Source organism: Marmoricola sp. URHB0036 (genome assembly GCF_000426045.1).
In the GTDB taxonomy this organism is placed as follows: Bacteria; Actinomycetota; Actinomycetes; order Propionibacteriales; family Nocardioidaceae; genus Marmoricola.
Genome location: NZ_AUEP01000006.1, coordinates 55,438 through 112,501, shown reverse-complemented (window position 1 = coordinate 112,501; position 57,064 = coordinate 55,438). Strand labels below are relative to the sequence as shown.

At 70.3% G+C, this 57,064-nt stretch carries 52 protein-coding genes, 1 tRNA gene and 1 pseudogene (1 of these 54 cut by a window edge); 32 read left to right on the top strand and 22 right to left on the bottom strand.

Going from position 1 to position 57,064, the window contains the following annotated elements; translation table 11 throughout:
* The 6 genes in view from H976_RS0107405 to glgX are tightly spaced (at most 52 nt apart) and all read right to left on the bottom strand, a layout consistent with a single transcriptional unit that may run on beyond the window.
* On the bottom strand, positions 1-828 hold the 5' portion of the coding sequence (locus H976_RS0107405) for an elongation factor G-like protein EF-G2 (RefSeq protein ID WP_027861020.1). It extends 1,245 nt beyond the left edge of the window; 828 of the gene's 2,073 nt are visible here — the first part of the coding sequence; its start codon is at positions 826-828; its stop codon lies beyond the left edge, outside the window.
* A gap of 52 nt (positions 829-880) precedes the next feature.
* Positions 881-1,798: a M15 family metallopeptidase gene (locus H976_RS0107400; protein WP_231388826.1), complete on the bottom strand. Its 918-nt coding sequence runs from the start codon at positions 1,796-1,798 to the stop codon at positions 881-883.
* Positions 1,799-1,839: 41 nt separating this feature from the next.
* The gene (locus H976_RS25090; RefSeq protein ID WP_155918050.1) at positions 1,840-3,291 is read right to left on the bottom strand and encodes a Coenzyme F420 hydrogenase/dehydrogenase, beta subunit C-terminal domain; all 1,452 of its coding nucleotides are present in this window, start codon (positions 3,289-3,291) and stop codon (positions 1,840-1,842) included.
* Complete coding sequence (gene treZ / locus H976_RS25085; protein ID WP_051276399.1) at positions 3,288-5,078, bottom strand: malto-oligosyltrehalose trehalohydrolase; 1,791 nt, start codon at positions 5,076-5,078, stop codon at positions 3,288-3,290. Before treZ ends, H976_RS25090 begins: the two co-directional genes overlap by 4 nt.
* Positions 5,078-7,333, bottom strand: coding sequence for a malto-oligosyltrehalose synthase (treY, locus tag H976_RS0107385; RefSeq protein ID WP_027861018.1), 2,256 nt, complete (start codon positions 7,331-7,333; stop codon positions 5,078-5,080). Before treY ends, treZ begins: the two co-directional genes overlap by 1 nt.
* The gene (gene glgX, locus H976_RS25080; RefSeq protein ID WP_081682737.1) at positions 7,330-9,594 is read right to left on the bottom strand and encodes a glycogen debranching protein GlgX; all 2,265 of its coding nucleotides are present in this window, start codon (positions 9,592-9,594) and stop codon (positions 7,330-7,332) included. Before glgX ends, treY begins: the two co-directional genes overlap by 4 nt.
* A gap of 271 nt (positions 9,595-9,865) precedes the next feature.
* Here glgX and H976_RS0107375 point away from each other — a divergent pair, with 271 nt between their 5' ends.
* Together H976_RS0107375 and thpR are read left to right on the top strand one after the other, a co-directional pair.
* Positions 9,866-11,314, top strand: coding sequence for an MDR family MFS transporter (locus H976_RS0107375; protein ID WP_027861017.1), 1,449 nt, complete (start codon positions 9,866-9,868; stop codon positions 11,312-11,314).
* A gap of 27 nt (positions 11,315-11,341) precedes the next feature.
* Entirely contained in the window at positions 11,342-11,947 is a 606-nt protein-coding gene (thpR, locus tag H976_RS25075) for an RNA 2',3'-cyclic phosphodiesterase (protein WP_051276397.1), read from the top strand.
* Here the strand turns inward: thpR and H976_RS0107365 are convergent.
* On the bottom strand, positions 11,886-13,235 hold the full coding sequence (locus tag H976_RS0107365) for a deoxyribodipyrimidine photo-lyase (protein ID WP_027861016.1): 1,350 nt from the start codon (positions 13,233-13,235) through the stop codon (positions 11,886-11,888). The genes thpR and H976_RS0107365 overlap by 62 nt on opposite strands.
* 48 nt (positions 13,236-13,283) lie before the next feature.
* Between H976_RS0107365 and H976_RS0107360 the strand changes: the two genes are divergently transcribed.
* Positions 13,284-14,006: a CPBP family intramembrane glutamic endopeptidase gene (locus tag H976_RS0107360; protein ID WP_036225200.1), complete on the top strand. Its 723-nt coding sequence runs from the start codon at positions 13,284-13,286 to the stop codon at positions 14,004-14,006.
* On the opposite strand, the gene H976_RS0107355 is transcribed toward H976_RS0107360, so the two are convergent.
* On the bottom strand, positions 14,003-14,890 hold the full coding sequence (locus tag H976_RS0107355) for an NAD(P)H-binding protein (RefSeq protein ID WP_027861014.1): 888 nt from the start codon (positions 14,888-14,890) through the stop codon (positions 14,003-14,005). The genes H976_RS0107360 and H976_RS0107355 overlap by 4 nt on opposite strands.
* Before the next feature lie 70 nt (positions 14,891-14,960).
* On the opposite strand from H976_RS0107355, the gene H976_RS0107350 reads away from it, so the two are divergent.
* Together H976_RS0107350 and H976_RS0107345 are read left to right on the top strand one after the other, a co-directional pair.
* A complete protein-coding gene (locus H976_RS0107350) occupies positions 14,961-15,602 on the top strand; it encodes an NADPH-dependent F420 reductase (RefSeq protein WP_027861013.1) in 642 nt (213 codons plus the stop codon).
* Between the two features lie 118 nt (positions 15,603-15,720).
* Positions 15,721-16,353 (top strand): amino acid-binding protein, encoded by a 633-nt coding sequence (locus tag H976_RS0107345; protein WP_027861012.1) that lies wholly within the window; start codon positions 15,721-15,723, stop codon positions 16,351-16,353.
* Between the two features lie 278 nt (positions 16,354-16,631).
* Here H976_RS0107345 and H976_RS0107340 read toward each other — a convergent pair whose 3' ends face one another.
* The 3 genes from H976_RS0107340 to H976_RS0107330 all read right to left on the bottom strand — a co-directional run bounded on the left by H976_RS0107340 (position 16,632) and on the right by H976_RS0107330 (position 19,966).
* The gene (locus H976_RS0107340; RefSeq protein WP_155918046.1) at positions 16,632-18,323 is read right to left on the bottom strand and encodes a chaplin family protein; all 1,692 of its coding nucleotides are present in this window, start codon (positions 18,321-18,323) and stop codon (positions 16,632-16,634) included.
* 283 nt (positions 18,324-18,606) lie between these two features.
* Complete coding sequence (locus tag H976_RS0107335) at positions 18,607-19,431, bottom strand: hypothetical protein (protein WP_027861010.1); 825 nt, start codon at positions 19,429-19,431, stop codon at positions 18,607-18,609.
* A 91-nt stretch (positions 19,432-19,522) separates the two neighbouring features.
* Positions 19,523-19,966, bottom strand: coding sequence for a nitroreductase family deazaflavin-dependent oxidoreductase (locus tag H976_RS0107330; RefSeq protein ID WP_027861009.1), 444 nt, complete (start codon positions 19,964-19,966; stop codon positions 19,523-19,525).
* Between the two features lie 56 nt (positions 19,967-20,022).
* On the opposite strand from H976_RS0107330, the gene H976_RS0107325 reads away from it, so the two are divergent.
* Positions 20,023-20,940, top strand: coding sequence for a 1,4-dihydroxy-2-naphthoyl-CoA synthase (locus tag H976_RS0107325; RefSeq protein WP_027861008.1), 918 nt, complete (start codon positions 20,023-20,025; stop codon positions 20,938-20,940).
* A gap of 5 nt (positions 20,941-20,945) precedes the next feature.
* Here the strand turns inward: H976_RS0107325 and H976_RS0107320 are convergent, their stop codons facing one another.
* From H976_RS0107320 to H976_RS0107300, 5 genes are all read right to left on the bottom strand, one after another.
* The gene (locus H976_RS0107320; RefSeq protein ID WP_027861007.1) at positions 20,946-22,337 is read right to left on the bottom strand and encodes an FtsX-like permease family protein; all 1,392 of its coding nucleotides are present in this window, start codon (positions 22,335-22,337) and stop codon (positions 20,946-20,948) included.
* A complete protein-coding gene (locus H976_RS0107315) occupies positions 22,334-23,089 on the bottom strand; it encodes an ABC transporter ATP-binding protein (RefSeq protein ID WP_027861006.1) in 756 nt (251 codons plus the stop codon). Before H976_RS0107315 ends, H976_RS0107320 begins: the two co-directional genes overlap by 4 nt.
* Positions 23,090-23,170: 81 nt before the next feature.
* Positions 23,171-23,818: a response regulator transcription factor gene (locus H976_RS0107310; RefSeq protein ID WP_027861005.1), complete on the bottom strand. Its 648-nt coding sequence runs from the start codon at positions 23,816-23,818 to the stop codon at positions 23,171-23,173.
* Positions 23,818-24,990 (bottom strand): sensor histidine kinase, encoded by a 1,173-nt coding sequence (locus tag H976_RS0107305; protein ID WP_155918044.1) that lies wholly within the window; start codon positions 24,988-24,990, stop codon positions 23,818-23,820. Before H976_RS0107305 ends, H976_RS0107310 begins: the two co-directional genes overlap by 1 nt.
* Before the next feature lie 31 nt (positions 24,991-25,021).
* Positions 25,022-26,515 (bottom strand): hypothetical protein, encoded by a 1,494-nt coding sequence (locus tag H976_RS0107300; RefSeq protein ID WP_027861003.1) that lies wholly within the window; start codon positions 26,513-26,515, stop codon positions 25,022-25,024.
* A 108-nt stretch (positions 26,516-26,623) separates the two neighbouring features.
* On the opposite strand from H976_RS0107300, the gene H976_RS0107295 reads away from it, so the two are divergent.
* The 6 genes from H976_RS0107295 (at position 26,624) to H976_RS0107270 (ending at position 33,393) form a co-directional block, all read left to right on the top strand.
* Complete coding sequence (locus H976_RS0107295; protein WP_027861002.1) at positions 26,624-27,307, top strand: NAD-dependent deacylase; 684 nt, start codon at positions 26,624-26,626, stop codon at positions 27,305-27,307.
* Between the two features lie 52 nt (positions 27,308-27,359).
* Positions 27,360-28,112: a VIT family protein gene (locus tag H976_RS0107290; RefSeq protein ID WP_051276395.1), complete on the top strand. Its 753-nt coding sequence runs from the start codon at positions 27,360-27,362 to the stop codon at positions 28,110-28,112.
* Between the two features lie 94 nt (positions 28,113-28,206).
* Positions 28,207-29,436: a Re/Si-specific NAD(P)(+) transhydrogenase subunit alpha gene (locus H976_RS25070; protein WP_081682735.1), complete on the top strand. Its 1,230-nt coding sequence runs from the start codon at positions 28,207-28,209 to the stop codon at positions 29,434-29,436.
* Complete coding sequence (locus H976_RS25065; RefSeq protein WP_036225192.1) at positions 29,433-29,768, top strand: NAD(P) transhydrogenase subunit alpha; 336 nt, start codon at positions 29,433-29,435, stop codon at positions 29,766-29,768. Before H976_RS25070 ends, H976_RS25065 begins: the two co-directional genes overlap by 4 nt.
* Complete coding sequence (locus H976_RS0107275) at positions 29,765-31,162, top strand: NAD(P)(+) transhydrogenase (Re/Si-specific) subunit beta (RefSeq protein ID WP_027861000.1); 1,398 nt, start codon at positions 29,765-29,767, stop codon at positions 31,160-31,162. Before H976_RS25065 ends, H976_RS0107275 begins: the two co-directional genes overlap by 4 nt.
* Positions 31,163-31,275: 113 nt before the next feature.
* Positions 31,276-33,393: an ATP-binding protein gene (locus H976_RS0107270; RefSeq protein ID WP_027860999.1), complete on the top strand. Its 2,118-nt coding sequence runs from the start codon at positions 31,276-31,278 to the stop codon at positions 33,391-33,393.
* A 12-nt stretch (positions 33,394-33,405) separates the two neighbouring features.
* Here the strand turns inward: H976_RS0107270 and upp are convergent, their stop codons facing one another.
* The gene (upp, locus tag H976_RS0107265) at positions 33,406-34,047 is read right to left on the bottom strand and encodes a uracil phosphoribosyltransferase (protein ID WP_027860998.1); all 642 of its coding nucleotides are present in this window, start codon (positions 34,045-34,047) and stop codon (positions 33,406-33,408) included.
* A gap of 85 nt (positions 34,048-34,132) precedes the next feature.
* Here upp and H976_RS0107260 point away from each other — a divergent pair, with 85 nt between their 5' ends.
* The 3 genes from H976_RS0107260 (at position 34,133) to H976_RS0107250 (ending at position 35,242) form a co-directional block, all read left to right on the top strand.
* Positions 34,133-34,642 (top strand): tRNA adenosine deaminase-associated protein, encoded by a 510-nt coding sequence (locus tag H976_RS0107260; protein ID WP_231388825.1) that lies wholly within the window; start codon positions 34,133-34,135, stop codon positions 34,640-34,642.
* Between the two features lie 17 nt (positions 34,643-34,659).
* Positions 34,660-35,094 carry a tRNA adenosine(34) deaminase TadA gene (gene tadA / locus H976_RS0107255; protein ID WP_027860996.1) on the top strand — a complete coding sequence of 145 codons (435 nt, stop codon included), beginning with the start codon at positions 34,660-34,662 and terminating at the stop codon, positions 35,092-35,094.
* A gap of 58 nt (positions 35,095-35,152) precedes the next feature.
* Positions 35,153-35,242: transfer RNA gene (locus H976_RS0107250), tRNA-Ser, on the top strand.
* 72 nt (positions 35,243-35,314) lie between these two features.
* On the opposite strand, the gene H976_RS0107245 is transcribed toward H976_RS0107250, so the two are convergent.
* Positions 35,315-35,743 (bottom strand): hypothetical protein, encoded by a 429-nt coding sequence (locus tag H976_RS0107245; protein ID WP_155918042.1) that lies wholly within the window; start codon positions 35,741-35,743, stop codon positions 35,315-35,317.
* Between the two features lie 92 nt (positions 35,744-35,835).
* Between H976_RS0107245 and H976_RS0107240 the strand changes: the two genes are divergently transcribed.
* On the top strand, positions 35,836-37,077 hold the full coding sequence (locus H976_RS0107240) for a glucose-1-phosphate adenylyltransferase family protein (protein WP_027860994.1): 1,242 nt from the start codon (positions 35,836-35,838) through the stop codon (positions 37,075-37,077).
* A gap of 7 nt (positions 37,078-37,084) precedes the next feature.
* Here the strand turns inward: H976_RS0107240 and H976_RS31095 are convergent, their stop codons facing one another.
* Both H976_RS31095 and H976_RS31090 read right to left on the bottom strand, forming a co-directional pair.
* On the bottom strand, positions 37,085-37,771 hold the full coding sequence (locus H976_RS31095) for a hypothetical protein (protein WP_231388824.1): 687 nt from the start codon (positions 37,769-37,771) through the stop codon (positions 37,085-37,087).
* A complete protein-coding gene (locus tag H976_RS31090) occupies positions 37,768-38,961 on the bottom strand; it encodes a hypothetical protein (RefSeq protein WP_231388823.1) in 1,194 nt (397 codons plus the stop codon). The genes H976_RS31095 and H976_RS31090 overlap by 4 nt, the downstream gene beginning before the upstream one ends.
* Positions 38,962-39,197: 236 nt before the next feature.
* Between H976_RS31090 and H976_RS0107230 the strand changes: the two genes are divergently transcribed.
* From H976_RS0107230 to H976_RS30590, 9 genes and pseudogenes are all read left to right on the top strand, one after another.
* Complete coding sequence (locus tag H976_RS0107230; RefSeq protein ID WP_027860993.1) at positions 39,198-39,569, top strand: hypothetical protein; 372 nt, start codon at positions 39,198-39,200, stop codon at positions 39,567-39,569.
* Between the two features lie 69 nt (positions 39,570-39,638).
* Entirely contained in the window at positions 39,639-39,728 is a 90-nt protein-coding gene (gene kdpF, locus H976_RS31085; protein ID WP_036225189.1) for a K(+)-transporting ATPase subunit F, read from the top strand.
* Between the two features lies 1 nt (position 39,729).
* The gene (gene kdpA, locus H976_RS0107215; protein WP_027860992.1) at positions 39,730-41,391 is read left to right on the top strand and encodes a potassium-transporting ATPase subunit KdpA; all 1,662 of its coding nucleotides are present in this window, start codon (positions 39,730-39,732) and stop codon (positions 41,389-41,391) included.
* Entirely contained in the window at positions 41,388-43,442 is a 2,055-nt protein-coding gene (gene kdpB, locus H976_RS0107210; RefSeq protein ID WP_027860991.1) for a potassium-transporting ATPase subunit KdpB, read from the top strand. Before kdpA ends, kdpB begins: the two co-directional genes overlap by 4 nt.
* Positions 43,443-43,453: 11 nt before the next feature.
* The gene (gene kdpC / locus H976_RS0107205) at positions 43,454-44,029 is read left to right on the top strand and encodes a potassium-transporting ATPase subunit KdpC (protein ID WP_027860990.1); all 576 of its coding nucleotides are present in this window, start codon (positions 43,454-43,456) and stop codon (positions 44,027-44,029) included.
* A gap of 15 nt (positions 44,030-44,044) precedes the next feature.
* Complete coding sequence (locus H976_RS0107200; RefSeq protein ID WP_027860989.1) at positions 44,045-46,612, top strand: sensor histidine kinase KdpD; 2,568 nt, start codon at positions 44,045-44,047, stop codon at positions 46,610-46,612.
* Positions 46,609-47,307, top strand: a complete 699-nt coding sequence (locus H976_RS0107195) for a response regulator (RefSeq protein ID WP_027860988.1) — start codon at positions 46,609-46,611, stop codon at positions 47,305-47,307. The genes H976_RS0107200 and H976_RS0107195 overlap by 4 nt, the downstream gene beginning before the upstream one ends.
* 381 nt (positions 47,308-47,688) lie before the next feature.
* A pseudogene (locus H976_RS31080) lies at positions 47,689-47,832 on the top strand (DUF2510 domain-containing protein); the annotation flags it as partial.
* 102 nt (positions 47,833-47,934) lie between these two features.
* Positions 47,935-48,078, top strand: a complete 144-nt coding sequence (locus H976_RS30590; protein WP_231388821.1) for a hypothetical protein — start codon at positions 47,935-47,937, stop codon at positions 48,076-48,078.
* A gap of 58 nt (positions 48,079-48,136) precedes the next feature.
* Here the strand turns inward: H976_RS30590 and H976_RS29875 are convergent, their stop codons facing one another.
* Together H976_RS29875 and H976_RS0107180 are read right to left on the bottom strand one after the other, a co-directional pair.
* Positions 48,137-48,502, bottom strand: coding sequence for a hypothetical protein (locus tag H976_RS29875; protein ID WP_155918040.1), 366 nt, complete (start codon positions 48,500-48,502; stop codon positions 48,137-48,139).
* A gap of 413 nt (positions 48,503-48,915) precedes the next feature.
* On the bottom strand, positions 48,916-49,986 hold the full coding sequence (locus tag H976_RS0107180; protein WP_027860986.1) for an NADH:flavin oxidoreductase/NADH oxidase: 1,071 nt from the start codon (positions 49,984-49,986) through the stop codon (positions 48,916-48,918).
* Positions 49,987-50,156: 170 nt separating this feature from the next.
* On the opposite strand from H976_RS0107180, the gene H976_RS25045 reads away from it, so the two are divergent.
* From H976_RS25045 to H976_RS25040, 7 genes are all read left to right on the top strand, one after another.
* Positions 50,157-51,125, top strand: a complete 969-nt coding sequence (locus tag H976_RS25045) for an amidohydrolase family protein (RefSeq protein ID WP_051276391.1) — start codon at positions 50,157-50,159, stop codon at positions 51,123-51,125.
* Positions 51,107-51,727, top strand: a complete 621-nt coding sequence (locus tag H976_RS0107170; RefSeq protein ID WP_051276389.1) for a cysteine dioxygenase family protein — start codon at positions 51,107-51,109, stop codon at positions 51,725-51,727. The genes H976_RS25045 and H976_RS0107170 overlap by 19 nt, the downstream gene beginning before the upstream one ends.
* A gap of 16 nt (positions 51,728-51,743) precedes the next feature.
* A complete protein-coding gene (locus tag H976_RS0107165; RefSeq protein WP_027860984.1) occupies positions 51,744-52,742 on the top strand; it encodes an aldose epimerase family protein in 999 nt (332 codons plus the stop codon).
* A 9-nt stretch (positions 52,743-52,751) separates the two neighbouring features.
* The gene (locus H976_RS0107160) at positions 52,752-53,747 is read left to right on the top strand and encodes an aldo/keto reductase (protein ID WP_027860983.1); all 996 of its coding nucleotides are present in this window, start codon (positions 52,752-52,754) and stop codon (positions 53,745-53,747) included.
* Positions 53,748-53,810: 63 nt separating this feature from the next.
* On the top strand, positions 53,811-54,686 hold the full coding sequence (locus H976_RS0107155; protein ID WP_027860982.1) for a MoxR family ATPase: 876 nt from the start codon (positions 53,811-53,813) through the stop codon (positions 54,684-54,686).
* Positions 54,683-56,095 carry a VWA domain-containing protein gene (locus tag H976_RS0107150; RefSeq protein WP_027860981.1) on the top strand — a complete coding sequence of 471 codons (1,413 nt, stop codon included), beginning with the start codon at positions 54,683-54,685 and terminating at the stop codon, positions 56,093-56,095. Before H976_RS0107155 ends, H976_RS0107150 begins: the two co-directional genes overlap by 4 nt.
* A gap of 22 nt (positions 56,096-56,117) precedes the next feature.
* Positions 56,118-57,050: a metallophosphoesterase gene (locus H976_RS25040; RefSeq protein ID WP_051276387.1), complete on the top strand. Its 933-nt coding sequence runs from the start codon at positions 56,118-56,120 to the stop codon at positions 57,048-57,050.
* The last annotated feature ends 14 nt before the right edge of the window (positions 57,051-57,064 follow it).

Sequence of the window (57,064 nt, the reverse complement as noted above, 5' to 3'; positions counted from 1 at the left end):
GAACGACTCCTGGGCCGGGTGCTCGGCCGGAGACGGGAAACCGCGGACGCACAGGTCGAGCAGCTCTGTGCACCCGCGGCCATCGGTGCCACACACGGCCAGCACGGGATGGAGCCGGGCGCTGGCCACCGCCGTCTCCAGGTCCTTGACGAGCAGGTCCTCGTCGACCAGGCCACCATCGAGGTAGCGGTCCATCAGCGACTCGTCCTCGGACTCCTCGATCACCGCCTCGATGAGCGTCCCCCGGCGGTCGTCGTCGACCGACCCGCCGAGCAGTCCGGTGACTCCGTCCTCGCTCGGTACGACGACCGGCAGCACCCGCTCGCCGAACGCCTCCCGTACGCCGCGCAGGGTGCCGTCGAAGTCGGCGCGGGCGTGGTCGAGCTTGGTCACGACGACCGCCCGCGGCATGGTGACCGCCTCGCACTCGCGCCACAGCTGACGGGTGCTCTCGTCGACCGCCTCGTTGGCAGCCACCACGAACAGTGCGCAGTCGGCCGCGCGCAGACCGGCGCGCACCTCGCCCACGAAGTCGGCGTAGCCAGGGGTGTCGATCACGTTGATCTTGCAGCCGGCGTGCACGACCGGCGCCACCGCCAGCGAGCTCGACCGCTCGTGGGCGCGCTCGCCGTCCTCGAAGTCGCAGACGGTGTTGTGCTCGGCGATGGTCCCGCCCCGGGTGACCGCCCCCGACGCGAGCAGCAGCGCCTCGGCCAGCGAGGTCTTGCCCGACTGGCTCGGACCGACGAGCACCACGTTGCGCACCTGCTCAGGTGAGGACACCTCGAGGCGATGGCTGGTGGCGCGGCCGCTGTTCCTCTCCGCCATGGGTCCAACCAACTCCTCTGCTCGCCGCGGCACAAGACCCGGCGAGTGGAAATCAGGTGCCGTTCCGGGAGAAGTGCTGGAGGTCCTTCAGCGAGTGCCAGGTGCCGCCCCACGTCCAGCCGATCGAGTCGAACGCCCGCACCACCGGGCCGTCGGGCTCGATCATCCCCGGCCGCACCCACCCGCGCCGGAGGTACGACGAGGCGAGCTCCGGCAGCACCAGGTCTCCCTTGGTGTAAGGGTTCTGGAACGGGTTGACGTCGATCGCGAGCCCGTACGCGTGCTGGGAGTACGACGTCGCACCCACCGTCGGCCGGCAGTTGAACGCGCCGGTGTCGTTCCCGTCACCGGTCGGTGGCGCGTCCAGCTCGTCGGCACGGGTGATCCGCATCTCCTCGATGGGGAACTGCGCGGCGTACAGCTGGCGGAACACCGAGACGAGGTCGTCGGCCACGGACTTGTTCACCAACAGCTCGCCGGTGTGCCGCTTGCCGTCGAAGCCGACGAAGGTCAGCCGCACCCAGGAGAGGTCGGTGGCTGCCACCGGGCACCCCGGTTTCCACGTCGAGCGGGCGATGACGTCGGCCGGTGCCGGCGTGGTCACTCGCGACGCGAAGCCCGTGCCCGGCAGCGGGGGGAGGGTGTCCGGCAGCGTGAACCTCCGCCTCACCAGCTCGGGCGGAGTCGGCTCGATCGTGCCGAAGCCGTCGGCGGTGCGCGGCAGCGCCCGCTTGCCCAGCCAGCTCGGCGGTGTGGCGCCGATGACGGGTCGGTCGGTCGGTCGCGGGCTGGCCGACGTCCTCGGTGGTGGAGAGGTGGGAGACGACGTGGGGGCCGCGCTCGGGCTCGTCCGCGGGGTCGGGGCCGGTGCCACCGCCGGGGCATCGGTGCCACAGGCCGTCAGGCACAGCAGGAGGGCCAGCGCAGTGCCGGCGCTCGCGCGGTGGCCTCGACCGGTCGTGGGTCTCACGTTCCCCATCGTCCCGCGGGACCCCTCACGCACTGACCGGGTCAGTTCTGCCGCTGGCGTCCGACGATGCGGCGCAGGAACGCCTCGCCCTTCGGCGGGAGCCGGTGGGCGATCTTGGCGGCGGCTCGACGCCAGAACGTGGTCACCCGGGTGCCGTCGTAGCGCTGGACGAGCGGCTTCATCGTGCGCCTGAAGTAGTCGAGGTCACCGCGCCGGCGGGCCTCGAGGTACGTCGCCGGGGAGGCGATGGAGATGGCCTCCCGGTTCAGCATCCGCTGCGAGAAGGGGCTGTCGAGCTCGGACTCGGCAAGCGGCTCGACCCGCTTGGTCGGAGCCCAGATGCCCTGTCGGGCACGGTTGCCGAGGCGGACCGCGAGACCCGGGCGACGGTGCCGGACGGCGCCTGCCTGCGCGGCGGCGACGTCCTCGGCCGTCCACGGGATGACATCGAGCTCACCGTCGGCCTCACCCTCCTCGAGCATCCTGGCGGCGAGCTCGGACCGGGCGATGGCGAGGTTGGCCCCCTGCCAGTCGGCCATGAACGGATCGAGCCAGGCGTCGCCGAGGCTGATGTCGGCGGTCTCACCGACGATGTCGTCGCAGTAGTCGCAGGCGCCGAGCTTGAAGATCCCCATCCCCCAGTCGGCCATCGGGATGTGCTCCACGCCGAGCACCACGTCCTCGCCCTCGCGCGGTGTGGCGCGCACGCAGTAGCGGTTCGGCGGGCGCCCGGGCTCCTTGTGGCGGTAGTCGATGTCGAGCAGGTTGGTGGGCTGGATGCCGGCCGACCACCCGACGTACTCGGAGTAGAGCGTCGACTTGTAGTGGCCGCACACGAGCGAGCTGGTGAAGGTGATCCGCTCGCGCAGCACCTCGTCGGCGTCGGTCAGCAGGCGCACGGCCTTGATGAAGCAGGGCACGCCGACCACGGCGTACCGGCCGGGCTGTTGGCGGACGTCCTCCATGACGTCAGCGAGGGTCTGCACGTGGTAGCGCGACTTGCGGCCGGACAGGAGCTCCTCGACGCTGCGCGAGATCGTGTACCGCGAGAGGGGGTTGGGCAGCCCTTCGAGCGTCGACGCGACGTGGACCACGGCATCGATCTCTCCGCTGCTCAGCAGTCGATGGAGGACCCAGGAGGTCATGCCGCCCGACGTGCCGCGGTCACGAAAATCGCCGCCGGCCACGTGCCCGGCGACGATCTTGCGGGAGTGTCCGACGACCTCGTGATGGGAGGCGCCGTCGCCCGCATACAGGTCCGCCCCGATCGCGTCCTCGTCGCGGGAGCTGTTGGAGAACGGGCACACCTTGCTCGTGTCGGCCAGGACCTGCTCGTCGAGCTGGTCGAGCTCGCGCCCGTCCCGGGCGAAGGGGAGGTACTCGCCGCGCTCGGTGAGCCGCATCTCGAGATGCTCGGGCGCCGTCACTGCGCACGCGCCACACCCCACACAGACGCCGGACGAGACGACGAGGGGAAGGTCGCGTGACGTCACGGCGACAGTTTAGGGCGCTGGCCGCCGGTGCCGGCTCTCGGGCCGACAGCCGGACCGAGCAGCACCCCGGCGTGCGGAGGCAGGTCGAGTCGTCCGTCGGACAGCGATGGCCCGGCCGGCGTACGGAAGAGCAGGTCGTGATCACCCTCGACGAGGAGCTGGGCCGCCTCGTCGCCGAAATTGACGGCGACCAGGAGGTCTCCACGGCGCATGGTGAAGACTCGGCGACCCTCGTCGGCGGTGCACGACACCGAGCCGAACGAGGGGTCGGTCAGCTGCGGGAGCGAGCGGCGGAGCTCGGCCAGGCGCTGGTACGCCGCCAGCACCCGCGCGTGCGGGTCGTGCTCGATCTCGGACCAGTCGAGCCTGGAACGGAGGAAGGTCTCCTCGTCCTGCGGGTCCGGCACCAGCTCGGGGTCCCAGCCCATCTGCGCGAACTCCTTGATCCGTCCCTCGGCGGTGGCCGCCCCCAGCTCCGGCTCGGGATGGGAGGTGAAGAACTGGAACGGCGCCGTGGCGGCCCACTCCTCGCCCTGGAACAACATCGGCGTGAACGGCCCGGCCAGGGTGAGCAGCGCGGCACAGAGCAGCTGGTCCTCGTCGAGGCGCTCGGTGAGCCGGTCGCCGGCGGCGCGGTTGCCGACCTGGTCGTGGTTCTGGTTGCACACGACCAGCCGCCAGGTGGGCATGGTCGCGGTCGGCACCGGGGAGCCGTGGTCGCGTCCGCGGAAGGAGGAGAAGGTGCCGTCGTGGAAGAAGCCGCGCTCACACACCTTCGCCAGCGCGGACAGCGGTTCGAAGTCGGCGTAGTAGCCGCTGGTCTCGCCGGTCAGCGCGACGTGCAGGGCGTGGTGGAAGTCGTCGCTCCACTGGGCGTCGAGGCCGAGCCCGCCGACCTCGCGCGGCAGCACCATCAGGGCGTCGTTGAGGTCGGACTCCGCGATCAGGGTCAGCGGGCGACGTAGGTGGGCCGAGAGGGCACCCACCTCGATGCCGAGCTCCTCGAGCAGGTGCACGTCGGACTCGTCGGAGAGCGCGTGCACGGCGTCGAGCCGGAGCCCGTCGACGTGGAAGTCGCGCAGCCAGGTCAAGGCGCTGTCGAGGATGTAGCGGCGTACCTCGGCCGAGCCCTCCCCGTCGAGGTTGACCAGGGAGCCCCAGGTGTTCTGGCCCTCCGTCTTCAGGTACGGACCGAACAGCGGCAGGTAGTTCCCCGAGGGCCCGAGGTGGTTGTAGACGACGTCCTGCACGACGCCGAGACCGGCGGCGTGGGCGGCGTCGACGAAGCGTTGGTACGCCGCCGGGCCGCCGTACTGCTCGTGGACGGCCGACCACAGCACGCCGTCGTACCCCCAGTTGTGGGTGCCGTTGAAGGCGTTGACCGGCAGCAGCTCGACCAGGTCGACGCCGATCGCGGCGAGGTGGTCGAGCTTGTCGATGGCGGCGTCGAGGGTGCCGTCGGGGGTGAAGGTGCCGAGGTGCAGCTCGTAGAGGACCGAGCCCGCGAGCTGGCGACCGGTCCACCGATGGTCGGTCCACTCGAACTCGGACGGGTCGAAGGTCCTCGACCGCTCGTGCACGCCGTCGGGCTGGCGCCGCGACCTCGGGTCGGGCAGCACCTTCTCGGACTCGTCGAGCAGGTAGCCGTAGTCGACCTCGGGGTCAGGCACCTGCCCGGCCGGGGTCCACCAGTCGTCGGCACCGCGCGTCATCTCGACGACCTCGTCGCCGACGGACAACCGGACTCGGGCGGGGTACGGCGCCCAGACGTCGAACCTCCCGCGCATCAGTCCTCCTTCACCAGCAGGGCCACCGCGCCATTGCCGAGGACGTCAGTGACTCGCCTCGTCCCGTCGGGCAGGAGCAGCACGGTCTCGCCCCAGCCACCCCTGGCCTCCAGCCCGAGCGGCAGCCGGGTGACGACGGTGATCGCACCACCTCGGTCGAAGGCCAGCACGTGGTCGGCGGCCGCCCCGTCGGCCGCCACGGCGGCGTACGACGTGAACAGCTCGGGTCGGTCGCGACGCAACCGCAGCGCCTCGGCGGTGAGCGCTTGCTTGGGATTCCAGCCGTCGGCGAGCGAGGCCCAGGCGGCGTCGAAGTCGACCGGCCGCCGGTTGTCGGGGTCGACCAGGCTGAAGTCGCCGAGCTCGGTGCCCTGGTAGACGTCCGGCACGCCCGGCAGCGTCAGGGACAGCAGCTTGGCGGCCATCGCGTTGCTGCGACCGGCGGGCTCGATCCTGGCGACGATCCCCTCCAGGACCGCGGCGACCGCACTGTCGTCGTACGCCGCATCGAGCGCGGCGTGCACACGGGCCTCGAAGTCGGCATCGGCGTCGGTCCAGGTGGTGTGCTCCCCGCCCTCGCGCATCGCCTTCTCGGCGTAGGCGTGGATCCGCTCCCGCGAGATCGGCCACGCCCCGACGGCCGCCTGCCAGAGCAGGTTGGCCAGCCCGGCGTCGGGCATCGGCGCCAACCGCTGGAGCTCGGTGACCGCCGACTCCCACTCGCCGGGGACCTCGGCCAGCGCGGTGATGCGGGCGCGCACGTCCTCGGAGCGCTTGGTGTCGTGGGTCGACAGGGCCGTCATCGCGTGCGGCCAGTCGCGCTGTCGGGCTGCCATCGCGTCGTGGAACTCGTCGGGCGAGATCGCGAAGATGTCGGGGTCGCCGCCGACCTCGGTGAGCGAGGTCAGTCGCGAGGTGCGGTAGAACGCGTTGTCCTCCACGCCCTTGGCCATCACCATGCCGCTGGTCTGCTGGAAGCGCAGGGCAGCCGGGGCCTCGGGGTCGGCCAGCACCCAGCCGAGGTCGTCGACCACGGCGTCGAGGTCGGGTCGTGCGGTCCGCGCGGCGGCGAGCGCGTGCTCGAGGTGTTCGCGGCCGTCGGGCAGGTAGGAGCGGTAGACCGGGAAGCAGGCCAGCAGCTCGGCCACGGCGTCCTCGAGCTGCTCGTGGCTGTGCGGCAGCAGGTCGGGCAGCTCCCGGACGATGCGCCGGGTCTCGGCCAGCAGGCTGCCGTCGGCCACGGCTCGCTTGCGGTCGTGCACCAGTGCGTGCCAGTCCTGGTCCTGACCCCGCAGCCGCCGGTCGAGGTCGGTCAGCGGCTCCTCCCCGGCCGGATCGGTGAGCACCCGGTCGAGCAGCGCGAGCACGTCGTACCCGGTGGTGCCGTCCATCGCCCAGCCGCGTGGCAGGTCCTCACCGGGCTCGAGGATCTTCTCGACCAGCGTGTAGCCGCCCGAGGTGAGGTCGGCGAGGTGGTCGAGGTAGCCCTCCGGGTCGCGCAGGCCGTCGGGGTGGTCGATGCGCAGGCCGTCGACGAGTCCCTCGTCGAACCAGCGGCGGACCTCCGCGTGCGTGGCGGCGAAGATCTCCGGCACCTCGACGCGTACGCCGGCCAGGGTGGTCACGGTGAAGAAGCGACGGTAGTTGAGGTCGGAGTCGCCGCGCCGCCAGCCGACCAGCTCGTAGTGCTGCCGGGCATGTACCTCGTCGGCGCTGCCGTGGTCCGTCCCGGGGGCGATCGGGAAACGGTGGTCGCGGTAGCGCAGCTCGTCGTCGACCACAGCGAGGTGCCCGGTCGGGTGCCCGTCGCGGGGGAGGTCGTCGTCGCCGAGGACGGGAAGGCGCACCCTGCCGTTGCCGAACTCCCAGTCGATGTCGAAGGCCTCGGCACGCCGCGAACCGGGCCCGTGCTCGAGCACGTCCCACCACCACGGGTTGGTGGCCGGTGTGGCCACGCCGACGTGGTTGGGCACGATGTCGACCAGCACCCCCATGCCGAGGCGACGCGCCTCGGCGCTGACCGCGGCCAGGCCGTCGGCGCCGCCGCGGGACGCGTCCACGTGGTCGAAGGAGACCACGTCGTAGCCGTGGGTGCTTCCCGGCTCGGCTGCCAGCAGCGGCGAGAGGTAGACCCAGTCGACGCCGAGCTCGTGCAGGTAGGGCAACCGCTGGGCCGCCTCGAACAGGTCGAAGTCGGCGGTGATCTGGAGCCGGTACGTCGAGGCCGGTCTGCGGGGCTGGGGTCCTGCGGTCACGGGCGGCTCCCGCGCCGGGTCCCCGCCTGAGCGCCCGCCTGGTTCCCCGCCTGGTTGCCGGTCTGGTTGCCGGTCTGGTGGCCGGTCTGGTGGCCGGTCTGGGCGGCCAGTGACGCGGCCACCGAGTGGTCGGGCTCGACCTCGGGCTCGCGGTGCTCGCGGAGCACGACGACCGAGCGGTACTGCAGCTCGAAGGAGTCACCGGCGGCGTAGCTGCGGCCGTTGTCGGCCACCCCTCCGGTGTCGACGATCACGTCCCACTGCTCGGCGTACTCCGCTGGGGGCAGGGTCAGCTGCAGGGTGTCGCCGACGTTGAAGAACAGCAGGAAGTGGTCGTCGGTGATCGGCTCGCCGCGGGAGTCGCGGCCGGCGATGCCGTGGCCGTTGAGGTACATCCCCAGCGTCTTGCCGCCGCTGTCCCAGTCGCCGTTCTCCATGGTGCGGCCGTCAGGGTGCAGCCAGACGATGTCGTCGAGCTTCTCGCCGCTGCGCACCGCCGTGCCGGTGAAGAACTGCTTGCGACGGAACGTCGGGTGCTCGCGGCGGAGCCGGATCAGGGCCGCAGTGAACTCGACCAGGGGAGTGTCGACCTGGTCCCAGTGCATCCACGAGATCTCGGAGTCCTGCGCGTAGGTGTTGTTGTTGCCGTGCTGGGTGCGACCGAGCTCGTCGCCGTGCAGCACCATCGGCACTCCCTGGCTGAGCAGCAGGGTCGCCAGCAGGTTGCGCTGCTCGCGGGCACGCAGCGCCCGGACGTCCGGGTCGTCGGTCGGACCCTCGACGCCGTGGTTCCAGGACCGGTTGTGGCTCTCGCCGTCGTTGTTGTCCTCGCCGTTGGCCTCGTTGTGCTTGTCGTTGTAGGAGACCAGGTCGAGCAGAGTGAAGCCGTCGTGCGCGGTCACGAAGTTGATGCTCGCGAACGGGCGCCGGCCCGAGTTCTCGTAGAGGTCCGAGGAGCCCGCGATGCGCGAGGCGAACTCGCCCAGCGCCGGTTCGCCGCGCCAGAAGTCGCGCACCGTGTCGCGGTAGGCGCCGTTCCACTCGGTCCACTGCGGCGGGAAGTTGCCGACCTGGTAGCCACCGGGCCCGACGTCCCACGGCTCGGCGATAAGCTTCACCTGGCTGACCACCGGGTCCTGCTGGACGAGCTCGAAGAAGGTGGAGAGCCGGTCGACCTCGTAGAACTCGCGGGCCAGGGTGGAGGCGAGGTCGAAGCGGAAGCCGTCGACGTGCATCTCGGTGACCCAGTAGCGCAGCGAGTCCATGATCAGCTGCAGCGAGTGCGGGTGGCGCACGTTGAGCGAGTTTCCGGTGCCGGTGTAGTCCATGTAGTACTTCGGGTCGTCCTCGACCAGGCGGTAGTAGGCCTGGTTGTCGATGCCCTTGAAGCTCAGCGTCGGCCCGAGGTGGTTGCCCTCGGCGGTGTGGTTGTAGACCACGTCGAGGATGACCTCGATACCGGCCGCGTGCAGCGACTTGACCATGCCCTTGAACTCCTCGACCTGCTGGCCGAGGGCGGACGGATCGTTGGCCGTGGCGGCGTACTCCGCGTGGGGGGCGAGGAAGGCCAGGGTGTTGTATCCCCAGTAGTTGCGCAGCCCCTTGTCGAGCAGCGTGCTGTCCTGGACGAACTGGTGCACCGGCATCAGCTCGATGGCGGTGACGCCGAGCCGGGTCAGGTGCTCGGTGATCGCGGGGTGCCCGAGGCCGGCGTACGTCCCACGCAGCTCCTCGGGTACGTCGGGATGGAGCACCGTCAGGCCCTTGACGTGGGCCTCGTAGATGACCGACTCGTTGTAGGGGATGTCGAGCGCGCGGTCACCCTCCCAGTCGAAGAACGGGTTGATCACGACGGCGTGCTGCATGTGCGCCGCCGAGTCGTCGTCGTTGCGGGAGTCGGGATCGCCGAAGTTGTAGCCGAACAGCGACTGGTCCCAGTCGATCTCGCCTGCGGTCGCCTTGGCATAGGGGTCGAGCAGCAGCTTGTTGGGGTTGCACCGCTGGCCCTGCGCGGGGTCCCAGGGGCCGTGCACGCGGTAGCCGTAGCGCTGCCCCGGGCGCACCGAGGGCAGGTAGCAGTGCCAGACGTAGGCGTCGACCTCGGTGAGCTCGATCTTGGTCTCGGTCGTCCTGCCCCGCGGGCCGACGTCGAACAAGCACAGCTCGACGCGCTCGGCCACCTCGCTGAACAACGCGAAGTTGGTGCCGGTGCCGTCGAACGTGGCGCCGAGGGGGTAGGCCTTGCCGGGCCAGATCTCCAAGGTGTGCTCCTGGGTGAGTCGGTCTTGAACGATCAAACTACCGAGGGCATCCGGGGTACCCACAATCAGCGGGCGCAGCGCTGCCGGGGGTGAGGCGGTCGTCACGCTGGGGGTGGGCGAGCGTCGGTTTCCCCGGGCGACCGGGGAAACTGCCACCGGACGGCCGATACTTCACCCTTCCGCCTACAGAGTTGCCCACCCGCCCTGTCCGATTCCGCGATCGCGAGATCCCGCGGGAATGTACGACGTTGCACCCTGGTTGCCGCCTCACGTGACGTCGACCGAGATCACCCGCGCCAGCGTCGGCCTGCGCAGCGAGCGGGGCCCGGTCCTGTTGGCGGTGATGCTCAGCATCGGGCTGGTCGCGATCGACGCCACCATCCTCGCCACCGCGGTGCCCGCGATCGTCGGTGATCTGGGCGGGTTCACCCAGTTCCCCTGGCTGTTCTCGGCCTACCTGCTGGCCCAGGCCGTCTCGGTGCCGATGTACGGCAAGGTGGCCGACCTGATCGGCCGCAAGCCGGTGATGCTGGTCGGGATCGCGCTGTTCCTGTCCGGCTCGCTGATGTGCGGCCTGGCCTGGAGCATGACCAGCCTGATCGTGTTCCGCGTCGTCCAGGGGCTCGGCGCCGGCGCCGTCCAGCCGATGGGCATGACCATCGTGGGCGACATCTACAGCCTCGCCGAGCGGGCCAAGGTGCAGGGCTACATCGCCAGCGTCTGGGCCATCTCCTCGGTGGTCGGCCCGACGCTGGGCGGCGTCTTCGTGGACTACTTCAGCTGGCGCTGGATCTTCTTCGTCAACCTGCCGATCGGTGCGCTCGCGGCGCTGGTGCTCGTACGACGGTTCCACGAGGACGTCGAGCGCAGGAGCCACCGGATCGACTACCTCGGCGCCGGTTTGCTCGCCACCGGCGGCACGCTGTTGCTGCTCGGTCTGCTCGAGGGAGGCCAGCGGTGGGCCTGGGACTCGGGGACGAGCGTGCTGCTGTTCACCCTCGGGCTCGTCTCGCTCGTGCTCTTTGCGCTGGTGGAACGCCGGGCCGCCGAGCCGGTGCTTCCGTTGTGGGTGATGGGCAACCGGACCCTGATCGCGGCTAACCTCGCTGCCCTGGTCGTGGGCGTGCTGACGCTGGGGCTGACGTCGTACGTGCCGGTCTTCGCCCAGGGCGTCCTCGGCCACGGCGCCATCGTCGGTGGCCTGGCCCTGGCGGCGATGACGATCGGCTGGCCGATCGCGGCCTCCATCTCGGGCCGCTTCTACCTCACCATCGGCTTCCGGCTGACCCTGCTGATGGGCGGCGCGTTCGCTGTCGCCGGGGCCGCCCTGCTGCTGCCGGTCGACGCGAGCAGCAGCGTCTGGGCCCTGGCCGGTCCCTGCTTCGTGATGGGGCTCGGGTTCGGGTTCGTCGCGAGCCCGGCCGTCATCGCCGCCCAGTCGACGGTCTCCTGGCAGCACCGCGGCGTGGTCACCGGCACCAACATGTTCGCCCGCTCGCTCGGCAGTGCCCTGGGTGTCGCGGCGTTCGGTGCCATCGCCAACGGTGTGGTCCGGGAGCAGCTTGGCCACTCGGCGGCCGGACTCGAGCACGTCGCCTCAGGTGTCCTCGAGCCGGCCCTGCACGACGTCTTCCTGGCCTCGGCCGGCCTGGCGGTGTCATTGCTGCTGATCGGGGCCCTGATGCCCAACCGGATCGTGGAGCACGACCCCTCGGCCTGACGCGGTGGTCGGTGCGAGGGTGGGGCCATGACACGGATGTTCGTGGCGGCGATCCCGCCGGACGAGGTCCTCGAGGACCTCGAGGCGTTCGTGTTGCCGCGTCGTGGCGCGGTGCCCTTTCGCTGGACCGATCCCGAGCAGTGGCACCTGACGCTGGCCTTCTCCCGGGACGTCCCGGAGCGTGCACACGACGACCTCGTGGACCGGCTGGCCCGTGCCGCCCGGAAGCGCAGCCCGATCGAGGCCAGGATCCTCGGCGGCGGTGCCTTTCCCAACGTCGGGCGGGCCAAGATCGTGTACGCCGGAGTCGAGACCGACCGCGAGGAGCTGCGCCGGATGGCGATCGGCGCCCGGGCCGCCGTCGCGAGGGCCGGCGCCGAGGTCGACGGCCAGCACTTCACCCCTCATCTGACACTGGCCCGGATCAGCAAGGGCGTCGAGGCGAGCAGGATCGTGCAGCTGCTCGATGCGTACGCCGGCCCGCCATGGACCATCGAGGAGATGACCCTCGTGGCGTCGTACCTCGGGGAGGCTCCGCGCAACCGCGCCCGGCACGAGGTCGTCGAGACGTTCAGGCTCGGCCGCGCTGGTAGCGATCCAGTGCGCGACGACGCTCCTCCGCGTGGTCGATGATCCGCTGCGGGTAGCCGTGGTCGTAGCCGCCGTCGGCGTCCCACGGCTCGTGCGCCGCCTTGCCGGACAGGTGCGCCAGCTCGGGGACCCAGCGGCGCACGTAGTCGCCGGCCGGATCGAACTTCAGCCCCTGCGTCACCGGGTTGAAGACGCGGAAGTACGGCGCAGCGTCGGTGCCGGTGCCCGCGACCCACTGCCACCCGTGGTTGTTCGAGGCGAGGTCGCCGTCGACGAGGTGGTCGAGGAAGTGCCGGGCTCCGAGCGGCCACCACACGTGCAGGTCCTTGGTCAGGAAGCTGGCGGTGATCATTCGCACCCGGTTGTGCATCCATCCCTCGCTGAGCAGCTGGCGCATCCCGGCGTCGACGATCGGGTAGCCGGTGGTGCCGCCCTTCCAGGCCTCGATCGCGTCCGTGGGCTCGTCGTAGGTCAGCCCGGCCACGTCGTTGAGGTCGGTCCAGGCCGAGTCGGGGTTGCAGAAGAGCACGTCGGCGTAGAAGTCGCGCCAGGCCAGCTCGTTCTCGAACGTGGTCGCCCCCGTGCTCCGGCGCGACGCGGTCTCGGCGAGCAGCTGGCGCGGGTGCAGGACGCCGTACTTCAGGTAGGGCGAGAGCCGCGAGGTCCGGTCGGCACCCGGGTCGTTGCGCAGGTCGTCGTACCCGTCGACGTCGCGGTCCAGGAAGGCGCGGAACCGGCGCCACGCGGCGTCCTCGCCGGGCGTCGGCATGCCGTCGGGCGCGTCGCGCAGCGCCTTGTCGAGCATGGCGTCCACCCGCTGGTCGTCCTCGGACTCCACCCACGCCACCTTGCGCGGGGCGGGCAGCGGGTCGTCCCAGCCGTGGCTGCGCCAGGCCCTGCTGTACGGCGTGAACACCTTGTAGGGACTGCCGGACCCGTTCACGACGGTGCCCGGAGCGACGGCGTACGGCGTGCCCGTGGCCACCCCCTCGACGTCATCGGGCAGCGCCTCGACGACGGCCCGGTCGCGGGCGCGGCCGTAGGGAGTGAAGTCGTTGGTCACGTGCACCTGGTCGGCCCCCACGCGCTCGGCCATCAGCGGCACCAACGACGCCGGCGTGCCGACCCGGACGCACAGCCGACCGCCCATCGACTCGTCGAGCGACCGCAGCGTCGCGGCCAGCCAGGCCCGGCGGGCCGGGCCGGCACCGGTCCACAGCGCGGGGTCCAGCACGAACAGTCCGAGCACCTCGCCGTGGTCGGCAGCCCGTCGCAGCGCCGGGTGGTCTCGCAGCCGCAGGTCCCGGCGGAACCACATGATCGACGTCATCCTCCGACCCTACGGAGGCCCGGTGACGGCCATGGCTAGCCTCGTGTCATGCGACGCCAGCTGGGACCACTGGTCCAGAGCCTGCGCTCCAGTCTCTGGGAGATGACGCCGCGCGACCACCGGCAGACCGCGCGCGAGTTCCGCCGTCGCCAGGTGGTCAGCGGCGTGGTGGTGGTGCTCGGCGCCCTCGTCCTCGGGTTCTCGCTCAGCATCCCGCCCGAGAACTCGGTGAGGTTCTCGCTGGCCACCCTCGTGCTCGCCGGGGTGTGGACCGTCGGCGCGTTCGCGTCGGGTCCGCTGCACCTCGGTCGGGCGGGCCGTCCGTCCGAACCCGACCTGATGGCGCCGCGTCCCGTCGTACAACCGCTGCTGATCGGTGCCCTGCTCGCCATCGTCTTCGTCATCGGCGCCTTCGTGGTGCGCGAGTTCCCGTGGCTGGACGAGCAGGTCAGCAAGGTCCTCGCGCACACCGGCCAGGGCAGTGCCGCCGTGCTGCTCCTGGTGACGGTCGTCAACGGCATCGCCGAGGAGCTGTTCTTCCGCGGTGCGTTGTACGCCGCGATCCCGCGCCGCCAGATCCTCTGGACGACGGTCGCCTACACCGTGGCCACGCTCGCCACCGGCAACGTGATGCTCGGCTTCGCGGCCATCCTGCTCGGAGTGGTCGTCGGTCTCCAACGAAGGGCGAGTGGCGGCATCTTGGCACCGATCATCACCCACCTGGTGTGGTCGGTGACGATGCTCTACGCGTTGCCGGCGATCATCCTCTAGCCCGTGCGCTCCTCCAGCGCACGGCGCACGGCCTCGGCGTACCCGATCGGCTCACCCGGCACCACGTCGCGGATCGACTGCTCCCTGACCAGCACCTCGGTGCCCATCGAGTCGATCAGGTTGCGCCCGGTGGTGACATCGACGTCGGTCACCAGGGCCAGCCAGTACGACGAGAGCCGCGGTGTCAGCACCGGCACCTCGATGATCAGCGCCTTGCGACCGGTGTCGATCTCCGCCGCGACTCGCAGCATGTCGACGTAGGTCAGCTGGTCGGGTCCACCGATCTCGAAGATCCTGCCGAACGCCTCCTCGCGGCCCGCGACGCCGACGAGGTAGCGGATCACGTCGTCGACGGCGATCGGCTGCGTCTTGGTGCTGGCCCACTTGGGCACCACCATCGCTGGGAGGTTCTTCACCAGCTGGCGCGTGAGCTCCCAGGAGATACCGCCGTGACCCACCACGATGGCGGCCCGTAGCACGGTGACCGGGACACCGGTGCTGGCGAGCAGGCCCTCGACCTCGCGGCGCGAGCGCAGGTGCGCCGACATGTCCTCGTCGTCGTCGCCGAGTCCGCCCATGTAGATGATCTGGCGCACTCCCTGCCGCGCTGCCTCCTTCGCGAATGCCTCGGCGGCCTGGGCGTCCTTCGCCTCGAAGTCGGCGTCGTCGAGGGAGTGCACGAGGTAGTAGGCGACCTCGATGTCGGTCAGCGGCGCGACCAGGGACTCGGCATCGAACACGTCCCCACCGACGGGATCGCCCGGTCCGTCGTAGGTGTCGGGGTGGCGGGTCATCGCGCGGACCTCGTGGCCCTGCTCGTCGAGAGCGGCCACGAGGCGGTGTCCGATGAAGCCGGTGGCACCGGTGACGAGGATGCGAGTCATGTCGCCACCCTAAGGACGTCCGCCCAGACGAGCCCTGCCCGCCCGCCGTGAACGGGCATAGCGTGAGGCCATGAGAATCGCAGTCATCGGCACTGGCGTCTTCGGACGGACGCTCGCGCAGGCCCTCCAACGGGCAGGCCACGACGTCGCCGTGGGAACCCGAGACCCCGGTGAGACCTCGCAGCGCGAGGACTGGCTCGGGGTCGACGTACCACTCCAGCAGCTGGCGGTCGTCGCCGGTGACGCCGAGCTGGTGGTCAATGCCACCAACGGCGGCGCCAGCCTGGCCGCCCTCGGCGAGGTCGGCTCCGACCACCTGGCCGGGAAGGTGCTCCTCGACGTGTCCAACCCGCTGGACTTCTCCCAGGGCTTCCCGCCGACGCTCAGCGTCAAGGACACCGACTCGCTCGCCGAGCAGATCCAGCGGGCGTTCCCGGACGCGAAGGTGGTCAAGGCACTCAACACGGTGACCGTCTCGGTGGCGGTCGATCCGGGTCTGGTCGGCAACGGGGACACGACGGTGTTCGCGGCGAGCGACGACGCGGAGGCGCGTGAGGTCGTCATCGAGTTGCTGCGCGAGCTCGGCTGGGTGGACATCATCGAGCTCGACGGGCTGAGCAACGCTCGCGGTCTGGAGATGTGGCTGCCGCTCTGGGTGCGCCTGATGGGCCCCCTCGGGACCGCGGAGTTCAACCTCAAGATCGTGCGCTGAATCTCGACTGATCGCTCGCTGCTCGAGCACCGACTCCGGACCGGCCGTCGGCCACCGGACCGCCCCGAGCCCGCGGAGGCGAAATCGCTGAGAAACACCGCTTCGTTAGGGTCGTCACATGTCCTATCTGCTCCGCGTCGCGTTGCCCGACGTTCCCGGTTCGCTGGGTCGTCTCGCATCCGCCATCGGTTCGGCGGGGGGCAACATCGACGCGATCGAGATCGTGGAGCGCAGCCACGACGGTCGCGCGGTCGACGACGTGTTCCTCGCCGCCGAGCCGGGAGTGATGCCGGACAGCATCATCTCGGCCTGCACCGCGCTGGAGGACGTGGAGGTGCTCTGGATCTCGCGCTACGGAGCTGGGTCGAACCTGACCCGTGACCTCGAGGTCGTCGAGGCGATGACCTCGGCGCCCGACCTGGCTCGGGACACCCTCGTCGACCTGATCCCGGCCACGTTCGTGGTCGACTGGGCGGTGCGCGTACGCCGCGAAGGTGACGGCGCGAAGATCCTGAACGGGTCACCCGCCGCACCGACCGAGGTGCCGGACCACATCCGGTGGCCCCGCGACCTCGAGCGCGGTCAGCGGATCGACGTACCCGATGCCGAGTCGGACCTGCTCGTCGCGGGCTGTGCCCTCGGCGAGGACGAGATGGTGGTCATCGCGCGCCGCGGTGGACCCGAGATCCTCGACTCCGAGATCGCCCGGCTCAGCCACCTCTCCGCACTCGCTGCCTCGATATCTCGCTGAGCTCCTCGCCTCCCGAGCCTGTCGAGCCTGTCGGCCCTGTCGAGCTCGCCGGGCCTGCTGGCGCGGCCGACCGGACCCCCGGCCCTCGTGTCACAGGAGGGTCGGGAGCCCGGTGGGAGCGGGCGGCCGTGGTTGTGCACCCGCTCCTGTCGTTCCCGCAGGTAACCGGCACCCACCGGGGGAGGGAGGTGTGTGTTCTCGGCTCCGGGGAACGGCGGTCTATCGGGCCAGCGTGCTGGCCGTCGGGATGGCCGTCGGGGTGGCCGTCGGGGTCCCGGTCAGCCGACCGGGTGGACCTCCCGTCCTTCGACGACCACGAGCGAGCGCCGACGCTGGCTGGCGACGAGCGCGAGGCCCAGCATCAGCATGGCCAGCCCGGCCACGCCCCAGAGCAGCAGTCCGGCGGCCACGCCGGTCTGCGGCAGCGCCCCGGCGACCCCGGTCGCGAGCGCGCCCTGCGGCAGCGTCGCGGACGTGGCTGACACGTCCGACCCGTTGTCACCGGCCGACGTCGAGCCGTCGCCGCCCGTGTCACCGGCCGGACCCTGGCCCGGCTCGTCGGTGTCGTCGTCGCCCGCGTTCGACTCCGTGTCGGGCTCGGTCGAGTTGCCGTCGCCGATGATCGTGACCTGGTTGCCGGAGGTGTCCACCGGTGCCTCGACTCCCGGAGACGTCTGGTTACCGGAGCCGGTGCCGTCCTGGCCGTCGGTGGTGTCGCCACCGGAGCCCTCGGTCGCCGTCTCGTCGTCAGCCGTCTCCGAGGTGTTGCCGTCGCCGATGACGGTCACCTGGTTCTCGCCGGCGTCCACCGGAGCGGTGAGGGCGGGGTCGGTCTGGTTGCCCGATCCGTTGCCGTTCTCGCCGCTGGTGGTGTTGCCGCCGCCCGTGCCGGTGGTGTCGCCCTCGGTGGTGGTGTTATCGGCGGTGTTGCCGTCGCCGATGACAGTCACCTGGTTGGCGGTGGCGTCGACGGGAGCGGCCGCACCGGCATCGGTCTGGTTGCCCGATCCGTTGCCGTCCGTACCCGACGTGGTGTTGCCCGTGCCCGGGTCGGACGCGGGGCGGTCGCTCGCGGTGGACTCACCTGTGCTGGTGTTGCCGTCACCGATGACGGTCACCTGGTTCCCGCTCGCCTCCACTGGAGCAACGGCGCCCGCGTCGGTCTGGTTGCCGGCCACCGTGCCATCGTCACCGGTCGTGGTCTCGCTCCCCGACCCCGCCGAGGAACCCTCGGTGGAGCTGGTGTCGGAGCTGTTCCCGTTGCCGATCACGGTGACCTGGTTGCCGGTCGCGTCGATCGGCGCGACTGCGCCGGCGCCGGTCTGGTTCCCGGCCACCGTGCCGTCCTCGCCCGTGGTGGTGTCGCCGGCCGAGTCGTCGCCCGTGGCACCCCCCTGGCCCGAGGAGCTGGTGTCGTTGGTGTTCCCGTCACCGATCACGGTGACCTGGTTGCCCGAGGCGTCCACCGGTGCTGTCGCGCCCGCCCCGGTCTGGTTGCCGGACCCAGTGCCGTCCTGGCCACTGGTCGTGTCGCCCGCGCCGGTCCCGGCGTCGGAGGACCCGGGCTCGGTGGACGGAGTGACGCCGTTGTCGCCCGGCTGCGCGTCGGCCACCTGACCGTCACCGATCACGGTGACCTGGTTCCCGGTCGCGTGCACCGGCGCGTCGGCCTGGGCGTCGGTCTGGTTGCCCGAACCGTTGGCCGAGGATCCGTCCGTGGTGTCGCCGGCCGAGCTGCCACCGGTGGCGGTGCCACCCGAGGTGGAGCTCTTGTTGGCGTTGCCGTCGCCGATCACGGTGACCTGGTTGTCGGAAGCGTCCACGGGTGCGGTCGCGCCGGCATCGGTCTGGTTGCCAGATCCGTTGCCGCCCTCACCGGTGGTGCTGTCGGGACCGGAGGACGCAGGTGCTGCGTCGTTCCCGTCGTGGGTGCTGCCGGAGGACGTGTTGTTGTCTCCGATGACAGTCACCTGGTTGTCGGAGGCGTCCACCGGTGCGGTGGCGTTGCCCCCTGTCTGGTTTCCGGACACGAGTCCGCTGGCACCCGACGTGGCGTTGGGTGCATCTGCTGCCGATGCTGTGGTCGCATATGCGATGCCAAGAACTGTGAATCCCCCGGCTATCGCAGTCGCGCACAGCGCTCGGCGTACATGGGTACGCATGTGCTGCTCCTTGACTGAGAGTGATGGGTGGCCCGAACAGGGCCACGGGTTCGTGCGTCCGTCGAGAACTCCGACGGAAGGCAGGACTCACTCAGTCAGGCGAGGAACCGGGCCGGTACGCCGGACCAACGGGCAGCCGCGCGAGGCGCCACGTGTGGTGGTCAGCAAGGACCGTGGGCGTCATGGAGTACGACTCCGTGATGCCGACCGGCGTTGAGGACGAGCTGGTCCCCGACCCACTGGGGGAAGAGCAGGGGCCGGGAAGCGAGGAGGGGCCGAGAGGGCGGTCACCGGGCGCGTCAGCGGGGGTCGACGTCTGGGCCCGGCCGGGTGCCGCGGACTGCTGCGAAGAGACCGAGGAAGAGTGCTCCGCCAGTGCGGCGTGCTCGGCCTTCGCGGAGTGACGCGATGAGTGGGAATTCCCTTGTCCTGTTGAGGATTCGGGCTTCGCGATCGCGTCCTTCACCGTCTCCTCGACGGCCGTGACGACCGGGCTGCCGGCGCTCGTCGTGATCACGGATCGGGTCTCGGCGACCGTCGTGGAAACGGTGGTGCGGATGGTCTGGGTGGCCTGGGTGGCGACCGGCGCCAGGGGCGTCGAGTCGACCACTGTGGACACCGTGTGCGTCACCGGTCGGGTGGTGTCCCTGACCTCGTGGCGCACCTGCTGGGTCGTGGTCTTCACGTCGTGGTGCGTACGACGGACGGCGTCCCGGACCGGGGTCAGGTGGTGCTGCGCCGGCACCTGCGACCGGACCTGGTCGAGCAGGTGGCGGTGCGGAGTGCTGTCGGCCTGGGCGACACCGGTCATCAGCGCCCACCAGATGGCGACGAAGCCACCAAGGATCAGCAGCGCCCTCAGGGCGTGCCGGGACGTCCGCTCATCAGCGGCCATCCCTTCGCCCGAGATCTGCATGTGCCTTGAATACCCCCTCGTATCACCCATAAACGACGAAACGGACATCGTGTTACGTGGTGGACAGGGGGATTTTCAGAGGGTCGGGACCTCAGTCGATCGGGGTGAGCTTGAAGACCGGGATCTGGCGGTCGGTCTTCTTCTGGTACTCGGCGTAGGTCGACCACGTGTCGACCGCGAGCTGCCACAGGTCCGCCCGCTCCTCGCCCTCGACGAGCTCGACGCGGTAGGTCTTCTTGACCGCTCCGTCCTGGAGCTCGACCTCGGGGTGGGCGACGAAGTTGTAGTACCACTCGGGCTGGTCGTCGGCGCCACCCTTGGAGGCGATGGCCACGTAGATGCCGTCGCGCTCCACCCGCATCACGGGGTTCTTGCGCAGGTTCCCGGACTTCGCACCGACCGAGGTGATCACCACGATCGGGTCGTTGCCACCTCGCAGGGTGTTGGCCTCCTGGCCGTCGGTGGCCTCGAACTGCGCGACCTGGTCGCGGACCCACTGGGCCTTGCTGGGGACGTATTCGCCTACAAGTGTCATGTGCCCCATAACACCGCGATCCCGCCTCGGATTCCAGCGTCACTAGTGTTCGCTGCATGACTGCGATCGACGGTGTCAGCGAGATCTTCGACCCGGCCGACTGGGACGACGTACCCGGTTTCGAGGACCTGACCGACCTCACCTACCACCGGGCGAAGGAGCACGGCACCGTCCGCATCGCCTTCGACCGGCCCGACGTGCTCAACGCCTTCCGCCCCCACACCGTCGATGAGCTCCTGCGCGTCCTCGAGCACGCGCGTACGACGAGCGACGTCGGCTGCGTCCTGCTGACCGGCAACGGGCCGAGCGAGAAGAACGGCAAGTGGGCCTTCTGCACCGGAGGCGACCAGCGCATCCGGGGGAGGGCTGGCTATCAGTACGCCGAGGGTGAGACCGCGGACACCGTCGACAAGGCGCGACTCGGACGGCTGCACATCCTGGAGTGCCAGCGGCTGATCCGGTTCATGCCCAAGATCGTCATCTGCGTCGTACCCGGGTGGACGGCGGGCGGGGGGCACTCGCTGCACGTCGTCTGCGACCTCACCCTGGCCAGCGCCGAGGAGGCCCGCTTCAAGCAGACCGACGCCGACGTCGGCAGCTTCGACGGCGGCTTCGGGTCGGCGTACCTCGCGCGGCAGGTCGGCCAGAAGTTCGCCCGCGAGATCTTCTTCCTCGGCCAGGAGTACTCCGCCGAGGACGGCGTCCGGATGGGTGCGGTCAACCAGGCTGTGCCGCACGCCGAGCTGGAGAAGAAGGCGCTGGAGTGGGGTCGGCTGGTCAACGGCAAGAGCCCGACCGCCCAACGGATGCTGAAGTACTCCTTCAACCTGATCGACGACGGTCTCGTCGGTCAGCAGCTCTTCGCCGGCGAGACGACCCGCCTGGCCTACATGACCGACGAGGCCCAGGAGGGCCGCGACCAGTTCCTGGAGAAGCGCGACCCGGACTGGTCGTCGTACCCCTGGTACTACTGAGCCGCTCAGGTGCGGAGCGCTTCCACCGGCGTGACGTCGACGGCCCGGCGGGCCGGTCCGGTGGAGGCCACCAGGACCAGGACGACAGCGCCGGAGGCGACTGCTGCCAGCACCAGCGCGGGGAGGCCCCAGACGAAGCCCGGGGTCTGGAAGCCGACGAGGGACTGCGCCCCCGCAGACCCGAAGAACAGGCCGAGGGCGATGCCCAGCCCAGCCGCGGAGCAGGCGAGGGCCGCCGACTCCAGGACGATCATCCGGCGCACCTGGGACCGGGTGAACCCGAGCGCGCGGAGCAGTCCGATCTCGTGCCCGCGCTCGATCACCGTGAGCGACATCGTGCTCACGAAGCCGACACTGGCGATCACGGCGGAGACGACGATGACCGCGACCAGCACCGTGGTCATCGTCGACAGCAGCGACAGCGCCTGCTGTCGTTGCGCCGGCGAGGTCTCCCACGAGTCCACCGACCGGCGCAGCGCGTCCATGCCGCAGGCGAACGTCGTCACCAGCGTCACCCCCACGACCAGGCCCATCGTGCTGCGCGTGGTCCGCAGTGGGTTCTTGACCGCATTGCGGCGCGCGACGAGTGAGGGGGGAGAGCTGCCCAGGATCCGGCCGAGGCCGGCGACGACCGCGGGGATGACGAGTCGTGCGCCGGTGAGCAGGCCGGTGGACATCGTGGCTGCACCGACGAACGCCACCAGGAACCCCAGTGCGGTGCCACCGACCTCACCGATCCACATCGCCGCGACCAGCAACAGCGCTCCCGTGCCGATCAGCGCCCAGGACCCTCGACGGCGCGCTGCCGGTCCGTGGTCCTCGCGCGGATCCGCGGAGGCCCCGAGCATCGCGGTCGCCGGCGCCACTCGGAGGACCCTGCCGGTCCCGATCCTGCCGGCGAGATAGGTCGTGGCCGTGCTGACCAGGACCGGGGCCACCAGCCACCAGGTGAGCCACGGGTAGTCGGCGGTCCGCGTGAGCTGGCCCTGGTCGACGAGCACGATGCGGAGGACGTCGCCGGCCAGCGCCCCGACCAGCACACCCCCGATCGCACCGGCCGTCGCGAGCAGGGTGGTACGACGAGCCACCGACGAGCGCAGCGACCTCGCCGATCCGCCGAGCAGCCGCAGCAGTGCGATCCGGTGCAGCATCCCGGCGAGGACGGTGTCGATGCAGTTGACGATGACCACCGCGGTGACGTACGTCGCGATCAGGATGAACACCGCAGCCACCACCGGCAGGATGGCCGCGACGGCAGCTGTTCCCGATGCCGTGCTGCTGGCCGCGAAGACGGCGCTGCACGTCACCAGGAATCCGGCGTAGACGCCGGAGATGCCGGCGACGACCGAGATCGTGCTGAACTGCCGCACCGATCCGAGGACTGCCGGGGTCTTCATGCCGCCCCGACCTCGAGCTCGATCAGCAGGGACGCGATCTCCTCGGGCGTGCATCGCGGGTGGTCGCCGACGATCCGGCCGTCGGTGATCATCAGGATCCGATCGGCTCGCGATGCGGCCACCGGGTCGTGGCTGACCATCACGATGGTCTGGCCGTAGCTCTCCACGGCGCTGCCGAGCAAGCCGAGCACCTCTCGCGAGGACCGGGTGTCGAGGTTGCCGGTCGGCTCGTCGGCGATCACGACGCTGGGTGTCCCGGCCAGGGCCCGGGCGATCGCGACCCGTTGCTGCTGCCCGCCGGACAGCTCACCGGGTCGGTGGTGCCGACGCTCGTCGAGGCCGAGCTCGCCAAGCAGGCGATCCACTCTGAGGTCGTCCTCGCGGGTCAGTCGACGACCGGCGAGGGCGAGCGGCAGGAGCACGTTCTCCATCGCCGTCAGCGTCGGCACCAGGTTGAAGGCCTGGAAGACGAACCCGACGTGCGTACGACGCAGCACGGTTCGCGCCTCCTCGTCGAGCAGGTGCAGACCGTGCCCGGCCAGCCAGACCTCGCCGGACGTCGGGTCGTCGAGACCGGCAGCGAGGTTCATCAGCGTGGACTTCCCGGAGCCGGAGGGCCCCATGATCGCCGTGAACCGGCCTTCCTCGATGTCCACGGTGACGTTGGCGAGAGCCGTGACCCGGCCGGTGCCGTGGCCATAGGTCTTGGTGGCGCCTCGCAGGGAGAGCACGACGCGGGACGGTGCAGTCATGCTGCTCACGCTAGGAAGCCGGCGACCGGGAGACATCTGCCGCGAGAGGTGAGCTCGCGTACGTCGCGAGAGGTACGCGGCTCAGATCAGTCCGTGCTGGTAGGCGTAGATGACGAGCTGGACCCGGTCGCGGAGGTCGAGCTTGGTCAGGATGCGGGACACGTGGGTCTTGACGGTTCCGACAGCGAGGAACTCCTGCTCGGCGATCTCGGCGTTCGACAGTCCCTGCGCGGTGCGCTGGAGGATCTGTTGCTCGCGTTCGGTGAGGGCGGCGTACTCCGGACCCGGTGGGAGGGTGGGCCGGGCCCGGAAGCGTTCCCACAGCTGCCTCGTCGCGCCCGCGGCCACCACCTGGTTCCCGGACGCCACGGCTCGAACGGCGGCCAGCAGGAAGTCCGGCTGGGCCGACTTCAGCAGGAAACCGCTGGCGCCGGCCTCGATGGCAGCGGCCGCTGCCTCGTCGAGGTCGAAGGTGGTGAGCACCAGGATCTTCGGGCAGTCGTCCCCGAAGTGCTCGACCAGCGCACGCGTCGCTGCGACACCGTCGACGCGCGACATCTGGACGTCCATCAGCACCACGTCCGGACCGAGCTCGGCGACACGTGCGACGACCTCGGCACCGTCCCCGGTCTCGCCGACGACCTCGAGGTCGGCCTGGGACCCCAACACCATCGCGATGCCGGCGCGGAACATGGCCTCGTCGTCGACCAGCAGGACGCGTACGGCCATCAGCCGACCTTCGCCGGGATGCGGACGTCGACCACCCACTGCCGGCCGTCGCGTCCGGCCCAGAAGATCCCGCCGGTCGCGGCCACCCGCTCGGCCATCCCGCGAAGCCCGTGGCCCTCGCCGCGGGCGGCATCGTCGGGAAGGGTGTTGGCGACGCGGACGGTGTACCCGTCGCGCCAGTCCTCCTCGAGGACGACCGGTCGGCCGTGGTCACCGTGCTTCAAGGCGTTGGTGAGCGCCTCGGTGAGGACGTGTCCCGCCACCGCCGCCGCGGCGCCGGGCCGAGGTGCGCCGTGCCGGGCGTGGTCGATCGACAGGCCCGTTCGTCGCATGCGGTCGATGACCCGATCCGGTGCTGGAGCCTCGAGGGGCGCTGCGGTTCCGTCATCGCGCAGCTCGGCCAGCAGGCCCCGGACGTCGTGCATGGCCGTGCGCGCCGTGTCGCCGATGAGGCGCAGTGCGTCCTCGGCCCTGCCCGGGTCGTCGTCCAGCACGTACCTCGCACCGTCTGCCTGAGCCGCCACCACGGCCCACGAATGGGCCACCACGTCGTGCATGTCGGCCGCGATCCGGCCGCGCTCGCGCTCCTGCCGGTAGAGATCCTCGAGGCGTGCCTGCTCGGCAGCGCCGAGAGCCGCGTCCACCCTCGCCTGCACCGCCTGGCGTTGCTGCCAGCGCACGAAGCCCGCGATCCAGCCGCCACCGATCACCACGGTGGTGAGGGCGGCCATCCCGATCCCGGCCGTGAGCGTGGGACGGAACTGCCCGATGCCGACGAACCCGGTCCAGACGCCGGCGACTGCCACCGCCAGGAGCGTGCAAAGGAGCCCGAGGCGACGCACGGTGCGGGACGGGTGCGACCCCAGGACGAAGGCCAGCGGACCGTAGGCGAGGTCCGCCGCGACGGCGACCTCGCCGGTGAGCACCTGGACGAGCGCCGCGGCCAACCCGGCCAGCAGCACGAGGGGCACCGAGGCCCGCCGCACCGCAAGCGCCACGGCCAGGGCCAGCGTGGCCCACGCCGTCGTCGACGACGCGACCGACTGCGCCAGGCCGAAGACCAGGCCGAAGGCGGTGGCGACGGCGACGTCGAACGCCAGCCGGTGTCGGGTGATCCGGTTGACGTCCCACCACACGTCAGCCAGCCCAGCCGGCTCCGGAAGCTCTCTCATGCGGTCATTATCCGCGGCGTGCCGAAAGCGGTTATGCGCTCCTGCAGCTCGCTCCGAGCTGGAGCATCCGCGCCCGCTCCTGCGCGCTGTGCGTCCCGAAGGTCGGATCGTTCAGCTGGGCGACCGAGTACGTCGAGGTCAGTACGTGCGCCAGGCAGTCGGCCTTGGACGGCGAGATACCGCGCTTGACGAAGCCGGCGCCGATGTAGGCCCGGGTGAGCAGGAGATTGACCGCCTGGTCCGAGACGTCCTTCCCGACCTTGGCCTTCGTGCCCGGGTCGCACGACTCGAAGCCCAGCCGATCGCCGGTGCGGCTGACCTTGGCCGGTGAGCCCGGTGCAGCAGCCACCCAGCGTTGCAGCGCCGACAGCATCCGGGAGGTGTCACCACCCGTCTCACCCGTGTACGTCGCGCGCGCACACACGTTCCCGTCGCGGGTGAAGGAGATGTAGCTGTCACCGCCGCGACCGTCGGCCGCGGCCAGCGCCTGGTGCAGCGGGATGCGCTCGGCGAGCATGAAGTACCACTGGAGAGCCCCGAACGCACCCGAGTCGAGCTTCTTCTCGCCGCCTGCGAGCTTGGGCACGCCGACGTCCGTGGCGCGGGTCTTGCCGGCGAGCGCCTTGAGCGGGTCGATGAGCGCCGACTCCTTGGGGATCTTGCGAAACAGGGCGTCGACCGAGGAGTTGCCACCGTCGGCGGCAGCCGTCTGCACCAGCGCCTCACCCAGGGTGTACGACGACGACATCATCGTGACGATGATCTTGGGGATCTTCTTGTAGGTCTTGTTGGCCTCGTCGAACTCGCCCTGCTTGCTCGAGTCGAGCGCCTTGCGTTGTTTCGGCGGAAGTGACTGGCGATAGCTGGTCTCGACGCGGTCGGCGTCTCCCTCGATGACCGCGTCCAGCACCGAGCCCTCGTCCGTGCTGTCGTCCTTGGACTTCTCCAGCTTCTTCATCTTGGCGCCGATGCCGAAGTTCTGGTCCTGGAGCACGTGGGTGAGCTCGTGGACGAGGGTCGACTTCATGGCCGGTGTGACCCGCTGCCCGCGGACAGTGATGTTCTGGTCGTCGAACGAGTAGTAGGCGAGGGTCCCGCTCCCGCTGAAGTCGTTGACGGCGTCGAACAGGTCGGGGTTGCCCTTGACCAGGCCGAAGGCGCGGAGCAGCGCCATGGCTTGGTCGATCTCCTTCCGGTCGTTCTTGCTCAGGTCCTTCTCGTCGGACGTCACGGTCTTCTCGAACTTCGCCGCCGGCAGGAACTTCACCGCTACCGGGTGCTTGAAGTAGAGGCCGCGCTGCTTCTCCGCGATCTTCGTGTAGGGCAGGATCCGCGCGTCCCAGGCGGCGGGGTACGTCGGACCGTGGTGCTTGCTGCTGTCCAGCAGCGTCCGGGCCAGGAAGCCACCGCCGGTCAGGATGAGTACGACGACGAGGATGATTGCCCAGATCGGCACCCGCGACTCGGGCTCGAAGCGGGGTGCTGGGCGGTGCTGCGGAGCAGGCGGGAACCCGAGGTCGCTCATGGCCCACGAGGTTATCGCCGGGGCCTCGTCAAAAAAGGCCAAACAGACAAATCGCTCACCCGCTCACGAGTGGACGAGCACTGGGTAGCCTGCGCCCGTGAGGGTCCCATGAAGGTCGTGGTGCTGACCGGTGCCGGCATCTCCGCGGAGAGCGGGCTGCCGACGTTCCGCGACGCCGACGGGTTGTGGGAGGGGCACGACCCGATGGCGGTCGCGACGCCCGAGGCCTTCGCGGACGATCCCGACCTGGTGCAGCGGTTCTACGACGAGCGGCGGGCGGCCCTGGCCCGGGTCGAGCCCAACGCCGCCCACGTGGCGCTGGCCCGGCTCGAGGAGCGCCTCGGCGAGGACCTCCATCTGGTGACGCAGAACATCGACGACCTGCACGAACGGGGCGGGTCGACCCGGGTGCACCACATGCACGGGCGGCTGCGCGCCGCCTGGTGCACGACCTGCGACCACCGGCACGAGTGGACCACGACGCTGGTCGACCGGCCGGCCTGCCCGACCTGCGGCCACTCGACCCTGCGGCCCGATGTCGTCTGGTTCGGGGAGGTCCCCCACGACATGGACGCGGTGCAGCGGGCGCTGTTCGAGTGCGACCTGTTCGTCGCGATCGGCACGTCCGGGCTCGTCTACCCGGCCGCCGCGTTCGTGCACTACGCCATCGGGGCGGGCGCCGACACCCTCGAGCTCAACCTCGCCCCGGACCCGGTGAGCGACTTCGCCCAGGTGCGACAGGGACCGGCGACTCGGACGGTGCCGGCCTGGGTGGCGGAGATGCTGGCGTGAGCGCAGCCTTTCCTTCGTTGCGGCGCATCGATCGAGTCGTGACGATGGGGCCATGTCTTTCCCCACCACCGGCCAGCCGACCGGCGACCCTCCGCCGATGAGCCGGCACGAGGGTGAACCGCACGTCGACTCCGTCAACAACCTGCTCAACAAGCTGCGGGCGTCGGTGCTCGGCGCCAACGACGGCATCGTCTCGGTGGCCGGCATCGTGATGGGCTTCGCCGGCGCCACCACCGACCGGCACACCATCTTCCTGGGCGGGATGGCCGGACTGGTCGCCGGTGCGCTGAGCATGGCGGCCGGTGAGTACGTGTCGGTGAGTACCCAGCGCGACACCGAGCGGGCGCTGATCGCGAAGGAGACCAGGGAGCTGGCCGAGGAGCCGGAGGAGGAGCTCGCGGAGCTCGCGGACCTCTATCGCGAACGAGGGCTGTCCGAGGACCTGGCTCGGAAAGTCGCCCTGGAGCTCACCGCGCACGACGCGCTGCGCTCCCACCTCGACATCGAGCTGGGCATCGACCCCGACGAGCTGACCAACCCCTGGCAGGCCGCGATGGCCTCGATGGTCGCCTTCACACTCGGCGCGCTCCTGCCGATGCTCACCATCCTGCTCTTCGGTGCAGGTCTGCGGGTCTACGTCACCGTCGCCGCGGTCACGGTCGCCCTCGCCCTCACCGGTTACGTCAGCGCGCGCATCGGCGACGCGCCCACCCGGCCGGCCGTGCTCCGCAACGTCGTCGGCGGGTTGCTGGCGATGCTCGTCACCTACGCCATCGGCTCCCTGATCGGCAACGGTGTCGGCTGACCGCCCGGGCGACCCTGTCCGCTTTGATGCACGTACGGATGAGACGCCGATCTCATTTACCGGTCACGGCGGCTGCTTCCGTTAGGTTCGCCTCGTGAAGATCGCAGTGGCAAGGGAGACGCGTGACGGCGAGACCCGGGTGGCGATGGTCCCCGAGCTGGTCGGCAAGCTGACGGACCTCGGCTACGAGGTGCTGGTGGAGCCGGGCGCCGGCGCCCGTGCGGAGTACGACGACGAGCTGTACGCCGAGGCCGGCGCGACTGTCACCGAGGACCTGCTGCCCGACGCGGACGTGGTGATCTCCGTCAACGCGCTGCCCGGCTACCGCGCCCGGTTGCTGCGCGACGGAGCAGCCGTCATCTCCTTCCTCCCGGTCAACTCCTCCCACGACCTGATCACCGACCTGCGCGACCTCGGCATCACCTCGTTCGCGATGGAGCTGGTGCCGCGCATCTCGCGCGCGCAGTCGATGGACGCCCTCTCCTCGCAGTCGCTGGTCTCCGGCTACCGCTGCGCGATCGTCGCGGCCGGGCTGCTGCGCCGGTTCTTCCCGCTGAACATGACCGCGGCCGGCACCGTGCAGGCCGCCCAGGTGGTGGTGCTCGGTGCGGGTGTCGCGGGCCTGCAGGCGATCGCGACCTCGAAACGGCTCGGTGCCGTCGTCCAGGCGTACGACGTGCGTGCCGCGGCTGCCGAGGAGATCCGGTCGATGGGTGCCAAGTCGATCGACCTCGAGCTCGAGACCCTCGAGGGCTCCGGTGGCTACGCCCGCGAGATGACCGAGGACCGAGCCGCCCGGCAACGTGAGCTGCTGACGCCGTACATCGCCAACGCCGACGCGCTGATCACCACCGCCGCCGTGCCCGGTCGGCAGGCACCGATGCTGGTGACCGCGGAGATGGTCGAGCAGATGAAGCCCGGCTCCGTCGTGGTGGACCTGGCGGCCGAGTCCGGTGGCAACGTCGAGGGGTCCGTGGCCGGCAAGGTCGTCCGGATCGGCCAGGCGCAGGTGTGGGGCGGTGACAACGTGCCGGCGCAGATGCCCGGCCCGGCGTCCAAGCTCTACGCCCAGAACGTGGTCAGCCTGCTGACGCTGATGACCAGCGAGGGCGAGTTCGCCCCCGACTTCGACGACGAGGTGGTCTCGGGCTCGGCCGTCACGCACGGGGGCCGGATCGTCCACGAACCCACGCGCGAGGCCATCGAGGGGCCGATCGCGGTCGAGCCGGAAGCCGAACCAGAACCGCCCACGGGTGACGAACAGCCCTTCGACTCGGCTCAGGAACCATTCGATCTCCCCTTCGACTCCGAGGAGCAGCAGTGAACGACGCCGTCGTCTGGCTGACGATCTTCGTGCTCAGCGTGTTCGTCGGCATCGAGGTGATCTCCAAGGTCTCCTCGACGCTGCACACCCCGCTGATGTCCGGCGCCAACGCGATCCACGGCATCATCCTGCTCGGCGCGATCCTCGTGACGGGCACGACCGACAACGGGGTCGCGGTCGCCGTCGGGCTGGTCGCGATCGTGCTGGCCGCGGTCAACATGGTCGGCGGCTTCGTGGTGACCGACCGGATGCTGCAGATGTTCGTGCGCAAGAAGAAGCCCGCCCCGAGCAGCGTCGACGGTGCGGTTGAGGGTTCGGGGGGCGCGAAGTGACTCCGACCTGGGTGCAGCTCGTCTACCTGGCCTGCGCGGTCTGCTTCATCCTCGCGCTCAAGGGGCTCTCCGGTCCCAAGACCGCACGCACCGGCAACCTGATCGGTGCAGCCGGGGCCGTGGTCGCCGTCGCGGTCCCCTTCTTCTACAAGCCCAACGGCGTCGACCACCTGCACCACGTGCCGCTGATCCTGGGCGCCATCGTGATCGGTGCTGCCGGTGGCGTCATCGGCGCCCGCCGGGTCCAGATGACCCAGATGCCACAGATGGTGGCGCTGTTCAACGGTGTCGGCGGTGGCGCCGCGGCCCTGGTCGCGCTGCTGGAGCTGCGCGAGATCATCGAGGCCGGTGGCGACCCGGGCTGGTTCGTGCTGGTCGCGACGGCGTTCACCATCTTCGTGGGGTCGGTGTCCTTCGCCGGCTCGGTGGTCACCTTCGCCAAGCTGCAGGAGCTGATGACCTCGGCTCCGGTGGTGTTCCCCGGTCTGGCCCTGGCCTTCGCCGTCGCCCTCCTCGGCGGCGTCGGGCTCTCGACCCAGCTCGTGGTCGACCCGACCCTGTGGGTGGGCATCGTCCTCGGGATCGTCGGGCTGGTCTTCGGGCTGCTGCTGGTGCTTCCGGTGGGTGGCGCCGACGTACCGATCGTGATCTCGCTGCTGAACGCCTTCACCGGCCTGACGGTGGCCGCGGGCGGTTACGTGCTGGGCAACGTCGTGCTCCTGGTGGCCGGCACGCTCGTGGGGGCCTCGGGCACCTTCCTGACCCTGCTGATGGCTCGGGCCATGGGCCGCTCGGTCACCAACATCCTTTTCGGCGCCCTCAAGGGCGGCTCGACCCTCGGCGGCGGAGTCGCTTCCGACCGACCGGTCAAGTCGGCCGGTCCCGAGGACGTCGCGATCATGCTGGCGTACGCCGACCGCGTGATCATCGTGCCGGGCTACGGACTGGCCGTCGCCCAGGCGCAACACTCCCTGCGCGAGCTCGTCGACCTGCTCGGCGAGCGCGGCATCGAGGTCGACTACGCGATCCACCCGGTCGCGGGGCGGATGCCCGGCCACATGAACGTGCTGCTCGCCGAGGCCCAGGTGCCCTACGAGCAGCTCAAGGAGATGGACGAGATCAACGGTGAGTTCAAGGACGCCGACGTCGTCCTCGTCGTGGGAGCCAACGACGTGGTCAACCCGGCCGCCAAGACGACCCCGGGCGCGCCCATCTACGGCATGCCGATCCTCAACGCCGACGAGGCCAGGCAGGTCGTGTTCATGAAGCGCTCCATGCGGCCCGGCTTCGCCGGCATCGAGAACGAGCTGCTCTTCGAGGAGAACACCACGCTGTTGTTCGGCGACGCGAAGGACTCGATGGGCAAGCTGGTCAACGCCGTCAAGGCCCTCTGACCTGACCTGTCGGTCGCCCGTCGGAGGCGACCTCTGCAAAATCTCCCGCAAAAGGGCATCCCGGCACATACTGGACGCCAGAGTCGGTAACTCGGCCGCACGCGGGGGGAACGGTGTCGGACAACAGCGCGTCAGCGTCTGCGCAGCAGACCTTCCTGACCGCTGCGCAGACGCGGTTCACCGCTCGACACCTGCGAATCGCGCTGCTGCTCCTCGGTGTCCTCGCGGGCTCGTGGCTCACCCTGACCGTGGTCGAGGCCGAGAGCCTGGTGCCGGCCATCTGGCCGGCCTGCGGACTGGCCGCCGGACTGCTGCTGACCTCGCCCCGACACCTGCACCCCAGCCTGACGGCGGCCGTCTTCGTGCTGATGCTCGTCGCCTTCCTGCTGCAGGGCTACGACTGGGCAGTGGCGGTCGGCTTCAGCGCCAGCTCGACCGCGGCCGCCTGGGTCGTCCGGGCGCAGCTGGTGCGCGGGCTCGAGGGCCGGCGAGCGGCGCTGCTCGACCAGGGCGACGTCTCGCGCCTCATCGGTGCCATCGCGGTCGGCTCCGCGGTGGCCGGGATCGGCAGCGGCCTGACGATCGCGGTCACCGGCGATGGTGTCCCGTGGCTCGGCGCGCTGGGTGCCTTCGGCGCCTCGGCCGCTGCGCTGATGGTGCTGCTGCCGCTGTTCCTGGAGACCCTCACCTTCGAACCGCTCGCCGGGCGGCGGGAGCGGGTGATGCAGGGCGTGCTGACGTTGGGTACGACGTTCGCGGTCTTCGCGAGCACCAACGCCCCGCTGGTCATCTTCGCGGTGATGCCGATGTTCGCCTGGCACGCCTTCCGTGGGACGTTGCGCGAGGCGACGGTCCTGCTCACCCTGACGGGGATCATCGGCACCGGCCTGACGATGCTGCAGATCGGCCCCATCTTCGCGCTCGGCACCCGCTACGGCCTCGAGCCCGAGCTCGCCAACGGCGTGCTCCAGCTGTTCCTGGTCGACTGCGGCCTGATCTTGATGCCGCTCTCGGTGATGGTCACGCAGCAGCGGATGTCGGCTGCGCGCGCCGACACCGAGCGGGAGACTCTGCGCCGCCTCGTCCAGTCGGCCACCGGGACGGCGATCATCGCCACCGGCAACACCGGCCGCATCGTGCTGTTCAACCCCGGCGCGGAGGCGATGCTCGGCTACGTCTCCGAAGAGGTCATCGGTCAGCTCCCCGACGCCTTCCACCCGGCCGACGAGCTGCGCCGCCAGGCCTCACGGCTGCGGGCACTGCCGAACTTCTCCGACATCTGCCGGGCGTCGGTCGCGGCCGGCGAACGCAACCAGCTCTGGCGCTTCCGTCGCAAGGACGGCGAGGAGCGCACGATGCGGATGACGCTGACCGCGGTCCCGGGCGAGCGCGGCGAGCTGACCGGCTACCTCGCCACCGCCGAGGACGTGACCGAGCGTGAGGATGCGCAACGAGCGCTGCTGCTCACCCTCGAGCACCAGCGGACCGCGGTGGAGCGGCTGCGCGAGCTCGAGCGGGTCAAGGGCGACTTCGTCTCCACGGTCAGTCACGAGCTGCGTACGCCGATCACCAGCATCATCGGCTACACCGAGCTGCTCGGTGACGGCGCCGTCGGGGAGCTGACCTTGTCGCAGCAGGAGATCGTCGACCGGGTCGACCGCAACGGCCGTCGGCTGCTGCTGCTCGTCGAGGACCTGCTCACGCTCTCGCAGATCGAGGCCTCGGCCCTGAAGATCGAGCCGGTCGTCACCGACGTACGGACCGTGGTGACCAAGGCCCACGAGGCGATCACGCCCACCCTCGCCGATCGCGCGCTCGAGGTGTCGGTGCTGGTGCCGACGCAACCGGTGGTGCACCACGGCGACCCGGTGCAGCTCGAGCGGATGCTGGTCAACCTGCTCACCAACGCGGTGAAGTTCACCCCCGACGGTGGCCGGGTCGAGCTGCAGCTGCGGGCCCTGAGCGAGAACACCGAGATCGTCATCAGCGACACCGGCATGGGCATCCCCGAGGACGAGCAGTCCAAGCTGTTCACCCGGTTCTTCCGGTCCTCGACCGCCACCGAACGGGCCATCCAGGGCACCGGCCTCGGCCTGACCATCGTCAAGGCGATCGTGGCCCTGCACGGCGGCCGGATCGACGTCCAGTCCGCACACCAGCGCGGCACGACGGTGACGGTCAGCCTGCCTCGTCAGCAGGACATGGCCGAGGTCAGCCGCGCGACCGGCTGAGCCTGTCGAGGGTCACTGGGCCAGGCCGTAGAGCCGGTCGCCGGCGTCGCCGAGGCCCGGCACGATGTAGCCCTTCTCGTTGAGGCGCTCGTCCAGGGCGGCGGTCACGACGCGCACCGGGACGTCGAGACCCTCCAGACCGGACTCGAGGTTCTGCACGCCCTCGGGCGCGACCAGCAGGCAGATCGCGGTGATGTCGTCGGCGCCACGATCGGTGAGGAACCGGATCGCGGCGGCCAGGGTGCCCCCGGTCGCGAGCATCGGGTCGAGCACGTAGCACTGGCGGCCCGACAGGTCGGCCGGCAGGCGCTCGGCGTACGTCGAGGCCTCGAGCGTCTCCTCGTTGCGGACCATGCCGAGGAACCCCACCTCGGCCGTCGGCATCAGCCGCATCATCCCCTCGAGCATGCCCAGACCGGCCCGCAGGATCGGCACCACGAGCGGACGGGGTCGGCTGAGGTTGACGCCCTCAGTCGGCGCGACCGGGGTGGTGATGTGCACCGCCTCGACACGGACGTCGCGCGTCGCCTCGTAGGCGAGCAGCGTGACCAGCTCCTCGGTGAGCCGACGGAACTCCGGTGACGCCGTCTCCTGGTCGCGCAAGGTGGTCAGCTTGTGCGAGACCAGCGGGTGGTCGACGACGTGCAGGCGCATGGCGTACACCGTAATGGGCAGCCGCGTTGGTGGTCCTTGCCGCCTACTTCTGCGACGATCGGGAGGTGAGCAGCGAGGAGGGCTGATGGAGAGGGGCGGGGCGATGACCGAGGTCAGCGACGCCGAGGTCGGCGAGATCGACCTGGCCGTCGTCGCCTACCGCGACGAGGGGGACTGGAGCCTGTCGGAGCTGCCCGACCGCTCGCTCGACTCCGTGGACACCATCGCCAAGGAGCTGCGCCGCTATCCCGGTGACAACGGCGCCCTCGCGCTGATCTCGGTGGCCGAGGACTTCGTGCTGCTGGTGCGCGCGCAGGGCCAGCTGGTCCGCGTGCTGCTCTCCGACGCGACGGCCGCCACCGACTGGAGCCTGGCCCGGTCGGCCATCGACCACATCGGCGTGCACGTCGACGACGAGGACGACCAGGCTCCCGCCGGTGACCTCGCGATCGTCGCCGACATGGGGATGTCGGCCCAGGACATGGGCGCCCTGCTGGACGACTACGACCTCTACCCCGAGGAGATCCTCAGCGAGGTCGCCGACAACGCGGGGTTCGGCGGCAAGTTCGACGAGCTCGTCGGCCTCAACGGGTGACCCGCTGGGACGCACCCATGCGGGCGGCCCTCGACCTCGCGTCGGCGGCGACCGCCTGGGACGACGTACCCATCGGCGCCGTGGTGCTCTCCGCCGACGGGGAGGTCATCGGCAGCGGCAGCAACGTGCGCGAGCGCGACGGCGACCCGACGGGCCATGCCGAGATGGTGGCCATTCGCGAAGCGGCAACGGCCGTCGGCGAGTGGCGGCTGTCCGGTTGCACGCTGGTGGTGACCCTCGAGCCGTGCACGATGTGTGCCGGCGCGCTGGTGCTGGCCCGGGTCGACCGCGTCGTGTTCGGGGCGTACGACGACAAGGCCGGGGCCGTGGGATCACTCTGGGACGTGGTCCGCGACCGACGGCTCAACCACCGACCCGAGGTCATCGGCGGAGTCCTCGCCGAGGAGAGCACCGCCCTCCTCGACGGGTTCTTCCGCACCCATCGACCGTGAGCCGACAGGACCTCGCCTGATTTCGGCCACGCCCGGCGCGTCCGGTAGCCTTCCCGGCGGTGGCGTGTCCGAGCGGCCTAAGGAGAACGCCTCGAAAGCGTTTGTTGGCGCAAGTCAACCGAGGGTTCAAATCCCTCCGCCACCGCCAGACGATGTCTCCGGACGTCGCGGACTCCCGAACTCACCGAGGTGGATTCGGGAGTCTGGCAATTCCGGGGCCTCAGCAGATGGGGAGGGAGCCGATCGACCTGCCTGCGCTCCACTTGCTGGTGCCCTTGGACGTCTTGACCCGCATCTGGATCGAGACGACCTCGTTGGCCAGGAAGTAGGTCGACGTCACCTTCGACACCTTGCCCTTGGCCATGCTGACCCAGCCCGAGGTGTAGGCGCCGATGCCGCCACTGTTGTGGAACTGCACGGCACCCCCGAGGCTGGCCGCGGTCGCGTCACCGCGCCACTTGACCGCCCGCACCCGGTGGCCCTGGGAGCTGGTGTAGACGGCGGTGCGGCACGCCTCGGCCTTGACGTGGCGCGGCGTCTGGTAGAGCACCTCCCAGTGCGTCGCCGCCGACGCGGGCGCCTGCGCCAGCCCTGCCATCACGATCGCCGTCGGCACTGCCGCGGCCAGAAGCTTCCCCCGTAGTTGCATGCCCCTCCTTACCCGGCGACGACCGGGTCCAACCATCCGGCGTCCGGTGGGGGCCGCGGTTAGCCCGCCCCCGGTCGGGTACGTCGCAACGGATGGAGACGACGAAGATCCTCGCGATCATCCAGGCCGGCGGCGCCGGGGGCCGGATGGACGTGCTCACCCTCGAGCGGGCCAAGCCGGCCCTGCCGTTCGGCGGGAGCTACCAGCTGCTCGACTTCCCGCTGTCGAACCTCGTCAACTCCGGGGTCGACGACGTCTGGCTCTCGGTGCAGTACCAGGCCGCGGCCCTCCAGGAACAGGTGCGCAACGGCCGGCCGTGGGACCTCGACCGCACCGGCGGCGGGCTGCGACTCCTGATCCCGCAGCAGGGCACGGGCTCGATGGACGAGGAGGGCTTCGCCCACGGCAACGCCGACGAGCTCTTCCGGCTGCGCGACGACCTCCGTCGGGCCGATCCCGACCTCGTGCTGGTGATGAGTGCCGACCACGTCTATCGGCTCGACTACCGCGACGTCGTGGACACCCATCGCGCCAAGGACGCCGAGGTCACCATCGTGGTCACCGACCTCGAGGGCGTGTACGGCGAGGACCCGGCCGACCACGGCGTCGTCGAGACCAACCGGCTCGGCCGGGTGACCTCGTTCGCCTACAAGCCCGATCGGCCCGCCACCTCCATGGTCGCGACCGAGGTGTTCCTCTACCGACCCGACGTGCTCGTCGAGGTGCTCGAGGAGCTGCACCGCGAGCAGTCCGACGAGCCGGACGAGGGCGACGACGGGACCGGCGACACGGGGTTGGGCGACTTCGGCGACCTGTTGCTGCCACGGTTCGTCGACCGCGGGAAGGTCTACGCCCACCGTCTCGACGGCTACTGGCGCGACCTCGGCCAGCCGCACCACTACCTCAACGCACACCTCGAGCTCATCGACCGCCGGGCCGACCTGTTCGCCGCCGACTGGCCGATCCGGACGATGCAGCCGCAGCGCGAGCCGACGTACGTCGAGACCGGGGCCAGGCTGGAGGACAGCCTGCTCAGCTCGGGCAGCCGCGTGGCCGGCACCGTGATCCGCAGCGTCGTGGGTCCGGGCGTGGTGGTCGAGGAGGGTGCCGAGGTCGTCGAGAGCGTGCTGTTCGGCGACACCGTGGTGCGCAGCGGCGCCCGCGTCACCCGCGCGATCGTGGACCGCGGCTGTGAGCTGCAGGACGGCGCCGTGGTCGGCAGTGCCGACGTGCACCTCGACGACGCGGACGCGATCCCGATCGTCGGCCAGGACAGCACCGTCGGCTCCGAGCTCCCTGCCGGGGCGCGGCTGCCGCCCGGGACGACCGCCTGAGACGGCCTCAACCCACGTGCACGTGCGGCCGACGCTCACGATCCGGCTCGGCACGACGAAGGACCTCGCGCGTGGTCGGTGCCACCTCGCCGGCCCCGATCAGCAAGAACTTGGCCAGGTTGCGCAGGGGGCTGCCCTCGGTCCACTCGAAGTAGACGTGCGGGGTGGCACCGGTCAGGTCCCGGACCGCCAGCAGCAGGGCAGCCAGCGCGTTCGGAACTGACGACGACTCGAGGGTCAGCACGCGGTACCGACCGTGCATGACACACCCGCGCACCTGTTGGGCGTTCTCGAACTCCGACGGGTCGGTCACGGTCACCTCGACGAAGATCAGGTCGGCGTCCGGGGGGAGGTCGTGGTCCTGACGAATCTGGCGCTCCTTGTCGGCGTACTCCGCGGGGTCGCGGTCGTCAGGCTCGTTGGCCACCAGCCGGATGGTCCGCCGAGCGCAGTCGCGCACGAAGCGCTCCGCGGTGCTGTCGAGGTGTACGTCGGTGACACGCAGCTCGAAGGAACGCCCGAGTCGCGAGATCAGCGAGACGACCACGATCGCGGCGATGAAGCAGGCGCCGATCTTCACGCCGTCCGGACGCTCCATCACGTTGTCGACCGTGGTGTAGACGAAGACCGCCGTGATCAGCGCGAACGCGACGGTACGTCGCCGCTGACCCGCTCGTCGTGCCGCGAGCGTCACGGCGACGGCGGCGCGCTGGTGATCAGGACAAGGACCCCGGTCGCGTAGGCGCCGCCCTGCGCATCGACGTCGGCATCGAAGATCCAGGTGATCAGGAAGGCCGAGGCGGTGAGCACGAGCACCAGCGGGCGGATGGCTCCGGCCCACTCCGGGGCCATGCCGTAGCGGGGGAGGTAACGGGGGATGAGGTTGAGCATCCCGGCCATCGCCGAGGCGCCGGCGAACCAGAGGATCGCGATGGTGGAGACGTCGTACACCGTGCCGAAGCCGTTGCCGAGGTACTCGTGCGCCAGGTAGGCCAGCGCCCGACCGTTGGCCGGGCCACCGCTCTCGAACGCAGCGGCCGGGATCAGGAGGGTGGTGGCGAAGGAGCTCGCGACGAGGAAGACGCTCATCATCACCGCGGCTGTCGTGAGCAGCCGTTTGGTGCCGCGGATCCGCCCGCGTGGCTGCGCCTCGACGTCCCCCTCGTCACCGCGGACGTGTGGCATCACGGCGACACCGGTCTCGAACCCGGAGAGGCCGAGGGCGAGTTGAGGGAAGACCATCAGCGCGACGGCGACCATCATCACCGGGCTGCCGTGTGCCTGGGTGAGGGCGGCACCCCAGTCCGGCACCAGGCCGGGGTGGGCGAGCACCTCCCACAGCGCGACCGCGAGCACCACGGTGTTCAGCAGCAGGTAGACCCCCACGAGGACGACCGCGAGGCCGATGGCCTCGGTGAAGCCGCGGAGGAAGACGGCGCCCAGCAGCGCGAGCATCCCCAGCGTGATCCACAGCTCCTGCCCGTGCAGGAAGGACGGGACGTAGGGGTTCTCGGTCACGTGGGCCGCGGCATCCGCGGCCGAGAGCGTCATCGTGATCACGAAGTCCGTGGCGGCGAAGCCGAGGAGCACCAGGACGAACAACTTGCCCTTCCAGAAGGGCAGCAGGCGTTCGAGCATCGCGATCGACCCCTGGCCGTGGGGGCTCTCGTCGGCCACCCGCCGGTACACCGGGAGCGCTCCGAGCAAGGTGACCGCGACCAGTACCAGGGTGGCGATCGGGGAGAGCACCCCGGCCGCCAGCGCCGCGATGCCGGGCTGGTAGCCCAGGGTCGAGAAGTAGTCGACGCCGGTCAGGCACATCACCTGCCACCACGGCTTGCCCACGTGCGGCGCCGGGTGCTGCCGCGGTGTGGAGTGCCCCATCAGCCAGGCTCGTAGAGGCGCGGGGGCGGCGCCTGCGGGAGGCGCCAAGGTCGTGGTCACGCCTCCATGGAACACCGCGGCCAGCCGCCGATCCCGGGTCCTAACAGGATCCTGACGCCGGTGTGACGAGGACGATCCGGGCGGCGGTGTTTGTGGTTCGTCAGGAAAGCCGGCGCCCGCGTCAGGATCCCGTTAGGCCGCGGGAAGGTGGCCCCTGCGGGCGTTTCCATGGGGTCGTGACGACGTTGACTACTCCCGTACGACGAGCCCGGCGGTCCCGCCCGCGGCTGATCGACGAGCAAGGCATCCGGTTCGGCCTCGCCGAGGGCGTCCTCGTGCTCGCGGCGCTTTCCGCGGCCGCGCTGCACCTGCCTCCGGCCGCCGCCGTGGTGCTCCTCGGTCTGGCCGCCTTCGCCGGTGGCTACAGCACCTCCGTGTGGTGGGCGCTGCTCGTGGGGCTCTCGGCCTGGGCGTACTTCACCGGCTTCCTCGAGAACTCCCTCGGCCAGCTGACGCTCGCACCGCAGGACCTCGACCGGCTCGTGGTGATGGCACTCGTCGCCGTCACCGGTTCGCTGCTCTGGCGCAGGAGAACCGGCCGTGAGTGACCTGCTCTACGTGGCGATCCTCGCGCTCGTCTTCGGCCTGTTCTGGCTGCTGGTCAGGGTGCTCGACCGGTGAGCGCCACCGATGTCGTCGGGCTCGTGCTGAGCGTCCTCGTCCTCGGCTACCTCCTGGTGGCCCTTCTCTTCCCGGAGCGTTTCTGACATGAGCGACACCTTGGCCGGCCTGCTCCAGGCGGCCGCACTCGTGGCCGCCCTGGCCGTGTGCTGGAAGCCACTCGGCGACTACATGGCCCGCATCTTCACCACCACCAAGGACCTGCCGATCGAGCGTGGCGTCTACCGCGTCATCGGCGTGGACAGCTCCGCCGACCAGCGCTGGCCGGTCTACGCCCGGGCGGTCCTCGCGTTCTCGATGATCGGCGTCGCCTCGCTCTATCTCCTGCAGCGCGTGCAGTCCCACCTGCCCCTGTCACTGGGCTTCCCGGACGTTCCTCCTGCCCTCGCCTTCAACACGGCCTCCTCCTTCCTCACCAACACGAACTGGCAGGCGTACTCCGGTGAGTCGACGATGGGCCATCTCGTGCAGATGACCGGGCTGGCGGTGCAGAACTTCGTCTCCGCCGCCGTCGGCATCGCCGTTGCGGTCGCGTTGATCCGTGGCTTCTCGCGTGGACGCACCGATCGCATCGGGAACTTCTGGGTCGACCTGGTCCGGGTGACCTTCCGGGTGCTGCTGCCGATCGCCTTCGTCGCGGCCGTGGTGCTCGTGGCCATGGGGGCGATCCAGAACTTCTCCTCCGGCACCGCCGTGTCGACCCTGGCCGGCCACCACCAGACCCTGACCGGAGGACCCGTGGCCTCGCAGGAGGCCATCAAGGAGCTGGGCACGAACGGCGGCGGCTTCTACAACGCCAACTCGGCCCATCCCTTCGAGAACCCCAATCCGCTGAGCAACCTCTTCGAGATCTTCCTGCTCCTGGTGATCCCCGTCGCCCTGACTCGGACGTTCGGCACGATGGTCGGCGACCGCCGACAGGGCTACGCGCTGCTCGCCGTGATGGGCGTCCTCTGGCTCGGCGCGCTGGTGGCGGTGACGACGCTGGAGATGCACCACCCCGGGGCCGCAGCCCAGGCCGCGGGTGCGTCGATGGAGGGCAAGGAGACCCGGTTCGGCGTGCCCGGATCGTCGCTCTTCGCGGTGTCCACCACGGGTACGTCGACCGGCGCGGTGGACTCCTTCCACTCGTCGTACGGCGGGATCGCCGGCGGCGTGCTGATCCTCAACATGGGACTCGGCGAGGTCGCACCGGGCGGTGTCGGCTCGGGCCTCTACGGCATCCTCGTGCTGGCGATCCTGACGGTGTTCGTGGCCGGTCTGATGGTGGGTCGGACGCCGGAGTACCTGCGCAAGAAGATCACCGGTCGTGAGATCAAGCTGGTCGCGCTGAGCATCCTCACCATGCCGATGATCGTGCTCATCGGCACCGGCCTCGCGATGTCGCTCAAGGCGGGGAAGTCCTCGATGCTCAACAGCGGGCCACACGGACTCTCCGAGGTGCTCTACGCCTTCATGTCGGCGGCCAACAACAACGGGTCTGCCTTCGCAGGTCTCTCGGCGAACACCACCTTCTACGACATCGCCCTCGCGCTGGCGATGCTGATCGGCCGTTTCGTGCCGATCCTGCTCGTGCTCGCACTGGCGGGATCGCTGGCCCGGCAGCAGCCCGTGCCCGCCAACGAGGGCACCCTGCCCACCCACGGCGGGCTGTTCGTCTCCATGCTCGTCGGCGTCGTCATCATCGTCGCCGGACTCACCTTCTTCCCGGTGCTGGCACTGGGACCGCTTGCCGAGGGACTCTCATGAGTACGACGATCGCGCCGACCCGCGTCTCCGGGGGGCTCCTCGACCCGCGCCAGCTGCTGGCCTCGCTGCCCGACGCTGTGCGCAAGCTGGACCCGCGGGTGATGGTGAAGTCGCCGGTGATGTTCGTCGTCGAGATCGGCGCTGTCTTCGCCACGGTCAGTGCCATCCAGGGCCCGAGCGTCTTCGGCTGGTCGGTGGTGGTGTGGCTGTGGCTGACCGTGGTCTTCGCGAACCTCGCCGAGGCCGTCGCCGAGGGGCGCGGCAAGGCCCAGGCCGCCACGCTCCGCAAGACACGCACCGAGACCAGTGCCCGTCGCCGGCCCCCCGACGGGCGGGAGGAGCAGGTGTCCGCCTCCCAGCTCCGGCTGGGCGACCTCGTCGTCGTGGTGGCGGGGGAGACCATCCCGGGAGACGGCGACATCGTGGACGGCATCGCCAGCGTGGACGAGTCCGCGATCACCGGTGAGTCCGCCCCGGTCATCCGCGAGTCCGGCGGCGACCGCTCGTCGGTGACCGGCGGCACCCGCGTGCTCAGCGACCGGATCGTCGTGCAGATCACGGCCAGGCCCGGCGAGAGCTTCATCGACCGCATGATTGCGCTCGTCGAAGGGGCGGACCGCCAGAAGACGCCGAACGAGATCGCGCTGAACATCCTGCTGGCCAGCCTCACCATCGTCTTCCTCGGCGCCACGGTCACGTTGCAGCCGTTCGCTGTCTACAGCGGCGCTCGCCAGGACGTGATCGTCCTCGTGGCGCTGCTGGTCTGCCTGATCCCCACCACGATCGGCGCGCTGCTCTCGGCCATCGGCATCGCCGGCATGGACCGTCTCGTGCAGCACAACGTGCTGGCCATGTCGGGCCGCTCGGTCGAGGCCGCAGGAGATGTGAACACACTGCTCCTGGACAAGACCGGCACCATCACACTGGGCAACCGGCAGGCGAGCGAGTTCCTGCCGGTCAACGGCATCACCGAGGCCGAGCTCGCCGACGCGGCCCAGCTCTCCAGCCTCGCCGACGAGACGCCGGAGGGCCGCTCGATCGTCGTGCTCGCCAAGTCCGCCTACGGTCTGCGGGAGCGGAGCCCGGGCGAGCTTCCGGAGGCGAGGTTCGTCGGGTTCACTGCCCAGACGCGGATGTCGGGGGTCGACCTCCCGGGGCGCGAGATCCGCAAGGGTGCCGCGGCCGCGATCCTCGCCTGGGTGCGCGACTGCGGCGGTGGCGACGTCAGAGCGGTCGGCAGCCTCGTGGACTCCATCTCCACCTCGGGCGGTACGCCGCTCGTGGTGGCCGAGCTCGCGGACGGTCACGCCCGCGCCCTCGGTGTCATCCACCTCAAGGACGTGGTCAAGGAGGGCATGCGCGAGAGGTTCGAGGAGATGCGTCGGATGGGCATCCGCACCGTGATGATCACCGGTGACAACCCGTTGACGGCTCGGGCGATCGCGGAGGAGGCAGGGGTCGACGACTACCTGGCCGAGGCCACACCCGAGGACAAGATGGCGCTGATCAAGAAGGAGCAGGAGGGCGGTCGACTGGTCGCGATGACCGGCGACGGCACCAACGACGCTCCCGCGCTGGCCCAGGCGGACGTCGGCGTCGCGATGAACACGGGCACGTCGTCGGCCAAGGAGGCCGGCAACATGGTCGACCTCGACTCCAATCCGACCAAGCTGATCGAGATCGTCGAGATCGGCAAGCAGCTGCTGATCACGCGGGGAGCCTTGACGACCTTCTCGATTGCGAACGACGTCGCCAAGTACTTCGCGATCATCCCGGCCATGTTCGCCGGCGTCTTCACCGGACTGGACAAGCTGAACGTCATGGGCCTGTCCAGCCCGGAGTCGGCGATCCTGTCGGCAGTCATCTTCAACGCCCTGATCATCGTGGCGCTGATCCCGCTGTCGTTGAGGGGCGTGCGCTACCGGCCGTCGTCAGCGGCCTCGATGCTGCGTCGCAACCTGGCCGTCTACGGCCTCGGCGGGCTGGTGGCCCCGTTCATCGGCATCAAGCTCGTCGACCTGCTGGTCTCCCAGATCCCGGGTATCTCATGAGGAAGGCGTCCATGACCTCACTCGGTCAGTTCGGTCCAGCAGCACGGCTGGTCCTGCTGCTCACCCTCGTGCTGGGCATCGGCTACCCGCTGGTCGTCACCGGTGTCGCCCAGGTGGCGTTCGGCTCCCAGGCGGACGGCTCGCTGGTCCGGCACGGCGGGAAGGTGGTCGGTTCCTCCCTGGTCGGCCAGGCGTACGACGACCCGTCGTACTTCCAGGGTCGGCCGTCCGCCGCAGGCGATGGCTATGACCCGCTGTCCACCAGCGCCAGCAACCTCGGACTCGACAACCCCGAGCTCGTCAAGCAGGTCAAGGAGCGTCGAGCGGCGGCCGTGAAGGCGGACGGCACCCGGCCGGCGCACGTCGCGCCGGACGCCCTGCTCGCGAGCGGCTCGGGGCTCGACCCCCAGATCAGCCCGGAGTACGCCGCCCAACAGGTCGCCCGCGTGGCCAGGGAGCGGGGACTCAGCGAGGCGAGAGTGCGCAGCCTCGTCGCTGCACACACCAAGGGGCGCACCCTCGGGTTCCTCGGCGAACCCCGGGTCGACCTGCTCGAGCTCAACCTGGCGCTGGACCGAGTGGGTTAGGGGGACACTGGAGGCGTGGCGACACAGTCCGGACCGACGCGTCCGCGCGGCAGGCTCCGGGTGTACCTCGGTGCGGCACCGGGCGTCGGGAAGACCTACGCCATGCTCGGTGAGGGTCGCCGTCGCGCCGAGCGAGGCACCGACGTCGTGGTCGGGTTCGTCGAGACCCACGGTCGCCAGCACACCGCCGAGATGCTCGACGGTCTCGAGGTGGTGCCGCGGCGCACCCTCCCCTACCGCGACTCGTCCTACGACGAGATGGACGTCGACGCTGTCCTCGACCGCCGGCCCCGGTTGGCGCTGATCGACGAGCTCGCACACACCAACGTGCCCGGCAGTCGCAATGCCAAGAGGTGGCAGGACGTCCAGGAGATCCTCGACGCCGGCATCGACGTGATCACGACCGTCAACATCCAGCACCTCGAGTCGGTCAACGACGTCGTGGAGAAGATCACCGGCGTACCCCAGCGCGAGACCGTGCCGGACGCCGTCGTACGGGCCGCGGAGCAGATCGAGCTCGAGGACATGACCGCCGAGGCCTTGCGTCGCCGGCTGGCCCACGGGAACGTCTACGCGCCCGAGAAGGTCGATGCCGCACTCGCCAACTACTTCCGGGTCGGCAACCTCAACGCGTTGCGCGAGCTGGCCCTGCTCTGGACCGCGGACCGGGTCGACGCGGCCCTGCAGCAGTACCGTGAGCAGCACGAGATCTCCGGCATCTGGGAGGCCCGCGAGCGGGTGGTCGTCGCACTCAGTGGCGGTCCCGAGGGAGAGACCCTGCTGCGCCGCGCGGCCCGGGTCGCCGTACGCGCCGGGGGTGAGCTGCTGGCCGTGCACGTCGCGAGGTCTGACGGTCTCGCCGGCGTCAGCCAGAGCGCCCTGGCCGAGCAGCGTCGCCTGGTCGAGAGCCTCGGTGGCAGCTACCACCAGGTGCTCGGCGACGACGTGGCCGAATCTCTGCTGTCGTTCGCCCGCGCCGAGAACGCCACCCAGCTGGTGCTCGGTGACAGCCGTCGCTCCCGGCTCGGTGCTTTCCTCAGCGGACCTGGCATCGGCACCACCACCATCCGCGAGTCCGGTGACATCGACGTGCACATGGTGCAGCACCGAGGGGCCGGAGCAGGGCGACGTCTGCCGCAGCTGCACGGGTCACTCAGCAGGCGACGCGTCTCGGCCGGTTACGCACTCTCAGCGGTGCTCCCAGTGGTGATGACGCTCTGCCTGTTGCCGTTGCATGGCGACAACCTGGTCAGCGACATGCTGCTGTTCCTCCTGATGACCGTGATCGTCGCGCTGATCGGTGGCCTCCGGCCCGCACTCATCTGTGCGATCGCCGGCTCGGTGCTGCTGAACTACTTCTTCACGCCACCCGTGCACACCCTCACCATCAAGGACCCGAACAACGCGCTGGCGCTGTTCGTGTTCATCGCGGTGGGCATGCTGGTCAGCTCCGTTGTCGACCTCGCCGCCAGAAGGACCCGCGAAGCAGCACGCGGTGCGGCCGAGTCGCGGACCCTCGCCGACCTGGCGTCGACCGCGCTGGCCGAGGACGACGCGCTGGGGTTGACGCTCGAACGCCTCCGCGAGACGTTCGCGCTGCGCTCGGTGACGCTGTTCGAGCGCCAGGAAGACGGGTGGCGCATGGTGGCCTGCGCTGGTGGGGAGTGCGCCGCGCCCGAGGAGGCCGAGACGGTCGTGCCCGCCGGTGAGGGACGGGTGATCGCCCTCGCCGGCCGGCTGCTCGAGGCCGACGACCAGCGAGTGGTGTCGGCCTTCGGCTCCCAGGTCGCGGTGGTGCTCGACCGGATCTCGTTGCGCGCCCAGGCGTCCGAGGCCGACGCACTCGCCCAGATCGACCGCACCCGTACGGCGCTGCTGGCCGCCGTGGGCCACGACCTGCGGACCCCGCTGGCCGCCGCCAAGGCCGCGATCTCGACGTTGCGGAGCGTCGACCTCGACCTCGACAAGGACGACCGGGACGAGCTGGTCGCCACCGCCGACGAGTCCCTCGACCGACTGACGGGGCTGATCTCCAACCTGCTCGACATGAGCCGGCTGCAGGCCGGGGCGATGGCCGTCGAGCTGCGCCCTGTCGCTGTGGACGAGGTCGTCGCCCGGGTGCTCGACGACGTCGGCACCCTCGGCGTCAGGGTGAGGGTCGAGGTGCCGGCCGACGTACCCGAGGTGCTCGCCGACCCCGGTCTCCTGGAGCGGGTCCTGGTCAACCTCGTGCAGAACGCCATCCGGTTCGCGCCCTCCGGCCACCCACCGCGCCTGACGGCCGCCGGCATCGGGGAGTACGTCGAGCTCCGCGTCGTCGACCGGGGACCCGGGATCACCCCCGAGCAGCGCGATGAGGTCTTCCTCCCGTTCCAGAGGTTGGGCGACACCGACAACACGACCGGCGTCGGCCTCGGCCTGGCCCTCTCGCGCGGACTCACCGAGGCGATGGGCGGCACCCTCGAGCCCGAGGACACCCCGGGTGGCGGGCTGACGATGGTGGTGCGCCTGCGTGCGGGTGCTGCCGATGCACCCGCACCAACGCCCGGGCTGCGCGAGCGTGCCCAGGAGGAGGTCCTGTGACGCGGGTACTTGTCGTCGACGACGAGCCGCAGATCCTGCGAGCGCTGGCCATCAACCTCCGGGCCCGCGGGTACGACGTGCGCACCGCTGGCTCCGGAACCGAGGCGCTGGCGACCGCTGCCGCGCACCCGCCCGAGCTCGTCGTGCTCGATCTCGGCCTGCCCGACATGGACGGCACCGACGTGATCGCCGGGCTGCGTGGATGGACCGCCGTACCCGTCCTCGTCCTGTCCGGACGGTCCGACAGCAGCGACAAGGTGGATGCCCTCGATGCGGGTGCGGACGACTACGTCACCAAGCCGTTCGGCATGGACGAGCTGCTGGCCCGGCTGCGCGCGATGCTGCGTCGAGGGACACCTGCCGGAGACGATCTCCCCGCCGTGCGCTTCGGCGACACGGTCGTCGACCTCGCCTCTCGCCGGGTCGTGCGCGACGGTGACGAGGTCCGGCTCACTCCCACGGAGTGGCACCTGCTGGAGGTGCTCGTCCGGCACCCGGGAAGGCTCCTCAGCCAGAAGCAGCTGCTGTCCGAGGTGTGGGGACCCGGCTACGAGAACGCCCACGGCAACCTGCGGCTCTACATGGGCCAGCTCCGTCGCAAGCTCGAGGACGACCCCGCCCGGCCGCGCTTCCTGATCAACGAGCCCGGCATGGGCTACCGCTTCGAGCCGGGCGATCCCTTCGTCGACGCCTGACCACGTGCCCCGGGGGGAATTGCGGCTCCCCACCCTTGCTGGGTCTGGCTCCCATCTGGAATCCGATCCAGACCCGGTCGTCTGAGGGCTCCGAGCTACTCGACAGCACGAGGCGATACTGCCGCCTCCTGCGTTGACGGAACGTTCCAACAAAACGCATTTTGATGGAACGTTCCGTCAAGGGAACAGGTGTCCGATGCGGGTCGGATCGCGGCAGATCCGGTTACTCGCCCGAGCGGGACGATCCGCAGAGCGATTCGCGAACGCTCAGGGCACGCGCTGGCCTGTCGATCACTCTTTGTCCGTTTTCGCCCACTTGGGACGCTCCGTCGACATAGGGTGCAACCCGCGCCTTGAACAGGCCAAGAAACGGGGGAAGACGTGTCCGAGTCATCGAACAGTGCACCTCCGGGGTGGTTCCCGGACCAAAGTGCACCTCCGGGGTGGTACCCGGACCAAGGTGCACCCGACACTTTTCGCTGGTGGGATGGCGCGGCGTGGACCGAGCACCGGCGGACCCCAGTTCGTCAGCCCCCTCGCGACTACGACGGCCGCGTCAAGCGCTCGTACGGAAAGGTCGCCCGGATCCTGGTCCCGATCGGTGCCCTCGTCGCCTTCTTCTTCCCGGTGTCGGACGAGTATGCCAACGGGTCGGATGCCTACGCGTTCGGCCAAATGATCGTCCACGCGATCCTCGGCGCGCTCGTAGGTTTGGCGCTGGCGTGGGTCGTCAGCACCGTTGCGGCCCGGTTCTCCTCGAAGGCCGCCTGAACGACCGCACATCGGCATGTCCGAGCGGATCGCGGCATGTGCGGATGGTCAGAACGACCTAGTTCGGCTCGGCGGGGGCCTCGACATACGCGACGTGAACCCCATCCGGCGGGTTCTTTGGATCCCAACCGCTGGGCCATACACCGTGGTCGAGAGCGCGGGAGAGCAGACGTTGGTTCTGCGCTCGCTTTCGGTCTCCAGGCTCGTACACGGTGCCGCCGATGTGCTCGCTCGGCTCTGCTTCGCCCGCGTGCTGCCTTTCGCTAAGTTCAGCTCCTCGGGCGTTAACGAACTCCTCGAACTCGGCCTGATCATCGAATGCTGCCAGGAAGACATTCCGGCGTTCGTGACGCTCCGGGTCGTACCTGTAGTGCTCTGCAACGAAACGCGTGATGGTGTCATCGTCCGGATCAACCATGGCCATCGCGCAAGCGTAGAACCCCGACCCGGGTAGCGGTGGCTCAACGCCCCATGCCATCGGGGCAGGCACGGTCTTCCCAAGGTCCGGATCTCGGCATGTCCGGACGTCGAACGGGCGCGCACTCTGGGCCGGACCAGCTGGCAGGTGACCCAGGCGCCTTGACGGAACGTTCCAACAACCGCGTGTTTGCTGGAACGTTCCGTCAACGCAGACGGAGTGTTCGCCCCGGATCGCGTCAGAGCGGGCGGTTCGCACGTTGCATCAGACGTTAGGCCATCCCTGCAGGTCAGAGACAGAGACGGGTTCCACCGGAGGGTGGGAGGTCTGCTGGTCGCGGCCGACCGCCCGCTGTCGTAGTCGCCACAACGCACATCGGCAGATGAGTGCGCTCCGCTCCGGAGAGGGTCGGGCGAGCCTCAGCGCCAGCGGCCGCGGAGGTACTGGTCGGGCCACGGCGCGTCCTCGAACGGCACGCCGAGCTCGTGGGCGGCGCGCAACGGCCAGGCCGGCTCGCGGAGGGCGGCCCGGGCGAGGAGGACGACGTCGGCCTCGCCGTTGGCGAGGATCTTCTCGGCCTGCTCGGGGTCGGTGATCAGCCCGACCGCGCCGGTGGCGATGCCGCCCGCGCGTACGCCGGCCGAGAGCGGCACCTGGTAGCCGGGCTCGAGCGGGATCGAGGCCGGGGCGTTGCCGCCGGAGGAGACGTCGACGAGGTCGACCCCGTGCTCCTTCAGCAGTACGCCGAGCCGCCGACTCTGCTCGAGGTCCCACCCGCCGTCGATCCAGTCGGTGCCGGAGATGCGTACCAGCAGGGGAGCCGAGTCGGGCAGCTCCGCGCGGACGGCGTCGACCACCTCGAGCACGAGACGGGTGCGGTTCTCGAACGAGCCGCCGTAGTCGTCGTCGCGACGGTTGGACAGCGGGGAGAGGAACTGGTGCAACAGGTAGCCGTGGGCCGCGTGGATCTCGACGGTGTCGAAGCCGACCGACACGGCCCGTCGGGCGGCCTCGGCGAAGGCCCGCACGACCTCCGCTACCTGGTCGACGGTGAGGGCGGCCGGTGCGGCGTACCCCTCGAAGGGGAGGTCCGAGGGCGCCACGGTCTCCCACCCGCCGTCGACGCTCGGCACGGTGCCGGTGCGCGGGTCCCAGGGGCGGTAGGTCGACGCCTTGCGCCCGGCGTGCGCCAGCTGCGCGCCGATCGGCGCGCCCTGGCCGTGCACGAACTCGACGACGCGTCGCCAGGCCTCGGCCTGCTCGTCGTTCCAGATGCCGGCGTCCTGCGGGGAGATGCGGCCCTCGGGCACCACCGCCGAAGCCTCCGTCATGACCAGCCCGAACCCGCCGGTGGCACGCGCGCCGAGGTGCACGAGGTGCCAGTCGTCCGGGACTCCGTCGACCGAGGAGTACTGGCACATCGGGGCCAGCCAGACCCGGTTGCGGGCAGTCATCCCGCGCAACGTGATCGGCTCGAACAGCTTCGACACTCGATCCTCCTCGTTCGGTGGCGCCACTCCTGGGGCCAACCAACCCACACCTGGTGGTGTTCCCGGACCAGACCGGTGACACACCCTCACCGGACATCCGGGCCGCTCTCGTATTAATAGGATAAAGTCACTGCACTTACTACAGAGATAGAGAAGGGAGGCTGAGACTGATGACCGAGCACCACACACCGAGCACCGGCGCCATCGACGTGCACCAGCACCTGTGGCCCGACGAGCTCGTCGACCGGCTGCGCGCGCGCTCCAAGGCGCCGTACCTGCGCGGCTGGACGCTGCACACCGACGGCGAGCCGCCGTACGACGTGGACCCGGCAGGACATGACGTCGCGACCCGGGTCGCGGCGGACCGAGACGCGGGGGTGGGCTCGGCCTGCCTGAGCCTCTCTGCTCCGCTCGGCATCGAGAGCCTGCTGCGTCCCGAGGCACAACCGTTGATCGACGCCTGGCACCGCGGGGTCCGCGAGCTCCCCGACCACTACCGTGCCTGGGTCTCGGTCCCGGCCGAGGACCCGTGCGTCCCCGACGTGCGCCGCCTGCTGGAGGAGGACCGCTTCGTCGGTCTCCAGCTGCCGGCCACCGACCTGCTCACGCCCTTCGCCTGGGAGCGTGCGGCCAAGCTGCTCCTGGCGGCCGAGCTGTCCGGCAAGCCGGTCTTCGTGCATCCCGGACCCGAGCCACGTCGGGTGCTGGCCGGTCGGCTGCCCGAGTGGTGGGCACCGGTCGTCGGCTACACCGCGCAGCTGCAGGCCGCGTGGTGGGGCTGGCAGGCCTTCGGCGGCCGTCGCCTGTTCCCGCGCCTGAAGCTGCTCTTCGGGGCGGGCGCCGGGCTCGCACCGGTGCTGGTGGAGCGTCATGCGCTGCGCGGCGGCGGCCGTACGACGGTCGACCCGGACGTCTTCGTGGACACCTCCGGCACCGGAGTCCGTGCGCTGGAGGCGATCGTGCGCGTGCTCGGCATCGACGCGCTCGTGCTCGGCAGCGACCGTCCCTACGGCGACCCGCTCGAGGAGTTCCTCGGCGATGCCGCCACCCATGCGGTGCGCGTGGCCAACCCGGCCCGGCTGCTCGGGACCCGCACCCACGAGCAGGGAGGTGACCGGGAATGGGCGGTAGCGAGCTGACCGCGCTGGCCGAGGAGGCCAGCCTCGGGGGAGCAGGAGTTCCCGCCGAGCACGCCGCCCCGCTGGCGACGTACCCCGACAACGTGACCGTCGCGCACCTGCTGCGGCGGCTCCCCGACCGCGACCTCACCAAGACCGAGCTCGAGGCACTGGCCGCCGGCATCGCCCACCAGCCGGAGTCGTGGGCGCACCACGTCGCCTTCGACGGCGAGGAGCGCGTCTACGTGTCGCTGCACCGTGACGCCCACGTCGACGTCTGGCTGCTGTGCTGGACCCCGGAGAACGACACCGGCTGGCACGACCACGACGTGTCCTCGGGCGCCGTGGCGGTGGTGGCCGGTGAGCTGGTCGAGAACAACCTGACCCTGGCCCACGGCGCTCGCGAGACCCGCGTGCCCGCCGGCCGGGTGTTCTCCTTCGGGCCCGACCACATCCACCGACTCAACGGTGCCGTGCACGGCTCGATCAGCGTGCACGCCTACAGCCCGCCGCTGTGGCGGATGGGTCAGTACGCCGTCAGTGACGCCGGTGTGCTGCGCCGCATCTCGCTGTCGTACGCCGACGAGCTGCGTCCGATCGACGACCCGGAGCCGTCGCGCTAGTCCTAGGCTTCGGCCCATGCCGGTCGAGTCCTTCGGTCCCTCCTCGCGGGGACCCGTGCAGAAGATCGTGCTCGGGTCTCCGCCCGGTCCGGTGCTGGAGGTGCTCGACCTCGGGGCGACCGTGCACCGGCTCTGGCTGACCGGCGGCGACGGCGTACGCCGCAACGTGGTGCTGGGCCACGCGACGGCGGAGGAGTACCTCACCTCCAAGGACTACGTCGGTGCCACCGTCGGTCGCTACGCCAACCGGATCGGTGGCGCCCGCTTCGAGCTGGATGGCGAGAGCGTCCAGCTGGTGCCCAACGAGGGTGACAACCAGCTGCACGGTGGCCCCGTCGGCTTCGACAAGCAGCTGTGGGAAGTCGTGGAGCACGCTCGCGGCACCGCGACCCTGCGGCTGGTCAGTCCCGACGGCGACCAGGGCTTCCCGGGCACCGTCACGGTGCTCGCGCGCTTCGTGGTGATCGACGACGCCGTGAGGATCGTGCTCGAGGCCACCACCGATGCACCCACGGTCGTCGGCCTGACCAGCCACGCCTACCTCAACCTGGACGGCGACGGCTCCGGCCCGGTCACCGACCAGCTGCTGCGGGTGGCCGCGCACGAGTTCGTGTCGGTCGACGACGCGGGAATCCCCGGGGAGCTCACGCCCGTCGAGGGCAGCCCGTTCGACCTGCGCGAGCCGCGGCCGCTGGGCGAGGTCGCGGACGTCGACCACTGCTTCGCGATCACCGGTGACGGCTCTCGGGTCGTCGCTGCGCTCGACTCGCCGGCCACCCGCATCCGGGCCACCCTGGTCGCCGACCAGACGGGTCTGCAGGTCTACGCCGGCAAGGGTTTCGACGGCTCGACCAGCTCGACGGCCGGGACGGCGTACGGCCCGGGTGCTGGGGTCGCGCTCGAGCCGGGGCCGTTCCCGGACACGCCCAACCGGCCCGAGTTCGGCTCGGCCGTGCTGCGGCCGGGTGAGACCTACCGGTCGACCATCGAGTGGCGGTTCGGACCGACCCTGTAGAAGGGACACATGGAGCAACGCGAGCTGGACAGGACAGGGCGGACGGTGTCGGCGGTCGGGTTGGGCACCTGGCAGCTGGGTGCCGACTGGGGCGAGGTCTCCGAGGCCGACGCGCGGGCGGTGCTCGAGGCGTCCGCCGAGGAGGGGGTCACCTTCTACGACACCGCCGACGTCTACGGCGACGGACGCAGCGAGCGGGTGGTCGGCGCCTTCCTGGCCGACCACGCCGACGACGGCTTCTTCGTCGCCACCAAGATGGGCCGGCGCGTCGACCAGGAGCCGGAGAACTACAACCCGGAGAACTTCCGCGCGTGGACCGACCGGTCGCGGCGCAACCTCGGCGTCGACCGGCTCGACCTCGTCCAGCTGCACTGCCCGCCGTCGGCCACGATCGACGACGACGCGACCTACGACGCCCTCGACGCACTGGTCGAGGACGGCACCATCGCGGCGTACGGCGTCAGCGTGGAGACCGTCGACCAGGCGCTGAGCGCCATGACCCGACCGAACCTCGCAAGCGTGCAGATCATCCTGAACGCGCTGCGCCTCAAGCCACTCGAGAAGGTGCTGCCGACCGCGATCGAGACCTCGACCGGCATCATCGCCCGGGTGCCGTTGGCCTCCGGACTGCTGTCGGGCAAGTACGACGCGAGCACCACCTTCGCCGACGACGACCACCGCAGCTACAACCGCGACGGGAGCGCCTTCGATGTCGGGGAGACCTTCTCGGGCGTGCCGTTCGACGTCGGGCTCGAGGCTGCCGCCGACTTCGGCCGCCTCGTCGAGGAGACCGCCCCGGACGGCCTGACCTCCGCCCAGGCGGCGATCGCGTGGGTCTGGCAGCTGCCGGGCGTGACCACCGTCATCCCAGGTGCCCGCAGCGAGGCCCAGGCGCGGTCCAACGCCGCTGCCGGACGGGTGCCGCCGCTGGGCGACGAGTTCCTGGCCGGGGTGGGCCGCATCTACGACGAGCGGGTCCGGGCGCTGGTGCACGACCGCTGGTGAGTGCGGGCTATGTCGTCGGGCACACTCCCGCCGTGCCGGTCGGGCGACGGGCACAATGACCGGGTGACCCAGAAGTCCGCGTGGTTCGAGTCCCCGGCCGACGCCGAGAAGCAGCTGGCGTCCGCCGGCTACCTCTCCGACAACGCCACCTCCACGACGACCTACCTGGCCGGAGCCCTGGAGAAGCCGCTGCTGATCGAGGGGCCGGCGGGTGTCGGGAAGACCGAGCTGGCCAAGGCGGTGGCGCGGGCGACGGGTGCCGAGCTGGTGCGGCTGCAGTGCTACGAGGGCCTCGACGAGGCGCGGGCGCTCTACGAGTGGAACTACAAGAAGCAGCTGCTCCGCATCCAGGCTGCAGGGGATCAGTCGTGGGACGAGACCCACGACGACATCTTCACCGACGAGTTCCTGCTGACCCGGCCGCTGCTGACCGCGATCCGGCGCGAGGACCCGACCGTGCTGCTCATCGACGAGGTCGACAAGACCGACGTCGAGGTGGAGGGGCTGCTGCTCGAGGTGCTCAGCGACTTCCAGGTGACCATCCCCGAGATGGGCACCGTCTCGGCGAGCCGACGGCCCCTCGTCGTACTCACCTCCAACGCGACGCGCGAGCTCTCCGAGGCCATCAAGCGTCGCTGCCTGTTCCTGCACATCGACTACCCCGAGGCCGAGCGCGAGCGCGAGATCGTGGTCTCGCAGGTGCCCGAGATCGAGGAGCAGCTCGCCGGCCAGATCGTCGAGGTGGTCGGCAGGCTGCGCGACCTCGAGCTGCGCAAGGCACCGTCGATCGCGGAGACCATCGACTGGGCACGCACCCTCGTCGCCCTCGGCACCGGCACCCTCGACGAGAAGGCGATCGACCAGACGCTCGGGGTGGTGCTCAAGCACGCCAGCGACCACGAGCGGGCGATCCGCGAGCTGAGGCTGCGCTCCAAGTGAGCCTTCTCGACCGGCACATCGAGTTCGTCGAGGCGCTGCGCAGCGCGGGGTTGCCGGTCTCGCTCGCCGAGGGCCTGGACGCCGTCGAGGCGATCGATGCCCTCGGGATCGGGGAGCGCGAGTCGTTGCGGGCGGCGTACGCCGCGACGCTGGTCAAGCGCCAGAACCACCGCCCCGGCTTCGACCAGGTCTTCGACCTCTACTTCCCGGCGCTGATCGGGGAGGGGCACTCGACGGACCGGATAGTCCAGAACGAAACGCCGCCTGAGGACGCTGGTGAAGCGGCAGAGCGTTCTGGACTATCCGGAAACGACGGTCCCCAGGCGCTGGCCGACTTCCGCGAGGCGCTGGCGACGGCGATGGCGATGGGGGATCCCGACGCGCTGGCGATGCTGGCGCGGGAGGCGGTGCAGCGGTTCGGGCTGATCCGGGGGCGCGGGCCGGGGGAGCAGCGGTGGTCGTCGTACAACGTGATGAACCGGGTCTCACCCGACGAGCTCGTCGACCGGGCGCTGGCCGGGCTGCTCGGTGCCGACACCGGGCAGGATCCGTCGATGCGGCGGCTGATCGAGGCGCAGGCGCGGGCGTTCGAAGGGCTGGTCGACTCGGAGGTACGCCGTCGCGCGGCCGAGGTCCGTGGCCCGGAGCACGTCGCCCGCCACACCGTGCGCCCGGCCATCGAGCAGGTCGAGTTCACCTCGGCCCGCAAGGCCGACCTCGAGCTGATGCGCCGCGAGATCCAGCCGCTGGCGAGGCGCCTGGCGACCCGGGTCAGCCGCGAGCAGCACTCCCGTCGCGGCCGGCCCCTCGACTTCCGCCGGACCGTGCGCGCCTCGATGTCGAGCGGTGGCGTGCCGATGGACACCCGGCACAAGCCGAAGCGCCCGGGGCGCACCGATCTCGTCGTGCTGTGCGACGTGAGTGGCTCGGTCGCCAACTTCGCCAGCTTCACGCTGATGCTGGTCTTCGCGCTGCGCGAGCAGTTCAACCGGGTCCGCGCGTTCACGTTCGTCGACGAGATCCACGAGGTCACCGGCCGGTTCGACACCCGTGGCGACCCGGCGCAGACGATGGCCGACCTCGCCGCGAGTGCGCGCTACACGTCGTTGTGGGGCCGCACCAACTACGGCCGGGCGTTCACCCGCTTCTCCGAGGAGTACGCCGACGCACTGACTCCCAAGACCAACCTGCTGGTGCTGGGCGACGCGCGCTCGAACCACACCGATCTCGCCCTGCCGGTCGTGAAGGACCTCGTGCACGCCGCCCGGCACAGCTGGTGGCTCAACCCCGAGCACACCCGCAACTGGAACACCGGCGACTCCGCGGCCCGCGAGTACGGCCTGGTGATGCCCATGGTCGAGTGCCGCAACCTGACCCAGCTCGGGGAGTTCGTGCACGACCTGGCGTGAGCCAGTCGTCGTACGGTGAGGCATGGCTCCCTCTCGGCTCGTCACCCTCCCGGCCCTTGTCGTGCTCACGCTCGCCCTCACCTCCTTCGGCTCGGCTCCTGCGGCACCACCGTCGGAGGGCACCGCGACCCCCGCGGCCGCGCGGGTGAGCACCTTCCGCGTCGTCGCCGCCGGTGACATCTCCTGCCCGCCCGGCGAGGCGGTCACCCCCACTCGGTGCCAGCAGGGCGCGACGGCCGCCCTGGCCAGCAGGCTGAAGCCGAACCTGGTCCTCACCCTCGGCGACCACCAGTACCAGGAGAGCTCGCTGGCGCAGTTCCAGGGCTCCTACGCGAAGTCCTGGGGTGCACTCCGGTCCAGGACGCGGCCGGCGATCGGCAACCATGAGTACCTCACGCCGGGCGCGGAGGGCTACTACACCTACTTCCGCTACCGGCAGCCCGGCCCACCCGGCTACTACCGCGTGCAGGCCGGCGCCTGGCAGGTGTTCGTGCTGAACAGCAACTGCGACAAGATCAACTGCTCCCGTGAGGCCACTTGGCTCGACCGGCAGATGAAGGCGCACCCGTCGCGGTGCTCGATGATCACCATGCACCACCCCCGCTACAGCTCGGGCGCGGAGCACGGCAACGATCCGGCGGTGATCCCGCTCTGGCGGGCGGCGTACAAGCACCACACAGACCTGGTCCTGACCGGGCACGAGCACGACTACGAGCGGTTCAAGCGGATGGACGCCGTGGGTCACCTGCGCCCCTACCGCGGGATGCTCGAGTTCGTCGTGGGCACCGGCGGCGTCAACCTCTACCACCTCGGCACCCGCAAGCTCGGTTCCGCGCGCTACCAGGACACCCGCTTCGGGGTGCTCCAGCTGAACCTGCACCCGCGCACGTACTCCTTCGCCTTCCGCGCGACCAACGGTCAGGTGCTCGACTCGGGGTCTCGCACCTGCTTGTGAGGGCCGTTCGCCGG

Excerpts from the sequence above, each read along its gene's own strand:
- treZ (WP_051276399.1), bottom strand. The coding sequence starts at position 5,078 with ATGCGCGGGAGGTTCGACGTCTGGGCGCCGTACCCCGCCCGAGTCCGG.
- thpR (WP_051276397.1), top strand. The coding sequence starts at position 11,342 with ATGACACGGATGTTCGTGGCGGCGATCCCGCCGGACGAGGTCCTCGAG.
- H976_RS0107365 (WP_027861016.1), bottom strand. The coding sequence starts at position 13,235 with ATGACGTCGATCATGTGGTTCCGCCGGGACCTGCGGCTGCGAGACCAC.
- H976_RS0107360 (WP_036225200.1), top strand. The coding sequence starts at position 13,284 with ATGCGACGCCAGCTGGGACCACTGGTCCAGAGCCTGCGCTCCAGTCTC.
- H976_RS0107355 (WP_027861014.1), bottom strand. The coding sequence starts at position 14,890 with ATGACTCGCATCCTCGTCACCGGTGCCACCGGCTTCATCGGACACCGC.
- H976_RS0107350 (WP_027861013.1), top strand. The coding sequence starts at position 14,961 with ATGAGAATCGCAGTCATCGGCACTGGCGTCTTCGGACGGACGCTCGCG.
- H976_RS0107345 (WP_027861012.1), top strand. The coding sequence starts at position 15,721 with ATGTCCTATCTGCTCCGCGTCGCGTTGCCCGACGTTCCCGGTTCGCTG.
- H976_RS0107335 (WP_027861010.1), bottom strand. The coding sequence starts at position 19,431 with ATGCAGATCTCGGGCGAAGGGATGGCCGCTGATGAGCGGACGTCCCGG.
- H976_RS0107330 (WP_027861009.1), bottom strand. The coding sequence starts at position 19,966 with ATGACACTTGTAGGCGAATACGTCCCCAGCAAGGCCCAGTGGGTCCGC.
- H976_RS0107325 (WP_027861008.1), top strand. The coding sequence starts at position 20,023 with ATGACTGCGATCGACGGTGTCAGCGAGATCTTCGACCCGGCCGACTGG.
- H976_RS0107320 (WP_027861007.1), bottom strand. The coding sequence starts at position 22,337 with ATGAAGACCCCGGCAGTCCTCGGATCGGTGCGGCAGTTCAGCACGATC.
- H976_RS0107315 (WP_027861006.1), bottom strand. The coding sequence starts at position 23,089 with ATGACTGCACCGTCCCGCGTCGTGCTCTCCCTGCGAGGCGCCACCAAG.
- H976_RS0107310 (WP_027861005.1), bottom strand. The coding sequence starts at position 23,818 with ATGGCCGTACGCGTCCTGCTGGTCGACGACGAGGCCATGTTCCGCGCC.
- H976_RS0107305 (WP_155918044.1), bottom strand. The coding sequence starts at position 24,990 with ATGAGAGAGCTTCCGGAGCCGGCTGGGCTGGCTGACGTGTGGTGGGAC.
- H976_RS0107300 (WP_027861003.1), bottom strand. The coding sequence starts at position 26,515 with ATGAGCGACCTCGGGTTCCCGCCTGCTCCGCAGCACCGCCCAGCACCC.
- H976_RS0107295 (WP_027861002.1), top strand. The coding sequence starts at position 26,624 with ATGAAGGTCGTGGTGCTGACCGGTGCCGGCATCTCCGCGGAGAGCGGG.
- H976_RS0107290 (WP_051276395.1), top strand. The coding sequence starts at position 27,360 with ATGTCTTTCCCCACCACCGGCCAGCCGACCGGCGACCCTCCGCCGATG.
- upp (WP_027860998.1), bottom strand. The coding sequence starts at position 34,047 with ATGCGCCTGCACGTCGTCGACCACCCGCTGGTCTCGCACAAGCTGACC.
- H976_RS0107260 (WP_231388825.1), top strand. The coding sequence starts at position 34,133 with ATGGAGAGGGGCGGGGCGATGACCGAGGTCAGCGACGCCGAGGTCGGC.
- tadA (WP_027860996.1), top strand. The coding sequence starts at position 34,660 with ATGCGGGCGGCCCTCGACCTCGCGTCGGCGGCGACCGCCTGGGACGAC.
- H976_RS0107245 (WP_155918042.1), bottom strand. The coding sequence starts at position 35,743 with ATGCAACTACGGGGGAAGCTTCTGGCCGCGGCAGTGCCGACGGCGATC.
- H976_RS0107240 (WP_027860994.1), top strand. The coding sequence starts at position 35,836 with ATGGAGACGACGAAGATCCTCGCGATCATCCAGGCCGGCGGCGCCGGG.
- H976_RS31090 (WP_231388823.1), bottom strand. The coding sequence starts at position 38,961 with ATGGGGCACTCCACACCGCGGCAGCACCCGGCGCCGCACGTGGGCAAG.
- kdpA (WP_027860992.1), top strand. The coding sequence starts at position 39,730 with ATGAGCGACACCTTGGCCGGCCTGCTCCAGGCGGCCGCACTCGTGGCC.
- kdpB (WP_027860991.1), top strand. The coding sequence starts at position 41,388 with ATGAGTACGACGATCGCGCCGACCCGCGTCTCCGGGGGGCTCCTCGAC.
- kdpC (WP_027860990.1), top strand. The coding sequence starts at position 43,454 with ATGACCTCACTCGGTCAGTTCGGTCCAGCAGCACGGCTGGTCCTGCTG.
- H976_RS29875 (WP_155918040.1), bottom strand. The coding sequence starts at position 48,502 with ATGGCCATGGTTGATCCGGACGATGACACCATCACGCGTTTCGTTGCA.
- H976_RS25045 (WP_051276391.1), top strand. The coding sequence starts at position 50,157 with ATGACCGAGCACCACACACCGAGCACCGGCGCCATCGACGTGCACCAG.
- H976_RS0107170 (WP_051276389.1), top strand. The coding sequence starts at position 51,107 with ATGGGCGGTAGCGAGCTGACCGCGCTGGCCGAGGAGGCCAGCCTCGGG.
- H976_RS0107165 (WP_027860984.1), top strand. The coding sequence starts at position 51,744 with ATGCCGGTCGAGTCCTTCGGTCCCTCCTCGCGGGGACCCGTGCAGAAG.
- H976_RS0107160 (WP_027860983.1), top strand. The coding sequence starts at position 52,752 with ATGGAGCAACGCGAGCTGGACAGGACAGGGCGGACGGTGTCGGCGGTC.
- H976_RS25040 (WP_051276387.1), top strand. The coding sequence starts at position 56,118 with ATGGCTCCCTCTCGGCTCGTCACCCTCCCGGCCCTTGTCGTGCTCACG.